Annotated in this window: 21 protein-coding genes and 1 pseudogene (1 of these 22 cut by a window edge); 1 reads left to right on the top strand and 21 read right to left on the bottom strand. The window is 59.7% G+C overall.

The genetic code is table 11. From position 1 onward, the window contains the following. Nucleotides 1–30: 30 nt before the first annotated feature. The 3 genes from LB529_RS13450 to LB529_RS13440 all read right to left on the bottom strand — a co-directional run bounded on the left by LB529_RS13450 (nt 31) and on the right by LB529_RS13440 (nt 3,002). Nucleotides 31–1,707: a recombinase family protein gene (locus LB529_RS13450; protein WP_224711341.1), complete on the bottom strand. Its 1,677-nt coding sequence runs from the start codon at nt 1,705–1,707 to the stop codon at nt 31–33. Continuing rightward, complete coding sequence (locus tag LB529_RS13445; protein ID WP_224711340.1) at nt 1,704–1,979, bottom strand: hypothetical protein; 276 nt, start codon at nt 1,977–1,979, stop codon at nt 1,704–1,706. Before LB529_RS13445 ends, LB529_RS13450 begins: the two co-directional genes overlap by 4 nt. Nucleotides 1,980–2,240: 261 nt before the next feature. Then, on the bottom strand, nt 2,241–3,002 hold the full coding sequence (locus LB529_RS13440) for a hypothetical protein (protein ID WP_224711339.1): 762 nt from the start codon (nt 3,000–3,002) through the stop codon (nt 2,241–2,243). Nucleotides 3,003–3,137: 135 nt separating this feature from the next. Between LB529_RS13440 and LB529_RS13435 the strand changes: the two genes are divergently transcribed. Next, nucleotides 3,138–3,365, top strand: a complete 228-nt coding sequence (locus LB529_RS13435) for a helix-turn-helix domain-containing protein (RefSeq protein ID WP_224711338.1) — start codon at nt 3,138–3,140, stop codon at nt 3,363–3,365. Nucleotides 3,366–3,582: 217 nt separating this feature from the next. Here LB529_RS13435 and LB529_RS13430 read toward each other — a convergent pair whose 3' ends face one another. The 18 genes and pseudogenes from LB529_RS13430 to LB529_RS13345 all read right to left on the bottom strand — a co-directional run. Beyond that, nucleotides 3,583–13,914 (bottom strand): calcium-binding protein, encoded by a 10,332-nt coding sequence (locus LB529_RS13430; protein WP_224711337.1) that lies wholly within the window; start codon nt 13,912–13,914, stop codon nt 3,583–3,585. 454 nt (nt 13,915–14,368) lie between these two features. Continuing rightward, nucleotides 14,369–15,814, bottom strand: coding sequence for an HlyD family type I secretion periplasmic adaptor subunit (locus LB529_RS13425; protein WP_224711336.1), 1,446 nt, complete (start codon nt 15,812–15,814; stop codon nt 14,369–14,371). Nucleotides 15,815–15,817: 3 nt separating this feature from the next. Further along, the gene (locus LB529_RS13420; protein WP_224711335.1) at nt 15,818–18,028 is read right to left on the bottom strand and encodes a type I secretion system permease/ATPase; all 2,211 of its coding nucleotides are present in this window, start codon (nt 18,026–18,028) and stop codon (nt 15,818–15,820) included. 1,366 nt (nt 18,029–19,394) lie between these two features. After that, nucleotides 19,395–20,185 (bottom strand): annotated as a pseudogene (locus tag LB529_RS13415) (transposase); the annotation flags it as partial. Nucleotides 20,186–20,201: 16 nt separating this feature from the next. Next, nucleotides 20,202–22,121: a hypothetical protein gene (locus LB529_RS13410; protein WP_224711334.1), complete on the bottom strand. Its 1,920-nt coding sequence runs from the start codon at nt 22,119–22,121 to the stop codon at nt 20,202–20,204. Next, nucleotides 22,108–26,373: a hypothetical protein gene (locus LB529_RS13405; protein WP_224711333.1), complete on the bottom strand. Its 4,266-nt coding sequence runs from the start codon at nt 26,371–26,373 to the stop codon at nt 22,108–22,110. Before LB529_RS13405 ends, LB529_RS13410 begins: the two co-directional genes overlap by 14 nt. A 270-nt stretch (nt 26,374–26,643) precedes the next feature. Continuing rightward, complete coding sequence (locus LB529_RS13400) at nt 26,644–27,180, bottom strand: restriction endonuclease (RefSeq protein WP_224711332.1); 537 nt, start codon at nt 27,178–27,180, stop codon at nt 26,644–26,646. Continuing rightward, complete coding sequence (locus LB529_RS13395; RefSeq protein ID WP_224711331.1) at nt 27,180–28,043, bottom strand: nucleoside 2-deoxyribosyltransferase; 864 nt, start codon at nt 28,041–28,043, stop codon at nt 27,180–27,182. The genes LB529_RS13400 and LB529_RS13395 overlap by 1 nt, the downstream gene beginning before the upstream one ends. 57 nt (nt 28,044–28,100) lie before the next feature. Beyond that, nucleotides 28,101–29,102 (bottom strand): hypothetical protein, encoded by a 1,002-nt coding sequence (locus LB529_RS13390; protein WP_224711330.1) that lies wholly within the window; start codon nt 29,100–29,102, stop codon nt 28,101–28,103. A gap of 635 nt (nt 29,103–29,737) precedes the next feature. Continuing rightward, entirely contained in the window at nt 29,738–30,940 is a 1,203-nt protein-coding gene (locus LB529_RS13385) for a hypothetical protein (protein ID WP_224711329.1), read from the bottom strand. A gap of 13 nt (nt 30,941–30,953) precedes the next feature. Beyond that, a complete protein-coding gene (locus LB529_RS13380) occupies nt 30,954–33,110 on the bottom strand; it encodes a S8 family peptidase (protein ID WP_224711328.1) in 2,157 nt (718 codons plus the stop codon). A gap of 137 nt (nt 33,111–33,247) precedes the next feature. Next, nucleotides 33,248–33,433 (bottom strand): hypothetical protein, encoded by a 186-nt coding sequence (locus LB529_RS13375; RefSeq protein ID WP_224711327.1) that lies wholly within the window; start codon nt 33,431–33,433, stop codon nt 33,248–33,250. 14 nt (nt 33,434–33,447) lie between these two features. Then, a complete protein-coding gene (locus tag LB529_RS13370) occupies nt 33,448–34,266 on the bottom strand; it encodes a hypothetical protein (protein ID WP_224711326.1) in 819 nt (272 codons plus the stop codon). 489 nt (nt 34,267–34,755) lie between these two features. Continuing rightward, nucleotides 34,756–35,085: a hypothetical protein gene (locus LB529_RS13365; RefSeq protein WP_224711325.1), complete on the bottom strand. Its 330-nt coding sequence runs from the start codon at nt 35,083–35,085 to the stop codon at nt 34,756–34,758. 64 nt (nt 35,086–35,149) lie between these two features. Continuing rightward, entirely contained in the window at nt 35,150–35,353 is a 204-nt protein-coding gene (locus tag LB529_RS13360) for a twin-arginine translocase TatA/TatE family subunit (protein WP_224711346.1), read from the bottom strand. An 80-nt stretch (nt 35,354–35,433) separates the two neighbouring features. After that, complete coding sequence (locus LB529_RS13355; protein ID WP_224711324.1) at nt 35,434–36,006, bottom strand: M35 family metallo-endopeptidase; 573 nt, start codon at nt 36,004–36,006, stop codon at nt 35,434–35,436. Between the two features lie 23 nt (nt 36,007–36,029). Then, the gene (locus tag LB529_RS13350) at nt 36,030–40,904 is read right to left on the bottom strand and encodes a hypothetical protein (RefSeq protein WP_224711323.1); all 4,875 of its coding nucleotides are present in this window, start codon (nt 40,902–40,904) and stop codon (nt 36,030–36,032) included. Nucleotides 40,905–41,542: 638 nt separating this feature from the next. Next, nucleotides 41,543–42,501: the final stretch of a hypothetical protein gene (locus LB529_RS13345; protein WP_224711322.1), read on the bottom strand. Its footprint extends 7,897 nt past the window's final position; the window shows 959 of its 8,856 coding nt (coding positions 7,898–8,856); the start codon falls outside the window, past its right edge; it ends in the stop codon at nt 41,543–41,545.

Genomic DNA, 42,501 nt, shown 5'->3' with positions numbered 1-42,501 from the left:
TTAGGCACTTGGATTAAGACGTCGGCCGCATCACGAGGCAGAGCATATAGCATCGCAAGTAGGTTGGTTGCGGGGACCCGCAACCCCTTTTGTCATGACATCGTCGGACTTTTGATTTTGGTCAGGCTTGGCGATTTCGAGGATGCCGAACAGCTCGCCGCGTAGCTCCGCATGCACCTCGCCGCGCTTGTCGCCGGGAGTGAGCACAATCTCTCCTATCAATGAGCGCAGCGCCTCGGCGGCTGAACGTCCATCCTCGTGGTCGGCAAGCGCCTGCGTGAGTTGCCCGACCCGCTTGCGGTAGAGAGTGGCGATATTGGGATGCAGGTCGGGCACGTCAGTCGGTGCCGCTGCCAGATGCGCCGTGATCTCCGCCTTCTGCCTCTCTAAGTCTTCCATTCTCGCTCTCATCGAAGGTTGGTACAGGCCGTCTTCGATCGCGGCCATGATGCCGGAGATGGCGCGCTCGATCTTGTCGAATGCCTTGCGGTCCTGTTCGCCCTGCGCTCGACGCTCCTGGTTGAGGCGGTTGGTCTCCTGGGCATAGGCTCTGATCGCCTCGGCCACGGCATCCGCCGAGACCAGCCTTTCCTTCAGGCCTGCGAGGACTCGCTGCTCGATCTTCTCGCGCGTGATGGTGCGGCCATTGTCGCAGATACCCCGGCGCTGGTGATTGAGACAGGCATAGCGGTCTGGCGTGAACAGGCCGTAGCGCCCGCCGCAGCAGCCGCAGGTGAGCAGGCCGGAAAGCAGGGATACCGGCCGCTTCATGGTGTGCAGCTTTCTCGCCCGGGCTTTGCGCGTGGCGACAGCCGCCGCCTCGAACTGGCTGGCGATGGATTTCTGTCTCTCCTTCACGGTCTGCCACAAATCGTCCTCGACGATCCTGAGATGCGGCACCTCGGTGCGGATCCATTTGGCTGGCGGATTGGCCCGCGATACGCGCTTGCCGGAGGCAGGATCCTTGACGTAACGCAGGCGATTCCAAACCAGCACGCCGGTATAGAGCTCATTGTTGATGACGCCGGTTCCCCGGATGACATGCCCGCGCACGCTGGTGTCGCCCCAGTGCCGGCCGAGCGGGCCAGGAACGCCCTCCTTGTTGAGGTCAACGGCGATCGCCTTCGGGCTCTTACCGGCGGCGAACTCGCGGAAGATGCGGCGCACGATGGTCGCTTCTTCCGGCACGATCGCACGGTCGCCCCGAACAGGCTCGCCTTCGGTATCGAGTTTCTTGACCACCCAGTAGCCGTAGCACAGCCCACCGCCGGCCTTGCCCTTCTCCACCCTACCCCGCAGGCCGCGATGGGTCTTCAGGGCAAGGTCCTTGAGGAACAGGGCATTCATCGTGCCCTTGAGGCCGACATGCAGTTCGCTGATCTCCCCCTCGGCCAGAGTCACGATGGCAACGCCAGCGAATTTGAGGTGCTTGAAGAGGGTGGCGACATCTGCCTGGTCGCGGCTGACGCGGTCGAGTGCCTCGGCCAGCACCACCTCGAAGCGGCCGCGCTGCGCATCGCGCACCAGACGCTGGATGCCCGGCCGCAGCACAGTGCTGGCGCCGGAGATCGCCGCATCCTCATAGGTTCCCGCCACGCTCCAGCCCTCACGCGCCGCCTGCTCGCGGCACAGCCTCAACTGGTCCTCGATGGAGGCATCCCGCTGGCTGTCGGACGAATAGCGGGCATAGAGTGCGACACGGGTCATGGCGGCAGATCCTCTCTCTTGTTCCCCAGGGGTTTACCATCCGGCTCTCTACCCTCTCCCCTTTGGTGGCCCGGCCGATTGTCGTTGGCCGCCTCCCCCGCGTCGAATGCCTCCCGAGCCAGCTGCCGGCCCATAAGCCGGGCGATATCCAGCACCACCCGATTCAGCTTGGCCGCCGGCATGAGTTCGGTGCGCGCTTCGGAGTTGACAACGTCGCCGTTGTCGTTCGCCGGAACCGGCGCCCTCGGCCCTGAGCTGGTTTCCTTTGCCATCGCGGTCGCTCCCAAATGGTGGATCGACCTGCCATCAGATGTCTCTGGACCGCAAAGGAAAGCACGAAGTTCATGTCGTAGGGCCACAGCGTGCAACGACTTGCGCCGGGCGGTTTCGCCTCGCCTGTCTAAGGTCAAGGAAGGCAATGGCGACTCTCAATTTAAGGAGTGCCGGTTGGCCGGGACCGTCATGTCTTCCAACTGATCTTCGGTGAGACCTCTTGCAGGACCTTCAAACACCTGAAACCAGAAGGGGATTCCCTATGTCGTCTTCGTAACGGGCCGCCAGAGCACACACCGCGCGATCGCCGTCACGGCGAAATCCCCGGTAGGCCAGCGCGTCCTTTTGCGCTCCTTACCTTCATTCGCACGTGAAGCGACGATGCTTGCCGGATCAATGTGATGGTGACGGGCAAGGTCATCGAGCACCGACCGGATATGGCGCCAGGGAAAATCGTCTGGATCCTCCCAATGTTCGCCGTAGCGCAGGATAACCAAGAGCTTAGCCAACACACCTTCCACGGAGCATGCCTGAGACAGCGGCAGGTCATCAAGAAGCGCCTGTTCCGTCGCTTCCGATCGCCGTATTAGCTCGTCTGTTCTCGAAAACCCGATCTCGGCGTCAGCTGCATCCCAGCGCGCTTGATGTGCGGCTAGATCCGCAAGCACCCTGTCCAATGCCACTTCGCTTTCGGGAGAATAGAGTTCGTCGAGACTCTCGACGGAATGGACCGTCTTTTCCCCGCCGCCGGGAAGCTGCATCTTCGCACAGGGAAAGCCTATCGCTTTGACGAGATATGTCTCCAACTGCTGCTGTTGCCGGCATAGCTCCAAGGTCGAGCGGTGAATCTCGTGCCAGCTCTCACACAAGCGAAGAGCTGGATCGTCCTGCCGGCTCTTGATCGCGATATTTTCGCGCGCCCGAGCGCCAAATGGCCCCAGTCCAGCCATCGTAACAATCTGCGTCATCAGCAACCGCCGAGTGACGAAAGACAAAGGCGTGGTATTGTCGGAATCAGCCATGATCCGAGCTCCTAACAGCTTGGGTTTTGGTCAGGCCGGATCGGTGTTGCGTCACCGTTCCGGCCGCTTAGTGCACTCCTGAATACAGTTAGAGCAGCATATGAGCAATAAAAATCACCATATTATGGTGATCTTATGACGCCGGTCCAGTGTCGGATGGCCCGGGCCGCGCTGGATTGGGGTGTCCTCGATCTTGCTAGAGAAGCGGGTGTTTCAACACAGACGATTGTGCGTCTGGAACGAGGCGAGGCGCTGAAACAGCCTACGCTCGATCGAATACGCGAGGCCTTCGAAGATGCCGGAGTGGCATTCATTCCGGAGAACGGCGGCGGCCTCGGTGTGCGCTTGGCCAAGCGGCCCTAGCGACACCCCAATCGCGCGTGCAATGTTTCGAACCCGGCTAAGTTAAGGCGTCCTTGGCGCTTTGGTGACTTTCAGTCCGAAATGGGCTGAAACTATCCGCTTTCGGCAGAATCTACTGAGAGTCGACTGTGCATCGCCAGCGTAGAACTCGCCCGTTAGCGTTCTCAGTGGCCAATAAGCATGTGCCGTTGGCTGACTGCCGACGGCACATGCTATTTTAAGCCGCCATCCACGTATGCTGCATAGCTGCGGCGATGGTACCGGTCTGGTTCGGATCGCCGAGCCGGGGATCGTTGGGCTGAATGCCCGATCCTGTAGGCGACGTTGCCGGGTCGAACCCTGCCATGGCGGCAACTAGGGTCGCCACATCCGACTGATTCAATATCTTGCCGTCACCCGACTTGATCGTCTCGACAACATTGCCAGGTCCGGCAAACCAGTTGCCGACCGTCACCTTGTCGGTCGTACCCAGCACCGAGATTACGAGATTGTTTCCCTGTTGAGCGAACCAGAGTTCGTTAGAGTCGATGCCGGTGCCGAAATCCAGCTCGTCATTGTCCGTGAAGGATCCCGATTCAACGATGATGTCGGAGCCGTCCCCTGCTCTGAAATGATACTGGTCATTGCCAGCTCCTCCCACCAGTGTGTCATTGCCGGCGCCGCCCATCAGAATGTCATTGCCGGCATTGCCGTTTAGCGTTTCGTTCCCAGTCAGGCCGAAGACAATGTCGGCGTTCGTGCTGCCGTCGACCGTCGTGCCTGGCGACTTGGCAACGGCCAGGTTGAGTATACCGATGCCGTCGAGCGCGAGCTTTTCTATCTTGGCAACGGCCACCGTCTGCTCGTCCATCCGGACTGCATCACCTGCCGGCCCGCCGCCAATTGCCAGTTGCAGATTTTCGCTGCTTGCTCCTGACCAAGAGAACGATAGATCATCGACCTTGATGCCGCCTTCGAGTGACAAAGTGTCAACGCCAGTCCCGTCGATGAGCTTCAGCAAGCTGTTGCTGCTGGTCTGCCAGTAATATCCTCCGATCCAGGTGTTGACAGTACCACTGGCGGATACGCCCAGGGCTTGGGCCGCGTTAATATCGGCAGTTGCGGTCGTCGCGGTCATGCTGAAGTCTTGGATGATGTCGCTACCATCGCCACGCCGGAACACGTAGCGATCGCTGCCGCCCTCTCCATTCTGGTAGTCATTGCCTATGCCACCGACCAGCGTGTCGTCGCCGGTCCCGGCCGACAGGACATCGTTGCCAACTCCGCCATAGAGGATATCGTTTCCAGTATTCCCCCAGAGGGTTTCGTTGCCTGCCAAGCCATAAACGAGGTTGGCACCAGTCCCTGAAGTAACCGTTGCACCGGCAGCCGTGGCGACGTTCAAATTCATCACGCCCAAGCCGTCGAGCTGGATCTTCTCGATCTTCGCATTGGTGACTGCCTGCTGGCCCAGAGTTACGCTGTCCCCAGCGGGGCCTCCAGCGATGGTGATAGTAAGGTTATCGTGACCGACCCCTCCCCATGTGAAGGACAGATTGTCGGCGGAGATGCCGCCGCTGAGCACCAGCGTATCAGTTCCTGACGCGTTGACCTTATAGAGCAGGTTCGAGCTGGTTAGCCAGATGTAGCCACTAACCCAAGTATTCACGGTCCCACTGGCAGAGACGCCGACGGCTGCAGCAGCGTTGATGTCAGCGGTTGCGGAGGTCTGAACGACCGTAAAGTCTTCAATGTAGTCGGCCCCGTCCCCACGCTTGAAGATGTATTTGTCGTCACCGCTTGCACCATTTTCGTAGTCATTGCCGGTGCCTCCGAAGAATGAATCTGTCCCGGCGCCGCCCCACAGGTAATCATTGCCGGCACCACCATAGAAGATATCGTTCCCTCCGTTACCATTGATGGATTCACCTCCGCCGATGCCGAAAAGCATTTCCGAGGCCGTGGTGCCATTGAGTGTGGCTCCGGCGGCGCCTGCCACTTGAAATTCCATCGTGCCTACGCCGTCCAGGGAAAGCAGCCCAACGCGTGCTGCCGTCGTCTTCCACTGGTCAATCAGAATGCTATCGCCGGCTGGTCCACCAGCGATGTCGATCCTTAGATTGTCACTCCCCACGCCGGTCCAAGAAAATGAAAGATCTTCTCCCTTGATGCCTCCCTGTAGCGAAAGCGTGTCGGATCCGGCTGAGATCAACTTCAACAAGCTGTTGCTGCTCGTTTGGAAGTAGTACCCTCCCACCCACGTATTAACGACGCCGCTAGCGGAAACACCCAGCGACTGCGCAGCGCTGATGTCCGAAGAGGCCGTCGTGGCCACCATCGCAAAATCTTCGATGGTGTCGCTGCCATCGCCTCGCTGGAAAATATAGGTGTCGTCCCCGTCTTCTCCGTTCTGGTAGTCGTTGCCGGCCCCGCCGACGAGAGTGTCGTTGCCCGTACTGGCGGTTAGAATGTCATTACCCGCTCCGCCATAAAGCGTATCGTTGCCGCCGCCTCCGGCGAGCGTGTTAGCCGCGGCATTGCCAGTGAGTACATTGGCGGACGAATTACCGGTTCCGTTAATGGCAGCGGATCCCGTCAGCGTCAGGTTTTCAACGTCGGAGTCCGAGATCGTGTAGGTGATCGAGCTCAGCACAGTGTCGGTGCCCTGACTGGCGGCCTCCCCCACCACATCCGAGACGTTATCGACTACATAAGTGTCATTGCCGGCACCACCGTTCATCGTGTCTGCGCCAATGCCGCCGTCAATGAAATCGTCGCCGGCACCGCCATTGATCGTGTCATTGCCGGCACCGCCATTGATCTGATCGTCCCCAGCGCTGCCGGTGATGGTGTCGTTCGTCGTGCCGGGCGACATGAATTCGACGCCAACACTCGACGTCGTGCCTGTGCCCGTCGTGGCATTGGCGGTTATGACCGACGTGGATTGGCCGTCAGCGCTGACGTCCGTGGTAACCGTCTGGGTCACTGCAAAGTTGTAATAGTAGTCCGTGACGATCTTTTGGATGGAGCCGTCGATCCGGGTGACCGCCACTTCCGTGTGTTCGTAAGAGCCGTTATTGTCGGCATCCTTCAGCAGGGTCGTGGTCATGCCGTCGGCGCTCACCGTCAGGATACCTTTTCCCGTTACAGGGCCGTTCCAAGTGGCATGCCCGAATATCTGGGTAACGACCGACCCATCGATCTGAACCTGCGCGGCGGCCGTGACTTCATAGCCGGACACGCCAGGATTCTCCACCGAGACGGGATTCGTACCGCTGCCGCCGTAGTCATACCAATAGTTTGTCGTCAGCCCGTCAGCAGTGGTCTTTATGATGACATTGGCAGGAATCGCTGCTTGCCAATAGATCGTCCCCGGTACCAAGTGCGATGCACTTTGATTTCTGTTGTGTATACCCTCGACCGTAGACCCGTCGGCCATGGTGATGATGCTGTCCATATTATCGAAGCCACCACCACTGGCGTCGTAATCGACGCCCGTCCAACTGCTGCGACCATCATCGCTCGTATAGGTCGTAGTCTTGTTGTAGAAGGTGTCCGATGCACCAGTTCCGTCCCTGGTCTTGGTGTCCGTTACGCCATCTCCTAGGTGCGCAACGTTTATCCGGCGGGTCTGATCGACGGTCCCGTCCGCGTTGAAATCCCATTGGGTTGTGGTCAAAAGCCCGTCGGCGCTCGTAGAAATCTTCGTAGTGCTCAGTTTGTGATTGGCGCCGCTGAAGTCGGTGATCAGTGTGGTCACCGAGCCGTCGACGGCCTTGGTGGTGACTTCGGTCTGGTCAACCGTGCCATCGCCATCGGCGTCCCGCGAAATCGAGATCAAGCGCCGATCACCGCTCGTCGTGGTGACCGTGCTGTCCAAGAGCACCCCGGCCGGTGTTGACCTCTTGACCGTTTCGACCACAGAGCCATCGGCCAATACTCTCGTGGCGTCAACAGTGACACGGTCTATCCCAACAACCCCATCGATATCTTCTTGAGTAGTGACCGATCGGCCATTGCTTGACGTCGCTGTGATGAACTTCGACAGCTGCGAGCCATCCGCCTTGTAGTTGGTCACCGTTCTTGTGCTCGACCCATCAGCATTGATGGCCGTGACATCCGTAGAATCCTGGCTGAACGGATTGGTCCCAAACAGGTCCAAGCTCGTCGTCGTCGACAGGCCATTGGCGCTGGTCGTTGCCACGAAGCTGCTGGTCTGTGCCGCCCCGTCGAACTTGTTGACGGTGTGGACTTTTGATCCATCGGCGTTGAGGACCGTGACGTCCGTCTCCTTGAGGTCATAGGTTCCGTCGCCGTTGAGATCCCATTCCTTGGTGGTCGCAAGGCCGTCGCCGGCTGTCGTTGTCCTGGTCTGCTCGGTTAGGGTCGTTGACTCATAGGCTTTAATTGTTTGAACCGTCGAGCCATCGACTCCGATCGCCGTTTCCGTAGTCCGCTTGCTGGGCAGGTCCGGGAGATAGTCAACCGACGTCGCGCCATATATCGTCGTGCTGCTCAGCCCGTCCGCGCTGACAGTGGTCGTCTTGCTGGTGGAAGAAGGGGACGTCGTAAAGGCGCCGGTTCCTAACGCATTGGCCGTCGTGTCGGGACCCGTCGTGGTCGTCGTTACGCTGCCATCGGCCGCCGTCACGGTCGTCGTCGTCAGATCGATGGCGCCATCGCCATTGTAGTCCTGTGTAACTGTGGTGGTTAGCCGGTTGGCGCTGACCGTTGTGATGGTGCGGCTCTCCAGCGATCCGTCGGCTTTCTTGTAATCGACGGTCTCGGTGGTGCTGCCGTCCGCATTGAGGACGATGGTGTCGAACTTGGAGCGGCTGGTGGTCGCGCCGACAGCCGCCCAGGTTGTCGTCTTCACAAGGCCATTGGCACTGGTAACGACAGTAGTCTTGTCCTTCACGGCGCTAGCGGCGTCGAGATCAGTAATGGTTTCGGTCTTGCTGCCATCGGCGTTAAGCACAACAACATCGGTGGTCGACTGGTCGATCGTGCCGTTACCGTCAAGATCGGTGGCAAGCGTGCTGGAGAGGCTGTTCGCGCTGAGGGTGCGTGTCGCCGACGAGGTCAAAATGCCGGATGTATAGGTGCGATTGACCGCCGTGGTTGAGCCGTTGGCGTTGAGGACGGTTGAACTGGCTTCATCCGTCGTGCCATTGCCGTCAACGTCCCTCGTCGTGGTCACCGTGTTGCCATCGCCACTGGTGACGGTCTGATAGAGGGCGATCTGGGCGTTGCTGGCGTTCTTGATGGTGATGGTGCCGGTTTTCGAGCCGTCGGTGCCAAGCGTTGTGACCGCAGCGCTGGTTCGGTCGGTCGTGCCATTGCCATCGAGGTCGGCCTGGACCGTTGAGGTCAGGCCGTTGGCGCTGGTCATCGTAATGGTCTTGCCGATCAGAGCCCCCATCCCGGCGAGTGCCGAAACCGTCCTGATCATTGAGCCATCGGCGTTCAGAACGGTGACGTCGCTCGACTTGTTCTCGATGGTGCCGTCCCCGTCGGCGTCCATCTGGATATCGGTGGTCAGGCCATTCCCCGACACCGTCGCGATCGTTTTCGACAGCAGCGTGCCGTTGTTGGACGTCGCCGACGTTGTGGTGGTGCGGGCGCCGGAGGCGGCGATCGCTGTCACGGCTTGCGTGATCGTGTCGTAGGCGCCGTCGCCATTCACGTCCTGTTTCACGGTCGTGGTCAGGCCATCAGCGGAGTGCGTCGTCTCCGCTTTGCCATGCAGCACTCCGTTGATGTCGGTGTCTGACACCGTCGTCGTAAGGCTGCCATCAGCTTTAAGGGTGTCCACCCGCGTCCGATCGGTCTTGCTGTCGCCGTTGGTATCGAGTTTGGTCGTAACCGTCTTTTGGTCGGCACTTGTCGCAACCTCGGTCTTCGCCAGCATAGCGCCGCTGGTGCTGGTGGTCGTCGAGGTTACCGTCTTGCTCCCATCGGAGCCCAGAACCGTCGTGGTCACTATCGTGCGGTCGACGGTACCGTCCGCGTTAATATCGTCCCTCTCGGTCTGAGTGAGGCCGTTGGCGCTCGTGGTGACGGAAGAGCTGCCGATTAGCGTGCCGTTGGCGCTCTTGGTCGTTACAGTGCGAGTGCGGCTGTCGTATGCGTCAATGGTCGTAACATCTGTGACAACGACGTCGGCAACCGCATCGCAGTCGAGATCAGCCCTACTGGTTACCGACAGGCCGTTGGCAGATGTCACATCCCATTTCTTGACGTTGCTGGATCCGTCGGGATTGAAAAAGAGCACTTTGGAAGTTGTGACGCCAGCGTCGTCCACGGAGACCGTCTTGACTGTGTCGACGTGCCCGTCCCCGTCGGCGTCAGCCGCGATCGAAACGGTTCGCTGATCTGCGCTGATGTTGGTGGTTGCGCTGGAAAGCAACGTCCCGTCACGGCTTTTCACCTGCATTGTCTCGCTGGTGCTGCCGTTTGATCCGAGAAGCTTCACATCGGACGAGACGAGGTCGAAGACCCCGTCGCCGTCAAGGTCGGTCGATGTCGTCACGATGTGTCGGTCGGCACTGGTGATCGTGACCGTCTTGTCGATGAGCGCGCCGTTACCGTTCAATTCCGAGACGGTTCGGGTCCTCGATCCATCCGCGTTGAGTATGGTAACGTCGCTGGATTTGCGTTCAACCACGCCATTGCCGTCGGCATCAGACTGCAGATTGACGCTCAGCCCATTGGCCGATACAGCAGCGACCGCCCTCGACAGCAGCGTGCCGTTGCCGGAGGTCGTCGAGGTAGTCGTCGTGCGAGTGCCTGACGCCGCGATAGCGGTCAATGACTGGGTGGTGGTGTCATAGGCACCGTCGCCATTAACGTCCTGCTTGACGGTCTTGGTCAGCCCATCGCTGGAGATGCTGGTTTCGGTCTTGCCATGCAGCACACCGTTGCTGTCGGTGTCGGATACGGTGGAGACCTCGCTGCCATCGGTATTGACGACATCGACGACAGTGCGATCGATCTTCGTGTCGCCATTGGCATCGATCTTCGTGGTGGTCGTCTTGCGATCAGCGCTGGTCTTAACCTCGGTCTTGGCCAACAAGGCCCCGCTGGCGCTGGTCGTCGAGGACGTCACCGTGCGGCTGCCATCTCCACCAAGAACTGTCGTTGTGACAATCGTGCGGTCGACCGTACCGTTACCGTCGATGTCATCCTTCTCGGTCTGCGTGAGGCTGTCCGTACTGGTGGTAGTCGCGGAACTGCCGACTAGCGTGCCGTTGGCGCTCTTTGTCGTCAACGCGCGAGTACGGTTGCTGGAGGCATCGGTGGTCGTCACATCAGTGATGATGGTGTCATAGGTGCCATCGCCATCGATGTCGACCTTGTGGGTCAGAGATAGGCCGTCGGCGGTGGTTTGGTCGTAAGTCCGGCCAACAAGGGAGCCGTCGGCATTGTACTGGCTTGCGGTCGACGTCGTCACGCCCGCGCCATCGATGACGATCGTCTTGGCCATGTCGACATGGCCATCCCCATTGGCGTCGGTGGAGATCGAAATCGTCTTTCGGTCACCGCTGGTGTTGGTCAAGCTGCTGGACAGCAGGGTGCCGTCACGGCTTTTGACCTGCTGCGTCTCCGTCAGGCTGCCACCTGCGCCAACCACCGTCACATCCGACGAGACAACATCCGCCTGTCCGTCGCCGTTCGAATCCGTCGAGATTGTCTTGGATAGACCGTCGGCGCTGATGGTGGCGGCCGCCTTACCGATCAGCACGTTAGTCGAGCTGTACCTAGAGACGGCTGTTACGGTCGAACTGCCGGCGCCGTTGGTGATGGCTGTCACGTCACGGGTTTCATAGATGCCGTCACCGTCGAGATCGTGCGACACGGTCCGGGTCCGGCCATCGGCGCCGGTGACGGTCAGTTCGCGATCGATCAGCGTGCCGCCGCTCGAGGTTTCGGCAACCGTCTTGGTGCGCGTGCCATCGCCGGCCACGACCGTGCTCTCTGTGGTGGTCAGGTCGTAGGTGCCGGTACCGGTCGAATCCCTCTGAACGATCTTGGTCAGGCCGTCGGCGGATGCCGTGGTGACGACCTTGCGCAGCAAGGTGCCGTTGACGCTGTTCTCAGACACCGTCGTCGTGGTGGAACCGTCGGCATTCTTGACGAAGACCTGCGTCTGATCGGTAGCGCCGTCGCCATCCTGGTCGAGCGCCGTCGTGACCGTCGTATTATCGGCGCCGGTTGTCGTGGTGGTGCGCTGAGCCAGCGAGCCGTCGGTGTGGAAATCGCTGACGACGCGCTGGCGCACGCCCGCCGCGACTGTCGTCACATCGGTCTGCGAACGCTCGTAGGTACCGTTGCCGTCATCGTCGAACTGGGTGGTTGTCGACAGGCCGTCGGCGCTGACGGTGATGCGGTTCTGAAAGGCCAGCGTGCCGTCCTTGTCGTAGCCGCCAAGCGTAGTGGTCTTCGAGCCGTCACCATTGGTGACGATGTTCGACTTGATGATGTAGCCGTTGGCGTCCGAAGCCAACACCGCATCGCCGACAGCGCCCGTGGCCCCATCAGTCTTTGTATAGGTCGTTGTACCGGTGATCGCCGAGCCATCAGCAAAATTCTGGCCGCTACCCGTCGCCGTCAATCCAATCGAGGCGATGCCGAGTGAAGCAAGTGATACCAACTGGCCATTGACCATGACCTTGAAGTCGGCCCAGCGGTCGTCGCCGGCATCGAGCAAGCCGTTGTGATTGGTGTCGAACACGCTTTTCAGCGCATCGAGATCGCTGTCCGCCGTCTGGTCCCATTCGGTGAAGACGAATTCGCTCGAACGGCTGATCTTGCCGTCGCCATCGGCATCGAGCACCAGGACGCCGTTGCCCGCACCGGCCCAGGCGGTGCGGTGCTGGTAGCTGTCGCCATCAAGATCGATGAACTGTGACGAGGAGTTCAGCGGATTGATCGACAGGCCGTTCCCATCCAGGTCTAGGATAACGGGCCGTCCGGCCCAACCGGCCCGGCCTCCACTGCCGCCGGATCCGCTTTGGCCGCCACTGCTCGACGTCGACCCACTGCTACTGCTACTGCTACTGCCACCGCCACTGCTGCTGCCCGGGCTGGAATGGCTGTAGGTGCTGCTGCTGTAGTTGCCATGGTGGTCATAGCCGGTGGTCCCATATTCACCGCCGGGACTTGCATATCCAGATCTCGTTGCACCCGCCTCAGTCGTATGGTCGGACTTGCCCGAAATCCGATCGATCATCCTCTGCAAGTTAGGATCGTATGGATTGACATGGCGCTGTTGGGCCACCGACATGGCCATTGCCCCTGCGACCTCTGGCGACAGACCGCTGTCCAGAGCCTTTTGGGCAACCGCGCGGGCAGCGTCGATCGGGGCAGGGTTAGAGATGTAGCCCGAGCCGGGTACGTAAACCAGCGCAGGGACGATTGCGGGAGGGAGTGACACGCGGACTTGGGGGATCGCGGCAGGACGAGGACGTGGCTTAGCAGCCGGTCTAGGAGCTGGATTGTATCCGATCGGGCTGTATATTTGTGGGTTATAGGGATCCCAGGATGGCATGACGTCAAACACAGGGGGCGCCGGGGAAATATCGGAAACCGGCAGTCCCCCTAGAAGGTTTTGGTCAGGAGCATATTGTGGTGAGGCGGCAGGGGCGGTCCATGAATCGTATCGTGCCGTATCTTGATTGTCTCTTAGGGCGCTGGGCGCAGGGCTCGAAGTCGGGCTCGTGCTGAAGTAACCTGGGGCGTTGACGTTGTTAGGCGTATTTGCGTTTATATGGTCGCCACCCATACCTGGGGTTCCAGATCTATCTGCGGCGCGAGAATCACGATCTGTCGACGCATTATAGCCACCGCCGAAATAACCGGGCGCGTTCGGATTGTTGGGCGTATTCGGGTTGACATAGCCACCGCCGAAATAACCGGGCGCGCTGGGATTGTTGGGCGTATTCGGGTTGACATAGCCACCGCCGAAATAACCGGGCGCGTTGGGATTGTTGGGCGTGTTCGGGCTGACATAGCCACCGCTGAAATAACCGGGCGCGCTGGGATTGTTGGGTGTGTTCGGGCTGACATAGCCACCGCCGAAATAACCGGGCGCGCTGGGATTGTCGGGTGTGTTCGGGCTGACATAGCCACCGCCGAAATAACCGGGCGCGTTCGGATTATTTGGAATATTTGCTGTTTGAAGAGCGTTCCTCGCATTGATGCCGTCTTCAATGGCACCTAGAGCATCCAACATATTTTGCACGGCCTGCTCATCTGCAGGCGTTCGACTAGTCAGCCCGTCCAAGACATCTAGACCGATGGCGGTTTTGTTGAGGGCCTGAGAGGGCCTGTGCTCTCGAGCTGCGGCAGCGTCCTCCTGCCGGTTCGCTTCATCCAGAGCGTCACGAGCAATATCGTAGTTCGGCGGTCCCGCGAAAATATCCGTGAGATTCTCAGTGGTTAGGTTGCCGACCCACCGGCCAAAACTACCGAACAAGCCACCTATCGCCCTGACTCCATTGTCAAACGCGGTGACGACTCCCGGGGTCTGTGTGTGCGTAACTCTACCAGTTTTGTCAGTCCCAACCATTTCAGCCCCCTAGCGCCAGCGAATGTGTTCAAATTTGATCAAAAGTGGACTATTTAACCGCACTTTCTTTTCACTTCGCTCAAGAATAGCGCGAGCTTTCCCCTCACAAATTCTGATTTATCTTTTCTGGAGGAAAAGACGTGTGAGTTGTATTTGTTGCTATCGATCAAATCTTGAATCATCTTAACTGAGTTATTTACCTCATTTCCGCTCATGAATATATTCAATATATCTTCGTTATCTTCCAGAGATTTTGACGTTGCCACCACACATGAACAGTATGACCTAGAATTATCTTTAACACACTTATCGTATGAGGCAGAATTTCCGTAATCCACTAGGCTGTGTGTTGCGACATGCCCCGTCGCGACCTGTGTAACAATTAGAATAATTCCGACCAACATTCGCGCGCCTTTCCATTTCCGCAGTTCAAGTTTCTTCGTTCGCGTCCCACTTACCGCTCGTGAAACGCTTCATCCGTCATCTCCGTCAGCGGATCGAGCAAAAACTCAAGCACCCGCCGATTTCCGGTCCTCACTTCCGCTGTCACCGACATGCCGGGCGTCAGCGTCACATCCTCGCCCTCAACCCGTATCGATGCCTCGTTGAGTGCAATCCGCACCGGAAACACCAGCGGCCCGGCGGCATCCTGCGCCGTTTCTTGCTTCCCACCCGGAGCCGACTGCGGCGCGCCTGCCGGGATCGCGTCATTGGATACTGTCAGCACCTTGCCGCTCAACGTGCCGTAGCGCGTGAAGGGGAAAGCCTCCAGTTTCACTCTCGCTTCCTGACCCTCATGGACAAAGCCCTTGTCGCGGTTGAGCAACATGGCCTCGATCTCTAGCTTCGTGCCGTCGGGCACGATCACCATAAGCTTCTGGCCGGTCTGCACTACTTCGCCAAGCGTGTTGACCTCCAGTTGCTGCACGCGACCGGCGACGGGCGATTTCAGCACGCTCGAGCGCTCGAACAGTTCGGCCTTGGCGAGGTCCTGCTTCAATTCGCCGATCGAACGGTCGACCTCGATGAGTTCGGTGTTGACCTTGTCGAGATAGGCCTCGCGCCGCTCGCGCTTCTGGGCGATCAACGTCTGCACGGTGGCCTCCAGCTCGGCGACCTGACCTTCGCCGTCGACCGCCGCCATCAACTGGTCCTGCTCGCCCTGACGGGCTTCGATCGTGCTGGTCTTGATCCCGACCTGGCGCTTCTCCAGTTGCTCATAAACGTCAAGCCGGTCTCCGGCGAGGCTGACTAGCTTGCGGCGCTCGACGAGCGTCTTGTTGCCGCGCTCAATCTCGACGCGTTTCTGAGCGATTGCCGCCTCCAAGCTTGCCTGCTCTGCTTGATAGGCGGCAAGCGATTGCCGCATCTGCTGTCGCTGCAGGTCGACGAGCGGTTTCGGCGCGTCGGCGGGCTCGGTCAAATCGGCATTGGCTGCATCGGTCTCGCCCGCCACAGCGGCGGCCAGCGCTTCGAGCCGCGCTTCCGAAACTTGCGCGGCTTCGAGATTGCCAGTCAGCTTCCTTCGGTCGGCGGCGTATTCGGACGGATCGAGCTCGACAAGTACTTCGCCCGCCGTGGCATGAGCGCCGAGCCTAGCGTGCAGCGCCTTCACTGTGCCGGTGATCAGCGGCTCGATGACCTGGACCTTGCCGATCGGGATCAGCTTGCCCTGCACGGTGGCATAGGTGTCGATACGGCCGAACCACGCCCAGGCGAGCGCGCCCGTGGCGAAGACCATGATCAGCGCGGCAAAGATGCGAGCAGTCGGCGACGCCGGAGTCTCCAGAATCTCGATTGCAGCGGCCTGGAACTCGCGCTCGTGGCGGTTGAGTGCGGAGCGTTTTGTTTGCGCCTCCCGCGCCAGGCCTTCCTTCACGGCGTTCCAGTAGCGGCCCATGATCTATTCCGCCGCCTCCTGTTGAAGTGCTGCAGGCCGCTGCTCGGCCTGCAAGCGGTGGAGTTGGGCGTAGCGGCCGCCCTTCAGCAACAGTTCCTCATGCGTGCCCTGCTCGGTGATGCGCCCGGCCTCGATGGTCAGGATGCGAGTGGCGTCGCGCAAGGCGGCCAACCGGTGTGCGATGATGAAGACGGTGCGTCCCTTGGCCATCTGCCGCATGTTCTGCTGGATGACATATTCAGATTCGTAGTCGAGCGCGCTGGTCGCTTCGTCGAACATCAGGATGCGCGGGTTGGTGACCAGCGCACGAGCAATGGCGATGCGCTGGCGTTGGCCGCCGGAAAGGTTGGCGCCGCGTTCCTCCAGCACGGTGTCGTAACCGGATTTCAGCTGCACGATGAATTCATGCGCGCCGGAGAGTTTTGCGGCTTCGATGACGCGCTCCAACGGCAGCGCCGGGTCGGCGAGTGCGATGTTCTCGCGCACGGTGCGGCGGAACAGGATATTTTCCTGCAGCACGACGCCGATCTGGCGGCGTAGGCTCCTCGGATCGATCAGCGCCAGGTCGACGCCGTCGATCAGCACGCGGCCGCGCTCCGGTACATGCAGGCGCTGCAACAGCTTGGCGACGGTACTCTTGCCGGAGCCCGACGGCCCGACGATGCCGATGATCTCGCCGGGTTCGACCTGGAAAGAAACGTCCGACAGAATCTCGCGCTCGCCGGGGCGATAGCGGAAAGTGACGTGGTCGAAAGTGGCGTGGCCGGTGATCTTGCGCAGCGAGCCTTGCCCCGCGCCCCCAGAAAGCTCGACCGGCGCGTTCAGGATATCGCCGAGGCGGTCGACCGAGATTCGCACCTGCTGCAGGTCTTGCCACAACTGCGCCAGCCGTAACACCGGGCCGGCGACGCGGCCGGCCATGATGTTGAAGGCGACCAACTGGCCGACGGTCATGTCGCCGGCGAGCACTGCCTTGGCGCCGAACCACATCGTGGCGACGATCACTGCCTTGGAGATCAACTGCGCGGTGTTGCTGGCGAAGTTGGAGAGCCTCGCCGTGCGGAAGCCGGCCGCTACATAGCCGGCAAGCTGGTCCTCCCAGCGCCGCTGCATCTGCGGCTCGACCGCCATCGCCTTCAAGGTCTCGACGCCGACGATGGATTCGACCAGAAAAGTCTGGTTCTCGGCGCCGCGGTTGAACTTCTCCTCGATGCGGCGGCGGAATTCCGGCGTCACCGCCATCGACAGGATGACATAGGCTGGGATCGAGCAGATGACGATCAGGGTCAGCCAGCCGCTATAGAGATACATCACCGCCAGAAAGACGAAGAGGAACAAGACATCGAGCAACACGGTCAGCGCCGAGCCGGTAAGGAAGGCGCGGATGTTCTCAAGCTCGTGGACACGCGCCACGGTCTGTCCCGTCTGCCTGGCCTCGAAATAGGCGATCGGCAGGCCGAGCAGGTGGTGGAAGAGCTTGGCGCCCAGCGCGACGTCGATGCGGCTGGTGGTGTGGGTGGTGGTGTAGGTGCGAAGCCCGGTGAGCAGCACCTCGAACATCGACACCGCCGACAGGCCGATGACCAGCACTTCCAGCGTGGTCAAGCCGTTGTGGACCAGCACCTTGTCGATCACCAGTTGGAAGAAGATCGGCGAGATCAGGCCAAGCAGCTGCACGAAGAAGGAGGCCAGCAGCACTTCGGCAAAGATCCGGCGGTAGCGGATGATCTCGGGGACGAACCAGGAGAAATCGAAACGTCGCGAAAACCCCTGCGCAAAGGCGCGGCTGGTCACCAGGATGACATGTCCGCTCCAGAGCGCCGCGAATTCCTCGCGAGTCATCTCCCGCGGCGACCCGACCTGCGGGTCTTGTACAAGCACCTTGCCGGCGGAGGCGGCTGCCAATACGGCAAAGCTCCCGTCCGCCTTCTCGACTATGACGGGCAGCGGCAAGCGATCCAATCGCTTCGGCGAAGGCCGGACGCTCCTAGCCTTAAGCTTCAGCCGCTTCGCCCCCCTGACGATATCGACGCGATCGGCCGCCCGCTCGCCAAGACCGAGATCGTGGCGGATGGCATCAGGGTCTGCAGGCTGGCGCAAATACTGGGTCAGCAACGTCAAGCAAATGACACCGCTGTCCAGTCCAGCCACGATGGGCGTGACGGAGTTCACCTTCCCCCCGGAAGAAGCGCGGAATAGCGCTGACTCCTTCATGCGCCGCTTCCATTTTGGGCGCAAGCAGGGATTGCAAAATATTTTTAGCTCGATGTAACCCGAAAGTATCCTGCGGAATATTAGCTATTCTTAATATAGATACTGCTGATTGGCGCTCCGTGACTCCGGTGTGAGCGGGCGCGGGTGAAGTCGCACTTGGCACCAACGAAAGTACAGTTCGAACTCATTGCCACCACATCCGAACGACCGGCATGTGGCGCAAAGCGGACCTCAGAAAGCATCGACGCGTTCCTGTCAGTTATCGGTTTCGGGTGATCTGAAGGAGGCAGCTAGCCGGGCTTCGCCTCATGTCTCCAAAATTGTCGAACGCCTGAATGTGTTCTGGTAGATCGAGTTCCAAAAGATATCGGGCCTTCGCCCAGCGATCCCCTCGGCCGACCGCAGGGTACGCGCAAATGGCCAGTAACGCCCTTTCCTCTTGCCGGCTGGCTCTGTCGTGGTCGCCACTGCTGCCACCCACTTCATGCATCGCCCTGCCGAACGCGACGTATGCCGTCATGTGCGCTTGAATCAACGCCTGCAGTTTGTTGGTTTACTAGGTCTCGACGGGCCCGCTTGCGGCATAACCCATCGCCGCGGCTGTCGAACCCAAAACGGCGGCGCCAGAGTGGGCGAGCAACGTGCGGCGGTTGATCCTAGTCGTGGTGATCTCTCCTCTTCGTTTCAGCCTCTGAAGGCATATCCGAAATCGCGAACTTGACCACCGTAACACGATGGCTCTCGCATTCATGTCGGGATGGATAGCCTCGGGGCCGACGCAGGCACCGGCACTCCGAACTCGCCCCATCCCGCCCCAACCCTTGCCCTGTCATTGCCCGAGCACCGCACATTGCGTTAAGCCACCGAAACCATTTAGAAATCGCCATCGCCGCACGGCGCAGCGAATATTCATACATTGTGAAATTGACACATATCCCATTGAAAACAAGCGACCGCCTAAGCGTACAATGTGCGCCCTTTTATCCTGCCATCTTCAAATGCCGTATTGTTCGATCTCGTTTTCCAACGCCATTACTCTTCAAATATACGATAATACGCTATTCTATGCTCTATAAAACGATTCCGTATTCTGGTGTCGAGTTCCGATGCGCCGTGCAGCATTCTGCGCTCTGCGACGGGATAGTTGCGCTGCTTGTTTGCAGCGCTGGAACCGTCCTGGCGCACTTTTCCATCGACTGAAGAGCATCGTCACAGGCAATCCGGCGCGGTCCGGCCGTCTGGCGATCGGCGGGGCCGCAGACAAGATAACGTGCGTTCCGTCGTTCTCAGTCTGCATCGGTTCTCATCCGCCGGAGCCAATCCCTTGTGTCAGATGACGCCCGTCAGCGTGCCGGCGACATGCGCTTCAACTTCCGTTGCACCGTTCATCGATGCGCCGCCAGCAGCCTGCGATCCTTGGTATGAGCGCGCCGGCAGCATCGCTTCGGTTGGCCGCGGAATCGCCAACATAGAACGTTCGGTCGCTCCACATGGCGTGCATGATCACCGCCAGCTTGCGCGCCACCGCGACACAGGCCTTGCGGTGACAGGAGCGTTTGGCGATCGGCTGGCCCAGTCCTTAACTGTCCCCGCCCGTGAAGCGCGTCATCAGCGCCGACGGCGCCTCGTTGAGCGAGCGTCGCACATCAGCATCGCCTCGATATACGACCTGGACGCCGATCGAGGTGTCTACTGCCAGCGCCGCGAGGTCACCCCGAAGTAAGCCGCGACATCATATGAGCGGCGGAGGCGCGACGGATCATCAATTGCCGTCATGAACGAAGTGCGGTGACCGGAGCAACCCCGGGCATTGCCATGAAGCGCGGGCACAGTTTGCAGCGTGCCACCATTTTGACGACGAGATTGTGCACCCGGCAATACTGCCTCCACAGTGCAGCGCGCGCCGACAGCATGGCTTCCCTCTGCTCGGACGACACCGTATCTTCCGCCACCGCGGGCGCGCACCGCCTGCTCGAAGGCCCCTCGACCGACCTTATCCAGGCCGATGGCGAGCGCGTTCAGCGAATGACGTTCGGCATTCTCCAGGTCAAGGAACTTGGCCTTCAGATTGCGCCGTTGCGTCAGCAGAAGCTTCGTCCGGTAGCAGCTTTCCCACTTGATGTGGGCTTGACGGAGCCAGCCGGCTCGCATCAGATGCAGAAATGGCGGCTCGTTATGCGACTAACGCGCGGCCTAATCGAGCAGTAGCGATGGCACGCCCAAGCAAGTTGCCGAGCGGCTCGTTTATCACTCGAAGTATGCCGAGAAGGTGCAAAAGATCGTCCAAAGCAATTGGTGCCGCCACGAATGCAAGACTTTCGAGGTGCCTCGCCAGTGTCTTGCTTGCTTGATCGCGGTCGGCGTTTGCAGCGGCGCATTCAAGGATGATTGTCACCGTGGGTAACAGCGTCTCATCGTTCGGAAGTGCCGCTATCCTTTCCACGCAGGTTTGACTAACAAGCTCTCCCAGTGCGTTATCGTGCGTTTGAGCCGCTATACAGGCCGCTAGCCTCAAAGCTCGTTCTACCATGTCCGCATCGTTCCGTTTCGTCTCAGAACGCAAGGACTGGACGACCTCGAGTACCGCCGCTCTGGCTTCTGGCTGCAAGCCAAACGCCCATACAACTGGGGTGAGCATAAGGAAGTTTCCAACTGTCGGTTCACGGATAAGAGCTTCATGCAATTCGGCAACCGGCGTGCCGGGCAATGGCTTTTCACTGGAAATCGGCAGTGCTCCCTGGAGGATTGCTGGATAAGTCGCAGCAAGCGTCATCCGCTCGTTGGCAACCCATGCCTCGGCTTTTGCAATCTTTGCTTTCCAGCTTTCAGGCAAGGACTCACTTGCGAGGCGCGACGCAGCTACCAGTCGCCCATAGATGTCGGCCGCAAGGTGGCGCGCCTCGACCCAGTCCGGTCTCCATCGTGGCTCGGCATAGGCGTCGTTAACTACTGACAGGAAGTAACTCCGCCCGGCAATCTGTGTTGCCCATTTCAGCAGAGGGGCCTCCTCCTCGCCGTCTTCACCGAGTGTTCGGGTGACCAATGCGGCATGCGCTGCGGCGGCCAACCGACGCCAATAGACAGGCTGACGCTGAAGAACCTGATGTTCGGCGAGATGGGCGGTCGCAAATACAAACGCGGATGCGTAAGGAATGAAGGTCCTGCAAAGCCGCGCCGGATCGGCAAAAAGCTTGTCGAGAATAGCATCGCCTGAATCGACGAATCTCTGATCCGTTGCCACGCGTGCAGCGCAGAGATCAAATGCCCCTGCTATCGCAAATGGATCACCGGAGTTGATGAGTTGACCAGTAGCTTCGAGCAATGTGTCGTTGTCGATTTTCGTCAACAGCTCGATGGGAATGAGCTCTGGCGCTGCAAACGAGAGGGAAATTACCTTCAGTGCGCCACGGGGATCTCGCGCGATGAGGTCGACGCGTTCCGCCTTTAGCTCACCTTCAATGAAGTCGTCGCGGTTCATGGACTCTATCGGCGCGGTGGTCAGATTCTCCCAATAATCGTCCCTCTGTGGAAGAAAATCGGCTTTCGACAACTCGCCAGTTTTCGCCTGCTGATGCAGGTCGGCTACGAAGGCCTCCGGAGAGCCCGCGAGAATGAGGCAGGCAGCGAACAAGTCATCGGTACCGAACTCCTGCTTCTCGATAAGGGCCTTAAATGCCCGCCGATTTTTCGCCGTAAGAGTGTGTCGCACAATGGCCGTTAAGCCAATCGCCTTTCGTTTGTCCGCATTCGACGTAAGCAAAGCTGCCAACGGAAAGCGCGTGGCTTTCTCAGCGATTGTGACTGTCGCCGCATCCCCTTTGATCTCGACGTGTATCGAATGTTTTGCTCCGTCTACGTCCTCAATCTCTGCAGACAGCTCTTGTTCGTCAGCGGCTTTTTGAAAAATCTCGAAGAGCCGCGACCGCTCGAGCGTAACCGGACCGGCGACAGTAATTGGGTGTGACACAGGCAAATGGGCTTGCTTTGCAATCACCCCGTCGGAAAGCACGTCGCTCTGCACTGCAGGAGAAAGGCGCCGTAGGGCAAAAAGCACGCGAAAGCGTGCGAGAGCGACAGGGTCAATCTTCGTCATCGTCATCCCATGGCGTCAAAAGAAATTCCCGAAGATAACCAATAACCCTGTCATAGGTCTCCGGCGCCTGGGAGCGTAAAGTGGCAATAGTCTCGGTTTCGAGCCACTGCTGGTATGATGCTACTTTCTCGGCATCGGCAATTTCGACCGGAAGGCAAAAGCCGCCGATCGTCCCGCGTGTAACGGCTGGAATCCAACCCGGAGGCGGTGCCGGCTCCCATCGACCAACCCAGTCCTCGGCCAAAGGGTGCAAGTTCAAGATGGCACTGGCAAGAATGCTAGCCCGGTCCACATCGAACTCTTCATTCCAGACACGCGCGAGCGCGCCTTTTGTTGCATGGAAGTAGCTGATATACCAAGGCATTTCACTCGGAAATTGTGGCATCTCCGCCAACCGCGCGAGATCGAGCGTATCCTGTATCGCGCGAAATTCAGGAGAATCATTTTGTCGATTGCGCCGAGCTGCCGCAGCTATCTCGGAAGCATCGACAGGCATCAGCATCGCTCCACCGGCGCGGAGGCGATAGCGCAGTCTGCGCCGCTCCTGCTCAGCAATCGTCCCACGAACCTGAAGCTCTTCGATGAGGTCCAGCGTGCTTGCCATCTTCGCGCGATGACTTTGAGGGTCTACGGCGGCCGTTTCTTTGTTGAGGAACCTGTCATCGAAAAACGTTATGTCGGCGCGGCAAAGATCATTGAGAAGGTTGAGTGTGGAACCTGCTGCCTGGTCAAAATCTCTTTCGGAACTTGCTGCTCGGCGCGGCCCGAACGTAACTTTGCCTTCGACGTTCGCGGCGCGAACTGCGGCGCGAATTTCATCGATGACCTTGAACGCTTCGGCAACGTGTAGGTCGTTCTCAATCAAGACCGCTGCTTCCTCAGCAGTCGAATCATGAATATAGGCGTTTTTGAAAACACGGAAGAATGCTTGCAACAGCCCTGTGGTCTGCAAATAGACTAACGTCAGCCCATCGAGAAAAACCGGCTGTTTAGGGTTGGGCGTCGCGGACTCTGGCCAACCTTGATCCTGCACGGTAAAATACTCGCTCGCGGACTTTTCGGTTGGTTCGTCAACGGCGTTGAGCTCTACGAGCGACTTTAGCAAACTGTGCATGTCACAAAGATGCTTCTGATAGCCAGACACGTCGGCATCGCGTTCGTCTGGCCCCAACCGCCTAACGGGTGCCGACCGGATGACAACCCCATTCGTTGCTACGGCCTCCCGAAACAGAGAGGCAAGCTCAATTCCGACTTGGGCAGACAGTTCGTCTCTTGCCATGGCAGGCGCGCGAAGCACCTTGAGTTGACCGGTCGCTATAGCGTTCCGAATTTCTTCGGCCTTACGAAGCCGCGATCTTTGCGTTTGCCGGATACGCTTGCGGCCTTCAAAAAGCTCCGTCAGGACACCCGCCGGCAGCACGATGTTCGGATAGGCGTCGAATGCCTTGGCAGTTATACCGAGCCATCCGAGCGTGAGCAGGGCAGTAATATCAAATGAAGCTTTCGAGTCGTTGCCCGGTGCCAGCGGAACTCGTCGACCAGCAAAAAGTGGCACCGCAGCTCGCCGACGTGCATCTTGCAGACTGCTATTACGAATGAGATTCCTCAACACAATGTCGACCACCGTGGTGCGCAAGCCGGCGCTTGCAATAATCATCGGCATGTCGCCACGAGTCAGCTTCTCTTGAATTATGCGCGTTTGTTCATTCCACTCGGTGTGTTGGGCGAGTAACTCTTTAAACTCGAACCGCTGAATAGGCCCGGCAGGCCCCGAGAGAGCTAGCGCTTTTTGGAACCATCCGTGTGCCTCTGGCCGTGTTTCCTCCAAGCCCTCCTCGACCAAAAGCGTGTAGCCGCCCAACAAAACATTAGGGTCATTATCGTCGCGCTTGATGGCTGCCGTGATAAGATCAAGAAGCGGTCCATGACCAGATGCCTGGGACAGGTTTGCAGCTCGGATGAGAGATAGCCCATCGTGCTTGTCCGCGCCGTCAAGAAACGCTCCAAGTGGCTGAGCAAGTGACTCCCACTCTCCTGTCTCAAGTGCTATCGCAACTTCGAGGTTGAGATCGCGGTGCGCCGGGCTTTCGTGGGCCAGATGGTCCGCTACGCTTTTCGCTTCCTTTTGACGCCCAAGCCGGAAAAGCTGCCATGCGTAGACCCTGGAATATTCTGGGTCGATGTCCTTTATGAAAGGATATGCCTCGTAAAGCCTCACAAAATTTGTGTAATCCCCAGCGCGGAGTAATGCCTGGACTGCAAAACCCAAATCGCGCGGGGCGCCTGTATCGGCGTAGAGGAGTTCGGCATAGCGCGCGATGCCGATGTGATCGCCTTTTTGAGCGAGTGCTCCAACGAGTGCGCGAAGGCTCTCCGTGGTTCTGGTGTCCTCGTAGAGCTTGAGGTGCTCCGCTACCGGGTCAGCACCCTCCGCCTTAGCAATCTCAGTCCTAAATACCGCTACCAATTCGGCATCAAAGTCGTTGGCATTGGCCTCTAGGATGATACGTGCAGATGTTGCATCGCCGGTCCTGGCGAGAGCCTGTATCTCCAGTGAAAGCATGCCAATCCTGCCAAATGAGTCTTCCGCCAGAGCCCTGTGTTTAGCGATAAGCTCCGTGACGCCACGAGCATCATTTTGGTTAAGGCTGATTGACAGGGCCGCTCGAAGTTCATCGCTTGAAAGGCCAACAAGATTCTCTCTGCGCGCGAGATACGCCTTGAGCTCCGCCGGATTGAAGTCGTCGTCAAAAGCGAACGCAAATTGAATCCGGAAGAGCGCTGTGGCCGGCGTCTTCATATCGCGTCGCAGTTGTTCGAGCGCGGCTTGCTTTCGGTTCGGATGAAGCAGATCGCACCAGGTAAGGTAAGCCTCGATAAGGCGCGGGGTCTGTTGCAAGCCGAGTGAAGTTGCAAGCGCTGAAGCTTGCCGAAAGTCATTAGACGCAGAGTCCAGCTCTGTAGCTAGCTCAGAGGCCCTAAGGAAAGTCCGTGCCCCGCGAACGTCCAACGGCAGGCCAGCAAGCACCTCCGCACGGTCGGGGGCTGGAAAGACGGAAGCAAAGCGGAACGCACCTCGAAGAAAGTGAAGGTAAGGCCCCTCAAGCAATTGTTGTTTCGACAGTAGCTCCAGCGCTTCTCTTGCCTTATCAAAACTCCCCTGACGCAGATAAATCTGACAAAGAGCAAGAACGCCTTGCGGCGTCAGGTTTGTTATTCCGGATCCCTCCTGAGCGAACCAATCAAGTGCAACGGTGTCGCTCCGGGTCGTTGCGAGAATGTTCAAAAGCACCGAGCGGGAATCATCGTCTGATTCATCTCTGAGTATCTGAATAGCCTCGTCGGCCTTGTCCTCGGCAACCGCCAACCGGGCACGCGCAGGGCCGTCCGAAGCGGTACCAGCAAGCTTGAGAGCTGCATCAAGAAACCGCCGGGAATCTTCCTGTCGATCGCGTATGGCTGCGGCGCGCGCGCCCCGCAGCAGAATAATGCGTCGAACAGATTGTGATATAGACGTACCGTGAGCCAGAACGTCTTCGGCCAACGGAATGAATTCGTCTACCTTTTGCACTTCCATAAACAGGGAGCGAGCCAGCGTGCGTTTGAACCGAGCCTCAAAATCCCGTTGAAGCGCTTCGGCAAGCCCTTCTGCCACCTGACCTTGATGGCCCGACGGAATTGTCATATCGCCCGGAGCCTCCCCTGCCGGGACCTGTACCACCTTCAACCGCTGCAGTTCCGCGATAACGGCAGCTGGAACAGCTTGAATGTCCTCGCGCGCTTTTTGCAGCACATAGATCCCGAAATGCTTCTCCATAAGATCGGGATAGGTCTGAATGCGTCGGAGAAGCTCGGGCCAGCTATAGACGTGAACGCTGAATAATCCTTTCTTGGCGTTCTTCGCGTAAACGGTATTGACGTGGTCGATAATCGCCACATCACTTGGTGCTGTTGTGGCAATGATGTATTTCTTCAGGTTTGGTCGAAATTTAATTGCCTCCTTTACCTCCCTGTCCACCTCAGCCTTAGTCAGCTTGGTAGCCGGCCAAATCCTTTTGCGCTTGCATTGTGCCCCAATGTCGGCATCGTTTTCCCTGCCATAAATGTCGACCCCGTCCTGTGGTTGTCCCTGGCGTCCGTAGCGAATCACATTGGGGTAGTTCCATTCGCGCGAAAAAAGGTCGGCGCAAATGTCCTCGAATTCGTCCCAACTGCCAGGCGGATTTAGCTGAACATCATTGGGGTTAGGCATGGAGTTCCGAACTTCAAGTAAACATATGTGCCTCTCGCGAAGATGCGCGGATCATCGAGACGCGTGAGTACCTTCGCTGCAAATCCTAAGAGTGGGGAGTTGCGCTTGCCAGAGAAAAGCGGCTGACACTACAATTTGCACCCAGCTTTTAAGGAAACTAGGCCAACCTCGGAGTCTACGCTTTTAGAAGTCTCAGTTCGGCCGCTATCCGGTATTGGCGACCAATATTCGGCACTCGATCCTATGGCGGTGGTTGGGGCCGGCCGGTCGCTAGAACGATGCCATGCCCATAATGAACCGTCCATACTTCTTACGAAGGAGCGCGCCTAACTCCTCAGTGGAGGTGACGGCGCAGAGTTCCGCACGAGTTATGACGAGAATGATTTCATCATCGCGATTGAATACATCGCGGAGGTGAGCATGTGCGGCCGTGACGTCATCGGCGTTACCTGTGATACCGTTCGCCGCCACCAGCAGCCCGAACTTTAGCTTCATCCGATGAACCTTGGATGTGAACGCACGTAACGTGGCGGTGTTCACAGGCGAAGCCCAATTTTTGCATTCAACGATCAGCAATGGAGGAAAGAATGGCAGGCCCGAGCCCTTTACCTGTTGATTGTAGAGGATCAGATCGATTTCAAGCGATCCGGGTACGTCTTCGACATTCCTATCGATCAGTCCAACGCCGTCAATAAGGCACATCGTTTGCTCAACGACGTCCTCTAGCGCCTTCCCCTTTTGATCTGAATTTCCCGCATCGCCTGCGGTTAGGTGATTGATGATGTCTTGTTGTAGGATCGCAACCACTACGCCGCCCCATGTGCGGCGCGGTTGCGCAAACTCCGAATGTGCCGGCCCAGATTGCCATTTCGTGCGAGGGCAATGAAATTATCCGCAGACAGCCAGAACACGTAGGGCGAAACTGGGCGCCGCTTCTGAGGCGGTTCTTGCTCCGTTAGGAGAAAGCCGCAACCAATGCCAGCGGCTTGCATGAAGTCAAGCAGCTTCTGCTCAACTCGTCTGGCACCTGCTGCGTCGAGCCGCCCCTTGATCTCAATGACAGCTGGGTCGAATAGCTCAGCATCCTGGGATCCAAGCCACATTAGCAGGTCGGGCCGGCTACTGGCTTTTTCGGCTTCGGGCTCAACGATAGCACTGCCTCCGACCTCTATGATCGCGGCATAGACGCGCTCTTCCAGTTGCGAGTGAAACTGGTGAGCAGGCAGCGCAGGCTCTTTGGGCTCGAACGGCCTTGGAGTGCCAGACGGGCGATCGCGCTCAAAGATCGTCTCGTGGGGCGTCGAGAGAAATGCGTCTAAGTGGAAGGCCAGTGCATCCCTCTCGTTTAGCTTCAGCTCCGGAAATACGAACAACGATCGGGCGACCGTTCCGACGCGTTTGTTTGTCGCGATGATGAAGACGGGTTTGCCTAGACCTTCTGCGAGACCTACCTCGTACAAGACTCGCTGATCGCTCTGTGATCCATTCAGGATCGCTATTGCAAAGTCGCAGTGCTGAATCGTTGGTGCGTAGCGCGTTCCAACTGGAGTATCCTCCGACCAATTCCATGCGATCCGACGTTCCCCGAGAAGAAGCGGCAGCAGTCCCAGGTCCATGCCATACGGTGCTGAAATGAAACACCGGAAATAGCGCTGAGGTGAAGAGATCATGATACCTGCGAGATAGCTCGGCGTTCAGAGTTCGCCTAGTGGACGAGTAAGGCGGCGCTAAGGCGGATGCTCCAGCCCAACATCCGGCTGCCGCAAGATCTGTTGAACCGCGGACCAACGGAAGCCTCTTGACCATTTCTCTCGACTTTGGAGTTCGGAGCTCTGGATTGCAACGATCTTCATCGCCCTGGAGGGCATCCAAACTTCATCCTTGGAAATGTCCCGCACGGCCCAGATCGGCCCCCCGCTCAAGCCCTTCAATGTCGTCACCGTTCGCTGCGTGCCGTCGACGTTGGTCATGTCGGACTGCAGGTAAAAGAACAGATCGAATTTAGGGACTGGATGCTTAACCTCTGGAGTATAGTGAAGGTAATCAGTCTCAAGGTTGAGCATAGCCTGACCCACCTTCTTCGTATCCGGATCGAACTTGAGGCCCTGCGCCATGAAGCCGGTAATTACGAACCGGTCGTCGGCAGCGGCCACGTCCTCAGCCTGCGAAAAAGGCAAGAACGACCAACCCGCCTTAAGAGTCGCAATAGTTTTTGGGCCAAGAAGTTCAACGACGATCACGTCAATCAAGACGGGCAGTGTAAGTCGGTAGACGATGTGGTTGCCGAGGGTCACAATCGGTGCAGCACCCGCTCCAGCCGGCCGAGGGTCCGTAGGAACACCCACAGTTGTCATGTCGATCAGGGCGCTGTGCGGGTCGTCCTGGTCGGTCCGGAATATATGGTCTGCCGTAACAATAAAGTATCGATCTTCGTGCTCGAACAGGGTGCCGGTACCGAGGAGCGCGAAGCCGTCCGGCGGCTCTGAGAAAAGCGGCAGCGTAAACTTGAGACGGTAGTTATTCAGGAGGGCGTGCTGCGCCTGCTCCAATTCAGACGCCATCACCTGAAACTGAAAAATGCCTTCTGATCGTACCGCTTCCGCAGCCTCAGCGGCCGAAAAGGGTAAGGCGCGATCTCGTTGGTCAAGGTTGACCTCTTCGATCAGCACCCAGTCCTGGCCAGAATGACACCCACGGCCCTCGCCCCAGTTAGTTTCTTTCGCGAACACAGCCCGCAGCCTCGGTCGCCTAAGCGACGTGCTTTTGTAGACTTGGACTAACACAAATGCACTCCGGTTTGATGTTCACCGCGATTCGTCGCGGTCTTCTTGCGGAGGGTATAGCACCTAACAAGGGCCGAGCTACCCGGGAGTGAATGTCTGCTCTGCCGCTATTGGCTAGAAGCATCGAATGAGGCGGATAGCTGCCTTTACCGACTTCGGGCTGTGGCACCCCGCTACCCCTAACTTGAACAGCCGTCCACAATAAGACAATGCCTTACCTTGACGCGCGTTAGACCGCGCCTGGGCTTGCTCGCGTTCCCAGGCACGCCGCGGCGATTGCGTGCCCCCTCAGACGCAAAAAACCGCCCCGGTTAGACCGAGACGGTTATTGATTTATGATAGAATTGGTTGCGGGACGCGCAAGAGCGGCGTTGTTCGCCTAAGTTTTCATCCCGCCCGTTAAGGAAGGCGTCGATGTGCTCTGCTGGCAAAGACTGCTTGGCGTCGGAAGTGACCTTTTCTTGATCAGCAAGCGCGCCGCAGATGTCAGCTTAATCCAAATGGATATTATGCGAATCTATCGTAGATTTGAGTAGCCGGATAAAAAGTTATTTCGATGCTGACTTCGGCTTGGCACACCGCTACCCAATGTCGATCTCGAGAGACAGATTGTCCGGAGCCCTAAACTGCCATTTCCAGGCGCCGCGATAGGCTTTCTGCAGAGCTTTTAGCAAATCAGGCAGCGTTGTCACCTGCTCCCCTCCCTGGCTGAGCGTGTATGGCTTCTTCCAACGCACATCTTGGTTGGTGAAATGAAGGGTGATGTCACGTCCGGCGTGGAGGCTCACCAGGCCCTCCACCACGGGCGGGTCGGGATTGTCATAATGGCCGTCGGCAGAAAAGACGTAGTGGGTCGCTTCGAAGAATTCGAGGAATTGTCGCGGGCTGTTGGCAAAGCTGCCATGGTGCGGCATCTTGATCAGATCGAGTCTGCGTGCCGAATCTGGGAGATCAAGCTGTTTCCAGCTGGCGACTATGTCGTCGCCGCGCGCGTCGCCGGTCAGAAGCAAGCTTTTGCCCGAGACTTGAACGAACACCACAATCGAGGAGAGATTCGGCACCGACACGTCCAGTTTGGTGGCGAACAATCCTTGAAGAGCAGCTGTCCTGGCAGGCCCCGCAGCAGTCTCCAGTGCCTTGCGCCATGCGTCACGCAGCGCGTCGAGCCGGTTCCTGAGGGGGCCGATGACTGTGACGCTCGCCCCGTCTATGTCGATCGCCCTCTGTTTTGCATCAGCTGCGACCAATCCCTGCAGCGGCTGATTGCCTTGCAGCCTAAGGGAACGCAAATTGGCAGCGAGCTTGTTGCCTTGGGGGATGCTCTGGATGACGGCCTGGGCGTCTTCCTCAAGCGGGCCGCCGGGCAGCGAACCGACCGCCATGGTGGAGAGCTGCAAGGCGACGGCGCCGCTCGTCAGCGCGTCTTGCGCCGGAGCGGGTCCGACGACCTCGTCGAAGGCGTTGAACCAGAAACGGCGAAATGCGACCGTGGCGGGGTGCGGCAACGCTGCTACGATCTCGTTGGTGAGCTTCTCCATCCCGTTGATGTGATCATCGTCGATATGGCTCACCATGCCAAGGTCGATCGAGATAGGCTTGGCTTGGCTTATCTGCGCAAGGCGTGGCAAAAGGACGTCTTTCCAGACCGACACCGCCTTGCCCTCAACTGAGGTGCTGCGGGGCCCGCCGTCTATGACCCAAAGGCGCTGTGCGCCATGCCCATCGTCGTAACGCAAGATGAGGCAGTCGCCGTAAAGGGCGTTGAGGGCCTCGAACACCACCATGGCTAAGTCTCCTTCAGATGGATTGTAGAGCTCGCAATACGTCGACGAGCCCCGCGCCCTGGAAATCCCGTTCGCGACCGAGATCCGTAGCCGTCCGCATCAAAATCTCTTTGATGCGCGCCGGTCGCCCGATGAGCTCGGGGTTGCGCGCCATCAACAGCACCGCGGCGCCACTGACATGAGGAGCCGCCATCGACGTGCCGTCCATGCTCTCGGTCTTGCCGCCGGGTACGCTCGACGTGATCTTTTCGCCAGGCGCCACCAGATCGGGTTTGCGCCTGCCATCACCGGTCGGCCCGCGGCTCGAAAAATAGCTGACCCCGTAGGCGTGTGGATCCCTTCGGTGGGTAGAGCCGACCGTGATGACGCCGTCAGCGTTGCCGGGATCGGTGATGGTGATCTGGCGGTAGCCTCGCCCCATGCTCTGCTGCTTGGCCTCGGCGTCAAACCCGGTATTGCCCGCCGCCACCACGACGACCGTGCCGGAATCGGAAAGGCGGTTGCACGCCTCGCAGATCGGCGTCCTACCGCAGGCATAGCTATCGACATAGTGGCGCAGTGCCAGTGACAGATTGGCCCCGTGAACGACTGGGTAGTCGCGGTTGCGGTTGATCCAGCCTATGAATTCGACCGCGCTCAGGATCGTGAATTCCTCGCTACGGCCATCGTCGTCAAATACCCTGAGATCGAGGATCTTCAGGTCTGGGCACATGCCAATCAATGGTTGCCGGATGTCTTCGGGCTTCTCGAGGTTGGCGGCAAGGATGCCCGCCACATGTGTGCCGTGGCTGCTCAGCGGCACCTTGTATGCGTCTGCGCTGTCGTGCGGAATTTCGATAAGTGGCTCAATGATTGTCCAGTCAAGGTCCCTGGCGAAATCGCCGCGCATGCGCAAATGCGCGATGTTGTCCGCGAAGGCCGGGTTGTTGAGGATGCCGACGATTTCCGGAGGCAGATTGTCGTTGTTGGACGAATACGCCGCGTTCTGGATCAGCCTGAGACGGGTGAAGTCATACGTCTTGACGATGCGCGAGCGTTTGAGCCGCTCCAGCTTCTCACGTGGGCCGCAAGCTTGATCAATGGTCACCACGAAGCCTTCAGCTTCGTCGGTGGCCTTCGCCCCGGCTATGCTCTGTTCCAGGCTCGGGTCAGCCCAGTTCAAAAACGCAGGGTGGAGCGCATCGATCCCGCCGTCGATAACGGCATAAGTCATTGCACTGGTATCGATCTCGAACAGACGCTGGGCGGCGTCCGCCTTCACGGTGCGCCGGGAATCAAACAGCATCGGCGCCGCGGGGCGATTGAGATTGACGGCGTAGACATGCGGCTGGCGAAGGACTTTCAAGGCTTTGCGATCCGAACTCGTCGGCGAAGCCGGACCTGGCGATGGCGTTTCGACCTCGGCGCTCGGACGGCGCCTGGCGTAGCCACCAAGTGCCGCCGCAAAGGCGTATTCAAAGGGCCAGATCAAGCTCATCAGATCCTCGGCCTTCGGCTCGGCTCGCTTCGAGGGCAGATCGAATTGATCCTGACCGAAGCTTTCAGCTCCCTCGGCGCTGCCATTCCTGGACAGGTCCGCGAACTTGCGCACGATGGCTATCAATTTTTTTGCGTCGGCGGCGTTGGCCCCTTTTATGGCCTGGGCAAACCCAGCCACGGCCGCAAGCCTGAAATACTGGATGCCGTCATTGCGGCATTTGCTCAGTATCTTGGACAGAGGGTCTCCCGACCGCTCGAGGTCAGAATAGGATTTGTAGTCAGTGAGGTTTGTCCAGAAGCGATCTGACAGGCTCTGCCACCAGTCGGTCATCGGCATGACTATTTGGACAATAGTCCCGAGATCGACCGCCGCCACGATAAACCCGTTGTTTAACGCGACCATCTCGACATCGGCGTCTTCGTGATCTTTTGGTGCGGCGCGCAAATAGGCGGCGATTTCACCTGGCGAGGCGCCTCGCCACGGCGTAATCAGGATGTCGACCTTGTCGTCAGGAGGCGTCTTGTCGGCATGGCGTGCCTTGGCTATCCGTTCCGCGCGGCGGATCAGGGCTATCCATACGTCCGGCGCAATCGGGCTATCCTGGGTTCTCCGGGTATGGCCGAATGTCTGGATGACGAAACGTCTCAGCGTGTCGTCATCGAGCACCGGCCATCTGGTTGCGGAGGCCATTTTCCGTCTCCCCCTGGGCCTATTCTGGTTCAACCTTGAAGCTGCGGGCATTCCAGCCCAAAAGCTCCGTTCGCCTCGAAGGCACAGGAAGGCCTTCTAAACCTGGCCGCGAAACCGGCCAAGACTGCCCTCCCGGCTCACAGCCGGATGTCGCCTTCCCGCTCAATCGAATTGTCCAGCCGGGCGACAGCGGCTTGCAGGTTCTTTGCCAGCTTTTCCTTCGGTACAACTTTGCAGTTGGACAGCTCCTGATTGATCCGATCCCAGTCACATACGGTCCGCGTATCATCCGTCGGACCAGGAAGGAAAACTTTGCGCGGCATGGCCCCTCTCCTACTCAAGGATTTTGCAATTCGTTCTTGATGGTGGACGCGAAGAATTCTTCTCCAGCCGTCTGGGACAGTTTTCCGGTGCCGGGGTCAATCGGACCATAAGTTATCAAGAGTTCATGCGAACGGTCGCGGCTAGCCGACAACAGGTCGCCCTTAGAATCGATGTTGAGAACTTTCAGCGTCCAGCCCGGATTAAGGTTGCCTGAGGCGACCACTTTGAAGTTGACGCGGTCCGTCAACGCCTCTTTCTCAATTGGCGTGTTCTTGTCGGCGGGAGCGCGGCCAGCTCCGCTCGCCGTCGCCAGAATGTAGCTCGCCAGCCACGCGCGCAAACCAAGATCGTCACTGATAAGACCTGATTTGAGGCGATCTTCAGGCTTGCGCACGGGTTGGCAGGCCCGGTGAGCCACCAAGTCCTTGACGGAGAAGTAGAAATTCTCCTTGACCTCTCTTGTGGCGGTCGATGCCACCGATCCGCCGGCGCCCAATGTGAAGAGGGTGTTGCCGAACGCTGCCGGCTTGTAGATCAGGCTCGGATTGATCGTGCCCGTCTCCACGACTTGGAAGCGGAGGCTATATTTAACCCCCCAGTTGTCGAACCACGGTATGGCCCGCCCGCCATTCTGCGCAGCGTTTTCCTTATCGTCGTTGACGATACCGGCGACAGCTTGCTGAATTTGGCATCGGACGCTTTCCGAAATCGTTTGGATGAATAGAGGCAGGTCGGTCCGTTTTGCGGGGTAGTCCTGGATACTTGGCACAGTCGTCCCGCACCCAGCTAAACTCAAACCAAATAAAATGCTGCCAAGGCCCCGATACTGCATCTTCTTCCCCCAGAAGCCCCTTTAATCATGTTGCGCAGAAAAATGGCTTGGTGGCAAGCCACTTAACGCGGTGTCGCGGGAAAAACTAGTTGACGATGTCGCTAAAGTCGTAAGTTCGAGGACAGCGGCATAGTCTTGATACAGCTAACTATTCGCTGTCAACTTGCTATAAATGCGTCAGTGCAGATTTTTAAGGACACGGCCGTAGATCGCTCGAACATTCCTCTAGATGGGAGGCTGTGAACTGATCTCGCTCGTCGCCGGCATCGATAACCTGCATCGAGCCACGCCGGCACGGCTGGCCTCTGACGAGACCGTCTCGGCCATCGGCGCCACCGTCGATGGCCGTATTTACCCGCGGATCGCTCACGCTTCCAGAACATGGCTGCAATCGAGCAGTAGCGGCCCAATCAGACGGCTTCTGCATGAGTTCTGTAGCTGCCGGCGTGGCGAGGTGCCAAGAGCGCCGTCTGCAGCGCACATGCCCCCTCATTGACGTGTGTCGACGTAGAAATTGTCGTTTTCGTTCACCGCGATCCCGTCCTTCGTCTTCGGCTTGTCGGACGGGGCGGTTCGCACGCTCGTCCATTTGATCCTGGCTTGGCCATTGCCGTCGATTTCGACAGTCAGTGGCAGTTGCTTACTGTCGTTGAGTCTTTGCCGATCCCAGATTTGCTTTTGATCGGCAGTATTCAGGTCCCAAACCGATACGTAAAGGTCGGCATTGTCGTCATTGACGGCGGTGACGGTGCCCGGTCCGGCGCTAACGCTGGATATCGTGATCAAACTGGTGACTAGTGCAGTCGCGAGGCGTTTCATGGTCAGTGCTCCCGTGCTCAAACAGAATTCCAATGTGATGGGTATTGCGGGCCGCTTGCCCAGGTCAGTCGTGTCGGCTGAGTTGCGCCGCCGCGTGCTCCGATGCCGATGTGCCGGCCTCGATGTCGCCGATGCCGCGCAGTTCTTGGCGCAGGCTCCTGATGCCCTTGCCGACGTCACCCATCAGTGCCGATATCCGGCCGCGGCCGAAGAAGATCATCGCCACCAGAACGACGATGAGCCAATGCCATATGCTTAGTGTTCCCATTTCACGTCCTTTCCTGTCTTGTTGGTTCGGTCCGATTTCCTTCATTGGCGCGGCCCGTCGCAAAAGGGGTCGCTTCGATTTCAGGGAATGCCGTCCGCGACGTCCTCCGCGAAATATTCGAGGCTGTCGGCGTTTCGCCGCGCCAATTTCGGTGACGCCCGCGCCATATCCTCGCATTCCGGGGTGCCGTATGCGTTATCGACGATCGAAGCGGTGGTCGCCTGATGCGACACCTCGTGGAGGATGGCGCCGCCGCGCGAGTTCGCGCCGGCGACCGGCAAGTCGAAGAATCCCGATTCCAGAAAGACCTCAGAGAACGAACCGTCGGGAACAAACGCCAACGTTCCAGGTTCGTCCTGCGGCATGGATTTGTTCGGGCACCAGAACGACTTGAACGTCAAAAACCCGCGCACTTCGGTGTAGACTTTTTTGATGACCGGGTCGTCATCGCCTTCCGGCCCCCCGAACCAGCGCTGGAACTTGGCGCCGATCGCCGAATTCACCGGCGGGAGACTGTCGATGGCCGATGTCAGCTTGTCGCGCGCCTCTGCCACCGCGGCCTGTGCCGCGCTCGATTGGGTATCGTCACAGGCGACCCGATAGGCGTCGAAGTCATCGGCCCGAGCCGCGGCTGACCAAAGCAGGGCCGCCACCGCGGCGGCTATCCAAATCGTCCTCATTTCGCTTCTCCCAGTTCGGTTTGGGTTGCATTGAGATCGACGCCTGGCGCCTTGAACGGAACCCTGGCCGAAAAGCGCGGGCCGGATTCGGCGAGCGTGCTCTCCTTGAACATGGTTTCAGGCTTGATCGGCTCATTCGGATAGGTCGCTGGCATTCGCCGCTCGACCTCGTCGAAATAGGCGTAAAACCGGCCAGGTCCTAGCTCGGCGAGACGCGCCGCAGGAACAGAGACGTTCAGCGTCCAGTGCGCGATGCCATGTTCGATGTGCGGGTCGGTGTCGACCGCCTGGTACGCGGCGAGATCGACAGGCGTGCGCCGCAACCGGCGCCTGTCATCGGTTGTCTCATGAACCACCATCATGCGCATATGCGGCTTGTCGAGGACGTTGTAGATCGAATGACCGGTCTTTTCGTAGCGCGAATGGTGACGGACCCGCTCGGAGGCCTGACCGCTGACGGTCGCAGCCACACTGAGGCTGCCGCTCATCTCAACGACCGGCGTCACAGTTACGGTGCGAGCGGGCAGGATCTGACTCCAAGCGACCACCGGTTCCGAAACCCGCAAATCCTCCGGCGCATGCGCCTGATAGCGGACCAATCCAAGCCGGATGAAGGGGTCGGTCGACTTTGCAGGCGTGATCTCGACGTCGACGAACCATTCTTCCCGGTCGGCATCGAAGCACGGCTGGTAAGTGACGAGGCTGACCGTCGCCATCTCGATCCGCGGCTTGGCGTCAGCGCCGTCCTGGGCCGGCGTGCCGTTCTCGTCCGGGGGTATGACGACCGGCATCAGGACGGATTTCTCGATGCGCGGATCGTGCGGTGACTTGGTAAGCCGCGCGACGACCTCGGGAGCGAGAGGCGGGCTGCCTGGCTTGCCCACGATATGGGCCACGTCGGCGAAGTTGAGGGGACCGACCAGCGGTTCGGTGTCTGGTTCGCTGTCCCAGCGGATCGGATCGCCGCCCCAGCGGGTGATGAAGCCTCCGAGACTGCCAAGAAATTCATCGGACAGTCGCTCGAGCTGGACGTTGCGCCCATAGTAGTCGCACAGCTTGTGCTCCAGCGCCGCGTCGGGGTTGTCGAACTGGTTGGGCGGCCAGACCACGACCCCCAACCGCTCCTCCTCGCCGGAGGAGAACCAGCCGCGCGACAGGTAGACGCGGATAACCGAGCTTCGCTTGAGCGTGTGCACCGCCACGCCGCCGTCGTCGACCGTCAGCCGCTCCGTGCGGAACACCGGCATGGGCGAGCGCACAACGCATTTGGCCGGACGCGCGCTCGCCGGAAGCCAGACCTCGTGCTGCGCGCTTTCGCGGATCTGTTGCGCGCGGTTGAGCGGCTGGCGTCGCCCCAATTGCTGCAGGTTGGCTTCGTTCGGCCCGCGCCAGCGATCCGCCGTCTGCCAATCGCCGGCGAAGCGCGAAAACGCCACTGCCTTGACCAGCAGTTTTCTGGCCTTGGCGTCGGGGAATGTGTGCACCTGATCGGATTTGAACATCAAGCGCGCTTTGTCGGGCCCGTCGACGACAACGACGCCGCGCCGAGCCGCCTCATGCACCATGGCCAGGCTGATGGTGGATACCCCGTCCCTTCGCGGCCAGCGCGGCGTGGCGCCCTCGACCGGCAAGGCTTCGCAACGCAGCAGCGTGACTTGTGAGCGCTTGAGGCTGACGCGGTTGCTGTCGTCGATGCCGGCGAAGCCATAGACATCCTGCACCGATAGAAACCGTCGCTGTCCGGCGGCGTCGAGCATGCTGGGCCAGCGGCCTGCCCGCCTTGCCTTGAGGCTGCGGCGGCGGCTGGTGTCGTCCATGACGGAACTGCGCGGCGAGACCGTTTCGGCGACGATCTCGAAGCTGTCGGCGTCGGTCAGATCGAGGGCGATGGCGCCGGTGAGCAGGTATTCCTTCGAGCCCTGGTCCGAACGAGGGTTGAAGACAATCTTTGCCAATTCAAGAGCATCCCGCTTGCGTATGCCGTTGCCCTGTTGTCTCTCCTCGACTGGCGCGGGCCGGATGGCTTGCGGCGCTCCAAAGAGATTTCGCGCGGCCTGCCTGGTCGTGGGATCTTCGCCAATCCATTCGACGGCCGCGATGGCGTCGTCGAAACCCTCCGGCAATGGCGATGCGCCCCACTGTGGCGTCTGGACCGGCCGGCTGGTCACGCAGGCCGCGCGTATCGAAGCGACGGCGGCGAGTTCGGGGATCGGGCGCACGCAGCTCATCTGCTGCAGCAAAAGTTCAGACAGCTTGAGCAGCAGGTCGTCATTGGCGCCGATATGCCCGCCAAGCGAACAGTGACAATCGGTGGCCGCTGCCTGAGCGGCCACGCAGGCCTTCAATTCATCAGCGGCCGGTTTGCCGAAAAGATCCTCGAGCGTCTTGTCGTCGACCGGCTTGCCGAGCGGGCTCAACAGCGCGCCAAGGGCTTCGGGCAGGCTGAACCACTTCGCCATCCGCTCCGGCGACGGCACGCATGTGACCTCCAGCGTGAAGTCATCGGAGGGCGCCAGCGCCATTTGAACCACTTTGACGCGCGCGCCAGGCTTGTTGAGCTTTCCGTCAAGCGAAAGCGTGGCGTTCGGGGATGCCGCAAGCTTGAGAACCTCCGCGGCCGATGCAGCGGTCGGCCGGCTCCCGGCCCGGGCGATCTCGATGCACAAGGGCCGCGCGTTCGGCCAGTCGGCCAAGCCGTGGTCGTATACCGGCGTGGTCAGCGCGCCTTCCAGATACTCGCCCGTGCCGCGATGCTTGAGCCTGAGCACATAGAATTCAGCCGCGGGATCGGGCAGGAAGGGCAGGCGCTGGCCGGCATCTCGACCAGGCTCAAACACCGTCTCACCCTGCGCCTGACTGCCCGAGCGGATGATGGTGCGCGCCTGTTCCGCCTCTGTCGTTCCAAAGCCGAACGGCTTGCGCGTGACCGCGATCGGGTATCCGGCCAATGTGGTGGTTGTCGTTCCGTCGGGGTTTGCCACCGTCAGCTGCCGGTCGCGCCGGACATCGCGCAGCCCGCCCTTCAGCCGTTCGGCGATGTTCCCAACGTCGAAAAGGCCGTGCCTGGCCGCATCGTCCTGGGAAATCGTCGGCGGGACAACGATACGCCGTGTTGCATCCGGGCGGGCACGCTGATTGGACGGTCGGTAGGGAGCGCCTGCGATGTAGCCCGGCTCACTGACCGAATCGGAGTTGTCGACGCGCAGCAGGGCGCGATCAGCCTGCTCGAAGCCGACCGCCGCGAGGTTCTTCAACGCCGTGTCGGCCGACAGCATGATATCTGGATGGCCGATGGCCTCGTGGCGCAGGAACCGTCGAAGCGAGGCCGCTTCCTGGACCCCGTCGAGCCGGGCCGGTACAGCGAGCAGACCCTCCATGTCATGGGGTTGCGCGGTGTCGAAACGACGCTTGAGATGTCCGCCGTCCTCACGCAAAGAGATCGACCGGCCGCCGAGGAAGGTGGAGCGCATGGCAAAACGGTAGCCCGCCCCGTAGCGAAGCGGCGGCGGTCGTAGATTTCGATCGGTCATAGCGTCCGGGAGGCTGAGCGTCCGCCTGAACGGCAAGAGCTTTCGGGTGGACATTTTCGACGGTTCCCGCTGCGGGGCGCAGAGCACCGCCATGGGCGTGCCATCCCATTGCGCGAGCGCCTCCTCGACCACTGCGTCGACATGATTGTCGCCGTCCGCCGCGCCGCGCGGCACCAGGCGCGACGGAAAGGTCATGCTCGCCGCGTCAAGATCATGTCTTTCTGGCGAACCGACGGCGCCCACGAGCTTATCGAGCGCCGCGGCAACGCTGGGCTTTGCTCTCCCGCCGACACGGAAGTCGTACTTCACCGTGCGGTGCATGAGACTGCGCCAGCGGTCCCCTGCCTTGCCCTTTACGGCGACGTCCAGTCGTCGTCCGACCGTCAGGTCATCTGCGAACAAAAGGGCGCGCGCACGTTTGCTTGCATCTTCAGGTTTCGCTTCGCTTTGGACAGAGGTGCGCGCGGCGGTGCGGATTGCCTCTTCCGCGCGCAAGCGGTCAAGAATGATAAATCCGGCGGTGTTGAACCCGTTCGGTCTCTTGCCGGCGTCGGCGACGGTGTCGTCGCCCGTCGGTTCGATCGCCCGGCGCATGTCGAGCGAGACCAGATCGAAACGCGGATTGTTCTCGTCCGGTTTCGAGCTGGCGCCGGCGCCCATCAAGGCGATCCCGTCGAACTGATCAAGGTTGGCGATCTGAGGCCATATGAAAGGATCCCAGTCCTTGTCGCCAAGGATCGTTTGCGGAACGTCGATCTCGTCTTTGGGCACCGGCCAGAAATGGTCGTTGCCGCTGCGTTTGGCGGCGGACCAGACGAGTGGCGTCTTGCGACTGGGACCGTCAGCTTCGGCGGCCAGGAAGAAATAGGCGTCATCGAGAGGCCAGCTGCTGACTTCAAGATCGATCGCGAGGCAAAAAAGACGCGCGAACCCAGGATCGCCCTGCAGCGCATAGAATGTCTGGGCAACACGCTCCTGGCGTGCCGCGGCTTCGCCCGTCGACGAGGCGCTCTGCGCCCAGCCGCCATAGAGCTGGGTCTTGGCCGCCGCTGCGCGCGTCTGCGGATCAGGCTTGCCGGAGTCCTGAACCGGCGGTCTGGTGGGCGTCACGGGTTTGCAGATTCGGCTCAGCGCCCGGCCCTTGGCTTCACTGAAGCGTTGCGCGGCCGTCTTCCGATCGGCCTCGGTGGCGGAGACCACTTCCTTCAGCTCGCCGGTCTTGAGGTCGTGATATTCCTTGTCCACATCCGCAGAGGTTGTTTTCGGGACGTCGGCTGAGGCATCCGATTGTGTGTCGGGGCCCGCGTCATCGGTATCAGGCTGCCTGATCCTGTCGGCCACCCGGCGCGCCCATTCCGTGCTGAGGCGAAAGGCAAGATCGCTCTGCCTGGAGGGGATGATGGTCTTGATCTCGACGGGCTGCGTTGAGTCCTGGACGGACGCGCGCATCAGGCCGCGATTGTCTAGCGCGGCCGGATCGGCGGCGTCGGTCGGGTCTACCTTGAAGGTTCCGCCGCTTAACGAGCGGGCGACAAGATCGCGCAGGTCCTCCCATGCCTGGTCGCCGGCGCCGCGGCCCTCGAAGGCCTCCTTCCAGACGGCATTGATGTCGGCCCAAACCGGCTTGTCCGGACCGCCGAGCTTGGCGAGCCCGGCGGAGGCCATCACGGTGCCGACGGCACCCGTGTCCGGCTCTGCCGCGGTCCAGCAACCGGTCGCGCTGTCTTGGGCCTGGTTCTGCCTTGGCGCTACCGCAATCTCGACCTCGAAGCGGCCGGGCGTCTTGGCGCTGCCTGGCAGCTTGATGCCGCCCGACAGAAGCTTTGCCATCTCCCGCGGCCAGTCCGACAACAGGAAACCGCTCGCCTCCTCACCCGCCTCGACTGGCTCAGGCGTTGCGACAAGCGTCAGCCTGGACTTGCCGTTGCCGGCGTGGCCCGCCGCGACGACCCGCAGGAAGGGTCGAACAAAAATGGCGCTCATAAAGCATCCTCCAGCAGCGAATGGTCGAAATAGGCGAAGTACTTGACCGGATCGGCCGCGGCGCAGACCGTCGAAGCCAGGGCTCCAGTGTCGAAGCCTCGGTCGTCGGCCGGCCGGCCTGCCGAACCGGTGATGATCGGATCAATGCCGTCAGCGTCTGCAAAGCGGGTCGAAGAATCGAGCGCGGCCTGCTGGGACCCCATTGCCGGCTGGCTGTTCGAGACGCGCACGCTGTAGTCGTAGTCGACGATGCCCATGGAGAAGGAGAACGAGAAGATCGCCTCGCCCTCCATGGCGCCGCCCGCCTTCATGCCGAGCTTGACGTAGAGCGAGGCATAGCAGCTGAATATCCAGATGCTGGCGGCACCGCCGGCGAAAAACGTGCCGGAGAGGTCGGTCACCCGGTTGCCGCTGGGGAGCGTTTGAGTGCGGATATAGAAGCCGCTCATGATGCGGCCATAAGCAACCAGCGGCCCGAAGGAGAAGTCGGCGCTACCGCCGAACTCGAACGACGCCTCGAAGCCGACGATGCTCTTGGCATTGGCGGTGATGGCGAAGTAGCCGGACCCGCCAAAGGGCGGCACGCTGATGGTGAAAGGCGCCAGCCGCCGCGCCAGGGACGCGCGGAACTGCGCCTCGCTGTCGGTAAACGGTAACAGCGCCGCAACGTTCAGCGAGACGTTGGAGAACGAGATGCCCCCGAGCTGGATGGTCCCGAGGTTGAGGCCGTAGCCGGCCTCAATACCCGGCTGTCCGTCCAGCGATTGCAGGTAGAAGCCGCTATCGCTGGGGCTGAGGAAGGATTGCAGCTGCTGGGCAAACTTGAGCTCATCGCCGATCTCAAAGGTGTCATAGTCGACGTCGAAAGACGGCTTGCCCCCGTCTTCGATCAGGAAGGACGCGCCGCGGAATCTCAGCGTGACGGCATCAAAGATGCCGCCCAGAAGGTTCACCT

It is taken from the genome of Mesorhizobium sp. CA5 (assembly GCF_020165105.1).
Lineage (GTDB): Bacteria > Pseudomonadota > Alphaproteobacteria > Rhizobiales > Rhizobiaceae > Mesorhizobium.
The sequence above is the reverse complement of the archived record's forward strand: the minus strand, read 5'-3'. Positions and strand labels throughout refer to the sequence as shown.

Coding starts and splice junctions, on each gene's coding strand:
- LB529_RS13370 (WP_224711326.1), bottom strand. CDS start 34,266: ATGCAGTATCGGGGCCTTGGCAGCATTTTATTTGGTTTGAGTTTAGCT.
- LB529_RS13385 (WP_224711329.1), bottom strand. CDS start 30,940: ATGGTGGTGTTCGAGGCCCTCAACGCCCTTTACGGCGACTGCCTCATC.
- LB529_RS13420 (WP_224711335.1), bottom strand. CDS start 18,028: ATGAAGGAGTCAGCGCTATTCCGCGCTTCTTCCGGGGGGAAGGTGAAC.
- LB529_RS13405 (WP_224711333.1), bottom strand. CDS start 26,373: ATGCCTAACCCCAATGATGTTCAGCTAAATCCGCCTGGCAGTTGGGAC.
- LB529_RS13380 (WP_224711328.1), bottom strand. CDS start 33,110: ATGGCCTCCGCAACCAGATGGCCGGTGCTCGATGACGACACGCTGAGA.
- LB529_RS13360 (WP_224711346.1), bottom strand. CDS start 35,353: ATGGGAACACTAAGCATATGGCATTGGCTCATCGTCGTTCTGGTGGCG.
- LB529_RS13445 (WP_224711340.1), bottom strand. CDS start 1,979: ATGGCAAAGGAAACCAGCTCAGGGCCGAGGGCGCCGGTTCCGGCGAAC.
- LB529_RS13430 (WP_224711337.1), bottom strand. CDS start 13,914: ATGGTTGGGACTGACAAAACTGGTAGAGTTACGCACACACAGACCCCG.
- LB529_RS13440 (WP_224711339.1), bottom strand. CDS start 3,002: ATGGCTGATTCCGACAATACCACGCCTTTGTCTTTCGTCACTCGGCGG.
- LB529_RS13395 (WP_224711331.1), bottom strand. CDS start 28,043: ATGATCTCTTCACCTCAGCGCTATTTCCGGTGTTTCATTTCAGCACCG.
- LB529_RS13435 (WP_224711338.1), top strand. CDS start 3,138: ATGACGCCGGTCCAGTGTCGGATGGCCCGGGCCGCGCTGGATTGGGGT.
- LB529_RS13425 (WP_224711336.1), bottom strand. CDS start 15,814: ATGGGCCGCTACTGGAACGCCGTGAAGGAAGGCCTGGCGCGGGAGGCG.
- LB529_RS13365 (WP_224711325.1), bottom strand. CDS start 35,085: ATGAAACGCCTCGCGACTGCACTAGTCACCAGTTTGATCACGATATCC.
- LB529_RS13450 (WP_224711341.1), bottom strand. CDS start 1,707: ATGACCCGTGTCGCACTCTATGCCCGCTATTCGTCCGACAGCCAGCGG.
- LB529_RS13410 (WP_224711334.1), bottom strand. CDS start 22,121: ATGACGAAGATTGACCCTGTCGCTCTCGCACGCTTTCGCGTGCTTTTT.
- LB529_RS13375 (WP_224711327.1), bottom strand. CDS start 33,433: ATGCCGCGCAAAGTTTTCCTTCCTGGTCCGACGGATGATACGCGGACC.